Consider the following 56,478-nt stretch of genomic DNA (forward strand, 5'->3'; position numbering starts at 1 on the left):
TCCTGAGGAGCGCCGCGAAGCGGCGCGTCTCGAAGGATGGGCAACAGGCAAGGTGCGCGTTCCCACCCTTCGAGACGGCCCTTCGGGCCTCCTCAGGGTGAGGTCGGTGCTGGAATGCTCGGCTCGATTCAATCTGGCCCATGAACGCTCTAGGTGGGAGTGGCCGAAGCCGTGGTCAAGGCGGGGCTGACGACGCTTCGGCTCGGCATGACCGTACCGTGACGAAGAGAGCGGGCCGACAAGGACAATCCGCCGCACACCGCGCTCCGGCTGCGGCTTGCGTCGCCTCCTCTTTCCCTCCAGCAACGCGCCCATGATTCGCCTCGACAACATCAGCAAGCAGAACGGCCACCAGATCCTGTTCATCGACGCGTCGATGGGCCTCCAGAAGGGCGAGAAAGCGGGGCTGGTGGGGCCCAACGGCGCCGGCAAGACCACGTTGTTCCGCATGATCTCGGGCCAGGAACCGCCCGATGACGGGCAGGTGACGATCGATGCCGGCATGACCATCGGCTATTTCAGCCAGGACGTCGGTGAAATGTCGGGCATGAGCGCCGTTGCGGCGGTGATGGACGGCGTCGGGCCGGTGAGTGCGCTGGCGGTCGAGATCGCCCAGCTCGAGGCGGCGATGGCCGATCCGGAGCAGGCCGACAAGATGGATGCCCTCATCGAGCGCTACGGCGAGGTGCAGGGGCGCTTCGAGGAACTGGACGGCTATGCGCTCGATGCCCGCGCGCGCGAGGTGCTGGCCGGGCTGTCGTTCAGCCAGGAGCGGATGGACGGCGATGTCGGGCTGCTGTCCGGCGGCTGGAAGATGCGCGTGGCGCTGGCTCGCATCCTGCTGATGCGGCCCGACGGCATGCTGCTCGACGAGCCGTCCAACCATCTCGATCTCGAAAGCCTGATCTGGCTGGAGGACTTCCTCAAGAACTACGAGGGCGCGCTGCTGATGACCAGCCACGACCGCGAGTTCATGAACCGTATCGTCGGCAAGATCATCGAGATCGACGGCGGCACGCTCACCACCTATTCCGGCGACTTCGATTTCTACGAGGTCCAGCGCGCGCTCTCCGAGAAGCAGCGCCAGGCGCAGTTCGAGCGCCAGCAGGCGATGCTGGCCAAGGAGATGAAGTTCATCGAGCGCTTCAAGGCGCGCGCGTCCCACGCCGCCCAGGTGCAGAGCCGGGTGAAGAAGCTCGACAAGATCGAGAAGGTCGAGCCGCCGCGGCGCCGCCAGTCGGTGCGGTTCGAATTCCGCGCGCCGCCGCGCTCGGGCGAGGACGTGGTGAGCTTCCGCAGCGTCCACAAGGGCTACGGCACGCAGCCGATCTACCAGGGGCTCGACCTGCGGCTGCGCCGTCAGGAGCGCTGGTGCGTGCTGGGCGCCAACGGTGCGGGCAAGTCGACCCTGCTGAAGCTGGTCGCCGGCGCGACCGAGCCGGACGAGGGGGCCGTGGCGCTCGGCGCCAGCGTCAAGATGGGCTACTTCGCCCAGCATTCGATGGACCTGCTGGACGGCGACGAGACGATCTTCGAATCGCTGGACGCGTCGTTCCCGCAGGCCGGCACCGGGGCGCTGAAGTCGCTGGCCGGCTGCTTCGGCTTCTCCGGCGACGATGTCGAGAAGCCCTGCCGCGTCCTGTCGGGCGGCGAGAAGGCGCGGCTGGTGATGGCGAAGATGCTGTTCGATCCGCCCAACTTCCTGGTGCTCGACGAGCCGACCAACCATCTCGACATGGCGACCAAGGAGATGCTGGTCGCGGCGCTGGCGGACTTCGAGGGCACGATGCTGTTCGTGAGCCATGACCGCCACTTCCTGGCCGCGCTTTCCAACAGGGTGCTGGAAGTCACGCCCGAAGGCGTGCATCAATATGGCGGCGGCTATACGGAATACGTCGCCAGCACTGGCCGCGAGGCGCCGGGTCTCCACCCCGGCAGCTAAGGCGCCGCCGGCGCGCGCGATGCCAGCCGCGCGTCTCATCGCTTTGCGGTCGCCGGCCTCTCCTTCGCAGGGACGACGTGCGTGGCCCGCGTCGTGGAAACGAGATCGAGCCAGGCTCTCGCGGCGTGCGAGAGAAAGGCGCCGCGGCGCCAGATCATGGCGATGTGCCAGTCCGTGTCCGCCTCGGCGGCTCTGGGCGGCCGTGCCAGCAACCTTCGTGCCACGTTGCTTCAGCTCCTGCTTGAGCCACTGCGTGTTCAGGGCGCCCTGCGACCAGCCGTTCAGGAACAGGGAAGACGGGCGCCGATCCAATCTCTGGAGCTCGTCGATGCCCGCCTGCAGCACGTCGAGGCAGCAGCGGACCGTCGCCTCCTTGACCGCATAGGCCTCGTCGCGGCCGGGCGGAAGGTCGATCGAATCGACGTTGTCGCTCAGGTCGTCTGGCGTCTCTGCGCGTCCACGACATGAGTCTGGAACCCGCCGCCCTCTGAGCGATGATTCATGGCCAGCCTGGCACGCTGACAGCTCGACCACCGTATGGGAGCCGATCGAGCCAGACTCTGGCCCGCCCGATCGCGCAGTACGTTTCGAGGCGAATGACATGAAGCTGACCAAGCACGAGCCCGGTTCGGAAGCTCGCGCTGCGAACAACCGCATCGGCCGGCGGAGCCTGTTGCGATCGTCTTGTGCGGCCGCTGGTTCGGTCGCTGTTTCAATGGTGGGACAGGGCGCCCTCGCCTCAGCCGCGGAACGTCGCCGGCGGAGGTGGGCCGGCCTGTCCGTGTCTCGAGAGTGCGGCTCGATTCGCTCGCCGTACAGTTCTTCCCGGCCTTCAATGATCGTGCCCCATGGCGTGGTGTAGGAGCGGTGTTTCCGAGCAGCGTTGGCTGCGCGATCAGACTGTCGCAAGAGGCAGGCCGACGATGGGATCATCGCTGAGTGGTGCGATGGTTTCCAGACTCATGTAGCGAGCCCGCTGGACGGCCCATTCGTCGTTCTGTTCGAGCAACAAGGCGCCGATCAGGCGCGTCACGGCGTCCTCGTTGGGGAAGATACCGACTACCTCGCTGCGGCGCTTGATCTCGCCGTTGAGGCGTTCGAGCGGGTTGGTGGAGTGCAGCTTGGCGCGATGCTGGGCAGGGAACCCCATGTAGGCCAGCACCCTTCGGCTGCGCTCAGGGCAGGCTATCGGCCTCGGCGTCATCCATCAGTGCCGCCAGTTTCGGCACGCGGGGCCGGGCCTGGTCGGCGACCTGGCGCCACTGTTTGCGTGCCGACGCCGCGTCGTCCTGGGCGAAGGCGGTGCCTACCCACGCCGAGACGATGCGGCGCTGGGTCTTGCCGGCATAGGCCAGGGCGTTGCGCATGAAGTGGACGCGGCAGCGTTGCCAGGCCGCACCGAGGATCTTGGTGATGGCGGCCTTCAATCCCTCATGGGCGTCGGAGACCACCAGCTTGACGCCGCGCAAGCCGCGCCGGGCAAGTGAACGCAAGAACTCGACCCAGAACGGTTCGGCCTCGCTATGGCCGACCGTCATGCCCAGCACCTCGCGTCGACTGTCACCGTTGACGCCGACGGCAACGATCACCGCAACCGAGACGATGCGGTGGTCACGGCGGGCTTTGACATAGGTGGCATCGAGCCAGATATAGGGCCACTCGCCTTCTATCGGCCGGTTCAGGAAGGTCTGAACCCGCTCGTCGATCTCGCCGCACAGTCGCGAGACCTGGCGTGGAGATACCTTGGATGTAGGCTTCCTGAACCACGGCGGTCAGCGCCTTCTCGGCCAGGCGGCGGGGTTCGAGAAAGGCCGGGAAGTAGCTGCCTTTGCGCAGCTTCGGGATGCGCAGCTCGACGGTACCCGCCCGGGTCTGGCAGTCCCGCTCGCGGTAGCCATTGCGCTGGTTGCGCCGATCAGCGCTACGCTCGCCGTGACCGGCCCCGCACAGGCCATCGGTCTCCAACTCCATTAGGCGCTGGGCGGCAAAGCCGATCATCTCACGCAGGAACGTCGCATCGGAGCCCTTCTCCAATAGTGCGCGAAGGGCGATAGTGTCCTCGGTCATCGTGGTGGTCCTTTGGGTTCAGGTTGCTGGTCTCGACAACCCAACCCTACCCGGGATCACCGCGCTGGCTGCTGACCGGCCCGCCATCGCCTGACTCGTGGCGGTCGCTCAGGCGGGCCGATCAGCGGCCTCCTACACCACCACCGGGGACACGACCCCTTCAATGAAGGAAACGCTGTCGGGTCGTTCTCTGCCGCACGGCACGCCGCGCGCCATGACATTGATCTCAGGCGCATCGGCGCGGTGACGCGTGTTCCGGAAGCGGGCGAGCAGGTCGAGGTGAGCGGGCTTCTCGCGTTTCCGCTCGGAACCCAGGGAGCGCTACCGTTGGTGTCCTGGCAGAACGGCACGATCCTGTTCTTCGACCAAGTCCCCTCGAACCTGATCCGGCTGGCGTCCGAAAGCTACAGACGTCGGTCCCTTCCACGCGATCTCTGACGCTTCGAGTCCCAGGGTGCGATCCGCATCGGGACCTCGGCCCATAGATGCTCCACTCTGGAAACCCGGACTCCGGACAAACAAACCCAGTGATCTGTTTTGCGCAATTAAAGCTTTCCGGGGCACCAGCACCAACAAGGGCAATGGCCGAACGGACTCAACAAGCCGGCGTTTGATAACTGGGGGAGCAGCTCAGACCACGTACAGCGGGGTCCACGGTCTCAGCCAGCGCCGAGCCTGCAGGCTGATCGGGATGGACGTGAGCAGCTACCGGTATCGGTCGCGGCGGGCTGACGATGGCCCGGTGCGCGAGAAGCTGCGCGCGCTGGCGGCGGTGCGCCGTCGGTTCGGTTACCGGCGTCTGGAGTGGATGCTCGAGCGGGAGCGCTCGAAGGTGAACCTGAAGAAGGTCTACCGGCTGGACCGGGAGGAAGGTCTGGCGGTGAAGCGGCGGCGTGGCCGGCGGCGGGCCACCGGCACCCGTGCCCCGATCGTCGTGGCGCAGGGGTTTAACCAGCGCTGGTCGCTCGACTTCGTCAGCGACCAGCTTGACAGCGGTCGACGGTTCCGTCTGCTCAACGTGATCGACGACTTCAACAGCGAGTGCCTGGCGTCCGTGCCGGACTTCTCGCTATCGGGCCTGCGGGTGATCCGCGAGCTCGAGGCCATCATCGCGGTCCGCGGCAGCCGGCGACGATCGTCTCGGACAACGGGACGGAGCTGACCCGTAACGCCGAGCTGCGCTGGGCAGCCGACCAGGACATCTAATGGCACTACATCGCGCCAGGCAAGCCGATGTAGAACAGCTTCGTCGAGAGCTTCAATGGCCGCATGCGCGACGAATGCCTGAACGAGCACGTCTTCATGACACTGGCCGAGGCTTACGGATCGTCGAAGCCTAGCGCATCGACTACAACACGATAAGGCCGCATGGCCGCCTCGGCAGGTTGCCTCCGGCGGTGTTCGGCGCTACGCGCAGACCCGGAAAGCAAGAGGACGGGGCGCTGCGCTCGATCGGGGGCTTCGCGCCCCGTCCTCTTGCTCCACCAACCATCAGAGCAAAACAGGAACAGACTCAATCTGACGACGTATGAAAGGCGGGGAGCAGGTCAACCGGGTAGGTTCGAAGACATCCACTCTAGGAAGTGTGGTTTCGAACGCGCATATTCACTCGGCACTAACGAGAGGCTATTTATAGGAGTAATTGTACGTTATTGGCAAGATCGGTCAGTCCGGCGAGGTGGGTGTGATGAAGGGTATCATCTTAGCCGGTGGTTCGGGCACACGGCTCTATCCGGTAACGGCGGTCGTTTCGAAACAGCTGCTTCCTGTTTTCGACAAGCCGATGATTTATTACCCGCTAACGACGCTCATGTTCGCTGGCATTCGCGACATTCTGATCATAACTACGCGGCCAGATATGGCGCTTTTCGAAAGGCTACTAGGAGACGGCAGCCAGTGGGGGATGCGCTTTACATTTGCGGCGCAAGAAGCGCCTCGAGGTCTTGCCGATGCCTTCGTCGTTGGCCGTGAGTTCGTGGGGGCAGATAGTGTTTCTCTGGTGCTTGGCGACAATATTTTCTATGGCAATGGCCTGCCCGAGGCCTTGGCGAATGCGGCGGCACGGGATCGAGGCGCCACGGTATTCGCTTATGTGGTGGCCCGCCCGGAGCAATATGGTGTGGTGGAACTGGATGCGGGCGGTCGTGCGATTTCGATCGAGGAGAAACCCAGCCAGCCGAAGTCTAATTTTGCAGTCACAGGGCTCTATTTTTACGACAATCGTGTGTTAGACATTGCAGCAGCCCTGAAGCCCTCCCCCCGGGGTGAAATCGAGATAACCGATGTCAATCGGGCGTACATGGAGGAAGGTCGGCTCTTCGTCGAGATCTTGGGGCGTGGCTTTGCCTGGCTCGATACTGGCACCCACGAATCGCTGACCGAGGCAAGCCAGTTCGTCCAGATCCTGGAGCAGCGCCAGGGGCTTCGCGTATCGTGCCCGGAAGAGATTGCCCTACGCTTGGGGTATATCACGCTCGACGTCTTTCACCGGCTTGCCGTTGCAGCGAGCAAGAGCCGTTATGGCCTCTATCTTTTGGGCGTGCATCGCGCTGTCGCTGCGGAGCGGGAAAAACTTGAGGCGGCCGGAGCCGGATTGCCATAGTGGCCCAATGATCAGGGGGCCTTTGCGGCGACGCGACAATGGCGCCGGCTTCACCAAGATGGCTAACTTGCGCTCTTGGACTGCTTTCATCACAAGCGTCGATGGCCAGCTGCACGACGCAGGCGCCGCACTCTGTGAAGAGGAGTGATCAATTGCTCGACGTCGCTCACCGATTGACACATCTCCAGCGGCTTGAGGCCGAAAGCATCTTCATCATGCGCGAGGTGGTCGCGGAGTGCGAGAGACCGGCGATGCTCTATTCAATCGGCAAAGACTCATCCGTCATGCTTCATCTCGCGATGAAGGCATTCTATCCCGCGAAGCCCCCGTTTCCAATTGTGCATGTGGATACCACCTGGAAATTCCGGGAAATGATAGCGTTTCGAGATGAGATCGCGACCAGGCTCGGCCTGGAGCTGATCGTGCATGTAAATGCCGATGGCATCCGGCAGGGCATCAGTCCCTTCCGTCACGGATCGTCGATTCACACGAACGTCATGAAGACGGAGGGGCTTCGCCAAGCGCTCGACCGGCATGGCTTCGACGCCGTCCTTGGCGGGGCGCGCCGCGACGAGGAGAAGTCGCGTGCGAAGGAACGTATCTTTTCCTTCCGGTCGCAGCACCATCGTTGGGATCCGAAGAGCCAGCGCCCCGAGCCATGGAGCCTCTACAACACCTGCAAGAACAAGGGCGAAAACATTCGAGTTTTCCCGCTGTCGAACTGGACCGAGTTCGACATCTGGCAATACATTTACCTCGAAAAGATTCCCGTGGTGCCGCTTTACTTCGCCAAGACGCGCCCGGTCGTGGTGCGCGACGGTATGCTCATTATGGTGGACGATGATCGCCTGCCGCTGGAGCCCGGTGAGAGACCGCAAATGAGAAAGGTCCGGTTCCGCACCCTGGGTTGCTATCCTCTCACCGGCGCGATCGAAAGCGGTGCGGAGACCTTGCCGGCGATCCTCGAGGAAATGCTGCGCACCCGGACTTCGGAACGCCAGGGGCGCATGATCGATCGTGACAGCGCTGGTTCAATGGAGAGGAAGAAGCAGGAAGGCTATTTCTGATGAGCGGAGAGCCGTCCGACCTCAAGGGCTACCTGCTTGCTCAGGAGAATAAGGATCTTTTGCGTTTCATAACTTGCGGCAGTGTGGATGACGGCAAGTCCACGCTTATCGGCAGGCTGCTCTACGAAGGCCGGATGTTGCTGGACGATCAGCTCGACAGTCTCAAGGCCGAGAGCGCACGTGTGGGTATGCAAGGCGGTGATCTCAATTTTGCCCTTCTCGTCGACGGGCTTCTCGCGGAACGCGAGCAGGGGATTACCATCGATGTGGCCTATCGCTTCTTCGCTACCGACAAGCGTAAATTCATCGTTGCCGATACGCCCGGTCACGAACAATACACACGCAATATGGCGACGGGCGCGTCGACGGCGGACCTTGCCATCATCCTGGCCGACGTCCACCGCAGCGGTGAATTGCTGACACAGACGCGCCGGCATTCCTACATCTGCTCGATGCTCGGTATTCGGCACATAGTGCTGGCCGTCAACAAGATGGACCTCGTCCATTACGAGCGTGCCGCGTTCGATTCCTATACTGACAAGTATAGGGCATTCGCCAGAGGGCTGGGCCTGACGCAGGTGCAATGCATCCCGATGTCGGCATTGCTCGGCGACAATGTCGTTGCGCCGAGCAGTCATATGAACTGGTACCGGGGGCCGGCCCTGCTTCCGTACCTCGAAACCGTGGACGTCGCCCGGATGTCCTCGACGCGGCCACTGCGGATGCCCGTACAATGGGTCAATCGACCCAATGCCGACTTTCGCGGTTTCTCCGGGACCATCGCCAGCGGCAGGGTGAAGAAGGCGGACCGTATCAAGGTCCTTCCCTGTGCCCAGGAAGTCGAAATTTCCCGCATCGTAACCCACGATGGAGATCTCGAGATGGCGGTCGAGGGCCAGGCCGTGACGCTGGTGCTGGATCGGGAAATTGACATAAGTCGAGGTGACGTCATCTGTGCAGCCGATGCGCCAGTGGCTGTCGCGGATCAGTTCGTTTCGCATGTGCTGTGGATGGCACCGGAGGCGCTTTTGCCGGGGCGGACCTACATGATGAAATCCGGCACGGTGATGGTGCAGGCGACCGTGACGGCGCTCAAGCACAAGGTGAGCATAAACACGCTCGAACATTCTGCAGCCAGGACACTGCAACTCAACGAGATCGGGCTCTGCAACATTTCCCTGGATAGGCCGATCGCATTCGAACCCTATGCGGAAAACCGCTCCCTCGGCAGCTTTATTCTGATCGATCGCGTAACTAACCAAACCATTGGGATGGGCGTCATCGAGTTTGAGCTGCGCCGGGCCAGCAACATTCACCGGCAGCGTCTCGCAGTCAGCCGGACGGCTCGGGCGGCCCTGAAGGGGCAGAAATCCGCAGTGATTTGGTTCACGGGTCTTTCGGGTTCCGGAAAGTCGACCATTGCATCGGCCTTGGAGAAGAGGCTCTTTTCGCTCGGCCGACATACATACGTTCTGGACGGCGACAATGTTCGCCATGGCCTCAATCGCGATCTTGGTTTTACTGATGCCGATCGTGTCGAGAACATCCGACGAATCTCGGAGGTAGCACGGTTGATGGTCGATGCCGGCCTGCTGGTGATCGTATCGTTCATCTCGCCGTTCCGAAGCGAGCGCGATGCCGCGCGCAATCTCATGGGTGAAGGCGATTTTGTCGAAGTCTTCGTCGATGCGCCGCTGGATGTTTGCGAGGCGCGCGATCCCAAGGGGCTCTACAAGAAGGCTCGACAGCGGGAGATCATGAATTTTACCGGCATCGATTCTCCCTATGAACCGCCTGAGAATCCGGATGCCTATCTTGATACGGCACATCTTTCCGTTGATGCAGCGGTCGACGAGGTGCTTCGCTTGCTCGAAGCTAAGGGTCTTACAAAGGCTTAGTTCCGTCCGCCCGGATCGCGACGTCGCCCAGCAGTGCGATGGGACAAGCCGGCCTTCGTCGACTAGCCACCCGCTCCCTTTGTCGCGCCGGGACGCGCGTCGATCAGGCGGCGGTCAAGCCGAGCCGTTCGCCGCGATATTCACCGCTCATCACCCTTTCCCACCAGCCGCGATTGTCGAGGAACCAGCGCACCGTGTTGAGCAGGCCGCTCTCGAAATCGTGGCGCGGTCGCCAGCCGAGCTCGGTCGCGATCTTCGAGGCATCGATGGCGTAGCGGGCATCGTGGCCGGGGCGATCGGTCACGAACTTGATCAGCGATTCGTGCGGACTATGGGCGGCGCCGGGCTGCATCTCGTCGAGCAGGCGGCAGATGCCGCGCACGACCTCGATGTTCCGGCGTTCGCTGTTGCCGCCAATATTGTACGTCTCGCCGGGCCGTCCCTTGCGAAGCACCGTGACGAGCGCCTCGGCGTGATCCTCGACGTGCAGCCAGTCGCGCACGTTGTCGCCCTTGCCGTAGACCGGCAGGCTCTCGCCGCGCAGGGCGCGGATGGTGACCAGCGGGATCAGCTTTTCCGGGAAATGATAGGGGCCGTAATTGTTGGAGCAGTTGGTCGCCAGGGTCGGCAGGCCATACGTATGATGCCAGGCGCGCACCAGATGGTCGGACGCGGCCTTGCTGGCGGAGTAGGGGGAGTTGGGCGCATAGGGCGTGGTCTCGCTGAAGAGACCGGTGGCGCCCAGCGAGCCGAAAACCTCGTCGGTCGAGATGTGCTGGAAGCGGAAGCGGCCGCGCGCCGCTTCGTCGAGGGTCCGCCAGTAGGCGAGCGCCGCCTCGAGCAGGGTGAAGGTGCCGTTGATGTTCGTCTCGATGAACGGCGCAGCGCCGGTGATCGAGCGATCGACGTGGCTCTCGGCGGCCAGATGCAGCATGGCATCCGGGCGGAATTCCGCGAGGATGGCGTCGATCGCCGGACGATCGCAGATGTCGGTCTTGTAATGGCGGTGACGATTGCTGGTCCGCGCCTCTCCCAGCGACTCGAGGTTTCCCGCGTAGGTCAGCTTGTCGACGTTGGCGACCGTCCAGTCGGTATCGCGGATGATGTGACGCACGACGGCTGAGCCGATGAATCCGGCGCCGCCAGTAACAAGAATTCTCATGGGGCCATTACGAAGCGAGCAGGCTCGCCCCTCCTTGCTGCAGGGAACGCCCGAAAACCGGGAACTTATCCCTAACTACCATATGTTCCGTTTCGATTTCTAACCCCCGCGGTGGGTGGCACGGGAGCGAGCAGGACGGCCGAAAGGCGGCTAGGATGGCGCCATTCCCGAAGCTCGATCACAGGATATTGGAAGCATGAGCGACGCATCCGACTACACCCCGCCCAAGGTCTGGACCTGGAACAAGGCCAGCGGGGGCCGGTTCGCCAACATCAACCGGCCGATTGCCGGCCCGACCAGCGAAAAGGAGCTGCCGGTCGGCAAGCACCCGCTTCAGCTCTATTCGCTGGGTACGCCGAATGGCCAGAAGGTCACCATCATGCTCGAGGAGCTGCTGGCGCTGGGTCACAAGGGCGCGGAATACGATGCCTGGCTGATCAAGATCGGCGAGGGCGATCAGTTCAGCAGCGGCTTCGTCGCCGCCAACCCCAACTCCAAGATCCCGGCCCTTGTGGACCGCAGCGGACCCAAGCCGGTGCGTGTGTTCGAATCGGGCGCGATCCTGCTTTACCTCGCGGAAAAGTTCGGGGCGCTCGTGCCGACGGACAGCGCCAAGCGCGCGGAATGTATGTCGTGGCTGTTCTGGCAGATGGGCAGCGCGCCCTATCTCGGCGGCGGCTTCGGCCACTTTTACGCCTATGCGCCGACCAAGATCGAATATGCCATCGACCGCTTTGCGATGGAGACCAAGCGACAGCTCGACGTGCTCGACCGGCGCCTGGCCGAGAGCAAATATCTGGCGGGCGACGACTACACGATCGCCGACATCGCGGTCTGGCCCTGGTACGGCGGTTTGGCCAAGGGACTGCTCTATGGCGCGGGCGAGTTCCTCGCCGTGCACGAGTACAAGAACGTCCAGCGCTGGGCCGATGAGATCGGCGCCCGCCCGGCGGTCCGTCGCGGCCGTATCGTCAATCGCCTCCAGGGCGATCCCGCGAGCCAGCTCCACGAGCGCCACGACGCCAGCGACTTCGACCTGAAGACGCAGGACAAGGTAGCCGCCAAGGGCTGAGCCCGCTCCCGTCGTTCCCGCCGCGATGTCGTCGATCGGCGACATTGCGGCGGCATCGATCTTGCGTCGCTCTTCCGGTCGATGACAATCGCGGGAGCATAGGGTGAGCAGCACGAACCGGCCCAAGGTGGCCTTCATCGGCACCGGCGGCACCATGGCCTCGCTGGGTGTCCATCCGCTCGAACTGCAGGATTACGGCGTGCATGAAAACCGCATGCACGCCAGCGAGATCGTCGCGCGGTTTCCGGTCGTCGAGGAGATCGCCGAGATCATTCCCGTCGATTTCCGCAATGTGCCGAGCCCGGAGATCTACTTCGCCGAATGGAAGGAGCTCGCGGCGCTGTGCCATCGCGTGGTGGCGGAACATCCCGACCTGTCAGGCATCGTCATCGGCCACGGCACGGCGACGCTCGAGGAGACGGCCTGGGTTCTGAACCTCGTGCTCAAGGTCGATGTTCCCGTGGTGCTGATCGGCTCGCAGCGGCCGGCTTCCGGCCTGTCGACCGACGCCGCGATCAACCTCGTGAACGGCGTGCGCACGGCCGCCAGCCCGCAGAGCCGGGGGCGGGGCGTGCTGGTGCTGCTGAACGACGAGATCCAGGCGGCGCGTGAGGTCACCAAGACTTCGAACTGGCGGATGCAGACTTTCCGTACGCCCGACTTCGGCATCCTGGGCCACGCCGATGCCGACCGCATCGCCTACTACCGGCGGCCCGAGCGCCGGCATATGCCGGATACCGAGTTCGATTTCGCGGGCCTCGACGCCCTCCCGAGGGTCGACATCGCCTATGCCTATGCGGGCTCCGACGGCAGCGCCATGCGCGCCTTCATCGCCGCGGGCGCAAAGGGGCTGGTGTCCGCGGGCTTCGCGCCGGGCATGCCGCCGGCCGCCGATCTTGCCGCGATGGAAGAGGCGGTGAAGCAGGGCATCGTCGTCGTGCAATCCTCGCGGGCCGGGTCGGGCCGCATCTTCCGTGGCCAGAAGCTCGCCAAGGCCGGCATCCTGACCGCCGACAATCTCAACCCGCAGAAGGCGCGGCTGCTGCTCGCGCTGGCGCTCACCCGGACGGCCGATCCGGTCGAGATCGCGCGGATCTTCGCGACCTACTGAGTCTCATGCATTAGTATTGACTAATGAATTAGTTGTGGCTAATGGGTTGGTCATGAACCAGCCTGCTCCCATCGACGCCGTCATGCGCACCCTCGCCGATCCCACACGGCGGGCGGTGTTCGAGCGCGTGGTCGGCGCCTCGGAAATCACCGTCGGCGAACTGACGCGCGGAAGCGGGGTGACGCAGGGCGCCATCTCGCAGCACCTCAAATCCTTGAAGCAGGCCGGGCTCGTCGCCGAGCGCCCGGAGGGCCGCAACGTCTACTACCGCGCCGAGCCCAAGGGGCTCGAGCCGTTGGTCGACTGGATGAGCCACTACGGCGTCTTCTGGCGCGAGCGTTTCGATAACCTCCGAGCTCTCCTGAAGGAAATGGACCCATGAGCAACGTCGCTGCCCGCAAACTCGATAGTCATGACATCGTCGTCGAGGACGTCTTCCCGCACGCGCCACAGGCGATCTGGAAGGTCCTGACGACGGGGGCCCTGATCGGGCGCTGGCTGAAGATGCCGCTCTCCGGTTTCGAGCCGGTGGTGGGAACCCGCTTCACCTACAAGACGACGCCGGCCGGCGGATGGGACGGCAAGATCCAGTGCGAGGTTCTCGAAGTGGTTGAGAACCGCCGCTTCGTCCATTCCTGGAAGGGCGGGCACGAGTCGAACGTGGGTTACGGCGCGCCGCTCGACACCGTGGTGACCTGGACCCTGTCGCCGGTCGAGGCCGGCACGCGCCTGCGCCTCGTCCACTCCGGCTTCGTGCTGCCGCGCAACGAGACCGCCTTCACGGGCATGGGCAAGGGCTGGCAGCAGGTCGTCAAGACCATCGATGCCCTCTCGGCGGAAGAGACTACCGCTCCCAAGCCGCACTGATGGGGCGTTCCATGCAGCATCGAATCGTCTCGCGCGATGAATGGATGAAAGCCCGGCTCGATCTGCTCGAGGAGGAGAAGGAGCTGACGCGGCGCAGCGACGAGCTGGCGCGACGCCGCCAGGAGCTACCCTGGGTTCGGGTCGACAAGACCTACAGGTTCGACACGGAGGAGGGGAGTGCCACGCTACCGGACCTCTTCCACTGGCGGTCGCAGCTTCTCGTGTACCACTTCATGTTCGGGCCCGATTACCAGGCGGGATGCCCCTCGTGCTCGTCGGTTGCGGACGGCTTCGACGGCAGCGTCGTTCATCTCGCCAATCACGATGTGACGCTCATGGCCGCGTCGCGCGCGCCGCTTGGCAAGCTGCTGGCCTACCGGCAACGGATGGGCTGGAGCTTCCCCTGGGCGTCCTCGGGTGACAGCGACTTCAACTTCGACTTCAACGTCTCCTTCACCGAGCAACAGCAACGCGACGGCACCATCCAGTACAACTACCAGAAGGGCGGTCATGCGCTCGACGTCAGGCCGGCGCCGGATCCGGTCGTGAAGTTCGCCGGCATGTGCGGTGTCGATGCGTCGACCTACGGCCGCGACCGGCCGGGCCTCAGCGCCTTCGTGATGCAGGACGGTGTCGTCCATCACACCTATTCGACCTATACGCGCGGAGTCGACGGGCTGTGGGCCATGTACCAGTGGCTCGATCGCGCGCCCAGGGGCCGCAATGAGCAAGGGCCGCCGCGTTTCCGCCGTCACGACGAATACGGCACGCGCTGAGCCCGACCATGACCAGTCCTCTCGCCTGTGTTGCCGACGCGCTACGCTATGCAGCTCTGCCGACCTTCGCCGCCATGGCGTTCGTCACGACCGCGTCCGGTGGCGGGCCGGCCGAGGCGTTGTGCGGGCCGTCGGGGCTGAACGGCATGGCCGTGATGTACGGTCTGATGAGCGCCTTCCATGCCGGGCCCTGGTTGAAGCTGATCGCAAATCTACGCGCGGGAGCGCCGCACACCCGGGAAGGAGAGACGATATGAGCCAGGCCTATACCGGCGGCTGCGCCTGTGGCGCGGTGCGCTATGAAATCCCCGGCGAACCGATGGTGATGGCCGACTGCCAGTGCCGCGACTGCCAGCGCAGGAGCGGGACGGGGCATGGCTCCTATCTCACCTTCACGGAACGCCAGGACGTGAAGATCACCGGGCAGGCGGTTCACTGGGACATTGCGGCAGACAGCGGCAACGTGAAGACCCAGCCTTCTGTCCCGTGTGCGGAACGCCGGTCTATCTGACCTTCTCGTTCATGCCGGATCTCTTCACCGTGCACGCCGCGAGCCTCGACGAGCCGGGCCGGTACGCACCGCAGATGGTGTTCTACAGGTCGCGCGGTCATGCCTGGGATACGGTCGACCCAACCGTGACGACCTTCGACACGATGCCGCCAAGGTAGCGTGCCGTGAGGGAGCGGCCTCCTACAGCGCGCCCTCGTGTTCGAGCAGCCACTTCTTGCGCGGCAGGCCGCCGCCATAGCCGGTCAGCGTACCGTTGCTGCCGATGACCCGATGACACGGTACGACGATGCTGATCGGGTTCTGGCCGTTGGCGAGGCCGGCTGCCCGCACCGCGCGCGGACTGCCGATGCGCAAGGCCAGTTCGGCATAGCTGATCTTCGTACCCTGGCGGATCTTGCGCAGCGCCAGCCACACGCTTCTCTGAAGCGGCGTGCCGGTCGTCTCGACCGGAAGCGTGTCGATGACAGCGATGTCACCTTTGAAGTATGCGCTCATGGCCTTCGTCATGCCGCCCGGATCACGGGCCGGCGAAATCGTGTAGCGCCCCGTGCCGTAGTAGCGGTCGAGCAGGCGGCGCATGCGACTCTCATAGTCACTCCAGTCGACGGCCCGCAGCCGGCCTTCGGCATCGGCGACGATCAGCAGTTCGCCGACCGGTGTTGCGAGACGATCGAGCTTGAAGTCGAGAGGCTCAGGCATGGCTTGCCATCCGCAGGTGCTGCGCCGCATAGGCGTGCCACGGCCGCCAGGCAGGCGGTGCCTCGTCGTCGATGGAAATGTCCATTGTCTCGCCCTCCCAGTCGCCCGGCGCGCGCAGGCCGGGTCGCCGGGCGACCAGCGGCGCCAGCGCGGGATCGCGCGCGAGATGGCTGTCGATCGTCGCGATGTCGGCGCCGAGATCGAAGACGCGGCGCACGCGAGCCACGATCGCCGGCAGGGCCTTCACGGACGGGAAGCGGATCGTGACCGCCACGGCATAGCGATCCGGCAGATGCGCGACCGAGACCCGGCCGTGCAGGCCGTCGAGATCGAGGCGGCGATGCCACACCCCGGACTCGATCCACTCCAGACCGCACGAATCGCGGGCGGCGAGCGCCGCCAGCATGCCGGGCCAATCGTACGGCGGTCGGTAGGCCAGTCGCAGCGTGACGCCGTCGCGGGCAGAGGTGTCGGCACCGGCTCTGCGGCGCAGCATCCTCGGCGGCCGGTCGAACAGGTTCCGGAACGTCTCGTTGAAGCGCCGGACACTGCCGAAGCCGGACGCCAGGGCCACTTCGGCCATCGGCAGATGGGTGTCGTGCAGCAGCTGCTTGGCGAACAGCACGCGCCGCGTCTGGGCGACCGCGATGGGCGAGGCGCCGAGATGGCGCTGGAACAGGCGGCGGAGTTGCCGGCCGCCGACGCCCAGCCGCCCGGCCAGCGTCTCGACTCCGGCCTCGTCTTCGTCGAGGGCGCCGTCGGCGATCAGCGCCAGGGCGCGGCTCACCGTGTTGGCGCTGCCGCGCCAGGAGGCGAAGTCGGGGGCGATTTCGGGCCGGCACCGCAGGCAGGGCCGGAAGCCGGCCTCCTGGGCCGCCGCGGCCGAGGCGAAGAAGCGGCAGTTCTCGAAGCGCGGCGTGCGGGCCGGGCAGACCGGCCGGCAGTAGATGCCGGTCGAGGTCACGCCCACGAACACGCGGCCGTCGAATCGGGCGTCGTGGCTCTGGAAGGCGCGGTAGTAGGTGCCGCGGTCGAGCAATTCCATGGGGCCATCCTTCCACGCGCGTGCGGGCGGCGCTCGCGGTTTTCGGACCCGATAGTCACACGCCCTCTGGGGCCATCGTTTGACCGAGGCTCGGGAAAATGATCAGTCGCCGGCCATGTCGGTGACGGTCGGTTGGTCGGCGCTCCTGAAGCGCGAATGGTTGCCCCTTCTGGTGGCGCTGGTGGGCGGCGTCCTCCTGCATTCGATGAACGTGCTCATGCTGGCGACGGTACTGCCGAGCATCGTCGAGGAGGTCGGCGGCACGGCGATGATGAGCTGGCCGACCACGGCCTTCCTCGCTTCGTCGATCGTCGCGGCAACCTGCACCGGCCGCCTCACGGCGCAACTCGGTGCCCGTGCGGCCTTCTGTGCGGGAGCGGTCGTGTTCGGCGCCGGCGCCCTGATCTGCGCCGTGGCGCCGTCGATGGAAACGGTGGTCGCCGGCCGCTTCGTGCAGGGCTTCGGCGGGGGTGTGTTGTCGGCGATGGCCTATGTGCTGGTCGGCAAGTCGTTTCCCGAGCCGATGTGGCCGAGGGTCGCCGCGCTGCTTTCGGGCGCCTGGAGCATGTCGGTGCTGCTTGGCCCTTTGATGGGCGGGGCCTTCGCCACCTGGGGCAACTGGCGTGGATCCTTCTATGCCGTGACCGGTCTCGCGATCCTGCTGGCGATGGTGGCAGCCCGCGCCCTGCCACGGGCCACCGCCGGCACGGGAAGACCCGGACGGGCGATTCCAGTGGGACGCATCGTGCTGATCTGTCTGGCGATCGCCACCATGTCGGCGGCCAGCGTCGTCACCCTGGCGGCAGCCAAGGCAGGACTCTTCCTGACGGGGGTCGTGCTGCTCGTGACGATGATCCTGCTCGATCGCCGCTCCGGCGCTCCGCTCTTCCCGAGCGATTCCTTCTCGCTGGGGAGCATCACCGGCGTCGCCATGTGGTTCGCGCTGCTGGTCTCGATTGCCTACAGCCCGCTCTCGATCTTCGTGCCGATTTTCCTGCGGACCCTGCACGGCTTCGATCCGCTGGCGGCGGGCTACACCGTTGCCGGTGCCTCGATGGGTTGGACCGTCGCCTCGCTCGTCGTCTCGGGCTGGTCGTCTCGGCCCGCCGGCCGCTTGCTGAGCGTGGGGCCGCTGGCGATGGCGGTGGGCCTGGCTGGCGTGGCGTTGCTGATGTCGGCCCATCCGGTCGTCGTCCTGCCGGCGTTCATCGCCCTGGTCGGCCTGGGCATCGGGTCGTGCTGGGGTTTCGGCGTGCAGCGGTTGATGAGCGGCGCCAGGGCAGGAGAGGGCGATCTTGCCGCGTCCGCGGTCGCGACCGTGCAGCAGACCGGATTTGCGCTCGGAGCCGCAGCGGCTGGCATCGTCGCCACCCTGTCGGGGCTGACACGCGGGCTCAATCCGGAGGGCATTGCCAACGCGGCCTTCTGGGTGCCGGCAAGTTTCGTATCGGTCGCTCTCGTGGCGGTTGGCGTCGGCGCCCGCCTGGCACGGCTCGCCGGTCGCGCAGAGGCTGCCAAGGCGACAGCACGACGATGATCGCGAGGCAGGCGACAAGGCATGCCGCAGCGTCCGCATCGAGGTCGCGGCGCAGGATTTGAAGTCGTCGCTTCGACCCCGACCGAAGCGACAGCGCGGATTGCCGGCCTAGAACCTTCCCGTCAGCAACGACAGGAGAAGCACACATGGTCGATCTTCATTCCCTGAAAGACGGGCTCATCGTCACGGCGTTCTGGGAGGCCAGGCCCGCCGAGGCCGACGCCGTCGCGACGATCGTCCGCGAGTACCTGCCACAGGCCCAGCGCGAGCCCTGGGTGCTCGCGTTCCAGATCCATCGCTCGATCGCCGAGCCCCAGAAGTTCTTCTTCTACGAGGTGTTTCGCGACGAGGCGGGGTTCGCCTCCCACCAGGAGACGCCGCACTTCAAGGCGTTGATCGCCGGCCAGGCGCTGCCGAAGCTCGCGAAACGCGAGCGCACGCAACACCGCTTCGTCCAGTCCGGCGCATAGGGAGGGAGACGTGCGGCGGGCGGCTCAGGCCGCCGCCGCGTCCTTCCAGGCGGCGACCTCGAGCCAGGTGCTCTGGTAGGTCGCGCCTTCGCCCATGTCGGTGTAGCGGTCCGAACAGAGCATGTTGATCGTGCCCGACACGGCCTCGCCCACGGGGCGCTGGCCCGGGACCAGCAGGACACCCGGCTGGACCTCGTCGACGATCTTGAGGACCAGGCCGATCTCGCCGCGATCGTTGAACACGCGCACCGGGGCGCCATCCTCGAGGCCGCGCTTCGCCGCGTCGTCGGGGTGCAGGATGCAGAAGGGCTTGCCCTCGCGTTCGCGCAGGAATCCGACACCCGAGAACGCCGTATGGGCCTGGAAATAGCCGGGGGCCGTCAGCAGGCGCAGTGGCCACTTGGCGGCTTCCTCGGCCTCGACCGGATCGGTTTCCCAATCGGGCATCGGCGGCAGGCCCTGTTTGGCGAGTTGCTCGGAGTAGAATTCGAGCTTGCCCGACGGCGTTTTGAAGGGCTGGCCGTCCCAGTCGTGCCTGATGTTGAGCGGCACGCCGGCGAACAGCGCGTCGCGGTCGACCTTCGAGGCAGGGCCGGTCGAGCCTTTGAAGAACTCCTCGGCGGCTTCGCGCGGCGATAGGCTGAAGATCGCGTCGGTGACGCCCATGCGCTGCGCCAGCGCCTGCGCCACATGGAAGTTGGAGCGGGCCTCGCCCGCCGGCTCGACCGCCTTCTGGCCCCACTGCATCCAGTAGGCGCCGTAGGCCCGGTAGAGATCGTCGGTTTCGAGATAGTTCGCGGCCGGCAGCACGATGTCGGCGTAGCGCGCGGTGTCGGTCATGAACGGGTCGTGCACGACGGTGAACAGGTCCTCGCGCATCAGGCCCTTCTGCACCTTGTGGACCTCGGGGCAGGTCACGACCGGATTGTTGGCGGCCACGAACAGCGCGCGGATCGGCGGCTCCTTCATGTTGAGGAGTTCTTCGCCGAGGCGCAGGTGATTCACCATGCGCGCCGTCGCCGGCCCCGAAGGCTTACGTACCGCCGCATAGTTGAGATCGCAGGAGGCAGCCGTGAGCAGCAACGCACCGCCGCCCTTGACGCCGTAATGGCCGCTCACACCCGGCAGCAGCGCCACGGTGCGCAAGGCCTGGCCGCCATGGGTGAGGCGGGTCATGCCTTCGCCGAGGCGGATCAAAGCAGCCTTCGCCTTGCCGTACATCGCGGCGAACTTCTCGATGTCGGCGACGGGGAGGCCGGTGATTTCGGCCGTGCGCGCCGGCGTGAACTTCGGCAGTACCTCGCGCTCGACCTTGTCGAAGCCCAGCGTGTGTTTGGCGATGTAGTCGCGGTTGGCGAGGCCGTCCCGCACCAGGATATGCATGACGCCGAGCGCCAGGGCGGCGTCGGTGCCGATCCGGATCGGCAAATAGAGGTCGGCGGCCTTGGCGCTGCGCGTCCGCCGCGGGTCGATCACGACGATCGGCATGCCGGTCTTCTTGCGCTGGCTTTCAGCCAGAGCCCAGAAATGCACGTTGGTGGCGGCCAGGTCGGCGCCCCAGGAAATCACCAGGTCGGAATGCACGACCGATTCGGGATCCGCGCCGCCCACCGGGCCCACCGTCATTTCCCAGGCGGTCTCGCAGCACGTGTCGCAGACCGTACCGGCCTGAAGGCGCGACGTGCCAAGCGCATGGAACAGGCCGTTCACCAGGCCGCGGTTCATCAGGCCCTGATGGGCGGAGTAGGCGTAGCCCAGGATGGAAAGCGGGCCGCTCTCCTGGATGATCGCCTTCCAGCGATCGGCGATCTCGTCGAGCGCCTCGTTCCAGGTAATCGGCTGGAACTGGCCCGAGCCCTTGGGCCCGGTGCGGCGCAGCGGCGTGGCGATGCGCTCGGAAGAGTTCACCAGGTCGCTGTCGCGGTTGACCTTGCCGCAGGCAAACCCGGCCGTGTACGGCTGGTCGGGGTCACCCTGGATGCGCACGACCTTACCGTCGTCGACATGTGCGATGAGCGAGCACATGTCAGGACAATCGTGGGCACAAACAACTCTGACTGATTTCACTACGCCGCCTCCCGAAGGGTATCGCGGCCGTAGTTTAGCAGAAGTCGAAATAAGGAGCGGGTGCTACTTCTTGTCTGCAGCCGGCTTGGCGGGAGCAGCCTTCGCGCCCGCGCCGACACCGGCATCGCCGATCATGCCGAAGCGGTTCTTGAAGCGCTGCACGCGGCCGCCGCGATCGATGCTCTGGCGCACGCCGGTCCAGGCCGGATGCGTCTTCGGATCGATGTCGAGGCGCAGGCTGGCGCCTTCCTTGCCCCAGGTCGACTTCGTCTCGAAGGACGTACCATCGGTCATCACAACCGTGATCGTGTGATAGTCGGGGTGAATCTTCTCTTGCATACTATCTCTCCAGCGCTTCAGGGCCGATTCCGACCGGCCGGCGCAACAAGGGCGCGGATATACAGTCCCTCGGGCGCGGCGACAAGCTGGTTGTACGGCCCCGTCATGGCTTGTAGACCGGCCGGCATGAGCGATTCAGCCTTCGAAACCCTCGCAGACAGCCTGCTCGCAACCCTTGAAGAGAAATTGGGCGACCATGTCGATGCCGAACTGCAGGGAGGCATTCTGACCGTCGAAGGCGATGCCGGTACCTGGATCGTCAATAAACATGCGCCCACCAAGCAAATATGGCTGAGCTCGCCGGTGAGCGGCGCGCGGCACTACGCTTTCGATGCGGATGGCCGTCGCTGGCAAGACACGCGGGGCGGCGACGACCTCTTGAGCGTCCTGGGAGCCGAACTCGGCGTCGAACTCGAGTGGCAGGCGCCATGAACCGGTTCGGCGGGCTGGCCCTGCTGGGGCCGTATCTCAAGCCCTACCGTGGGCGCACGGTCCTGGCCCTCCTGTCGCTGCTGGTGGCGGCAGGAACGGTGCTGGCGTTCGGCGCGTGCCTCCGCGCCCTGATCGACCGCGGCTTTGCCCAGGGCCGGCCCGACATCCTCAACTACGCCCTGGCTTCTCTGCTGGCCGTGGCCGTCGTACTGGCGATCGCCTCGGGCGCACGCTTCTACCTGGTCTCGTGGCTGGGTGAGCGGGTCGTGGGCGATCTGCGCCGCGATCTGTTCGACCATGTCGTGCGGCTGGGACCGGCCTGGTTCGAGGTCAAACGCTCGGGCGACGTCATGAGCCGCATTTCGGCCGACGCGCAGCTCATCGAGCAGGTGATCGGCTCCTCGGCCTCGGTGGCGTTGCGCAACACGCTGATGTGCCTCGGCGGCGTGATCATGCTGGTCGTGACCAACCCCAAGCTCGCTCTGTGGACGCTCGCCGTCGTGCCGCTCACCGTCGTGCCGATCGTCGTGTTCGGCCGGAAGGTTAGGGCGCTGTCGCGCGAGGCCCAGGCCCGCATGGGCGAGATGGTGTCGGAAGGCGCCGAGACGCTGGACGGGGTGCGTACCGTCCAGGCCTTCGCCCAGGAGGACCGGGCGGCGCAGCGTTTCGGCGAGGCGACGGAGCGGGCGTTCGATGCGGCGACGCGACGGGTGTCGCGCCGCGCGATCATGACCACGCTGGTCATCTTCATCGTCTTCTCGGCCGTGGGCTTCCTGCTGTGGATGGGCGGCCACGACGTGCTGACCGGCCGCATCAGCGCCGGCGACCTCTCGGCCTTCGTGTTCTACGCGGTCCTCGTCGCCAGCTCGGGCGGGGCGATCAGCGAGACGATCGGCGACCTGCAGCGCGCCTCGGGCGCCGCCGAGCGACTGGCGGAGCTGCGCGCCGAGCCGCCGTCGATCGCCGAGCCAGCGAACCCGAAAGCGCTGCCGAAGCCGGTGCAGGGAGCGGTGGCCTTCGATGAGGTTTCGTTCCGCTATCCGACGCGGACTGATGCGCTCGCGCTCGATCGCTTCGACCTGGCGATCGCGCCAGGCGAGACGGTGGCGATCGTCGGTCCATCGGGCGCCGGCAAGACCACCGCCTTCAATCTGCTGCTGCGCTTCTACGATCCCGAGAAGGGCACGGTCCGCCTCGACGGGATCGACATCAGGGACCTGACCTTCCGCGACCTGCGGCGGTCGTTGGCCGTCGTCCCCCAGGATCCGACCCTGTTCAGCACGTCGGTCACGGAGAACATCCGCTACGGACGGCCCGACGCGAGCGACGCCGAGGTACGGGCCGCCGCCGCCGCGGCCTCGGCGCTGGGCTTCATCGAGGCGCTGCCGCACGGCTTCGCGACCGACCTCGGGGCGCGCGGCGTGCGCCTCTCCGGCGGGCAGCGCCAGCGCATCGCCATCGCCCGCGCGCTACTCTGCGACCCTGCCGTCCTACTGCTCGACGAGGCGACCAGCGCCCTCGATGCCGAGAGCGAGCTGGCGGTGCAGCAGGCGCTCGACCGAGTCATGCGCAACCGCACGACCCTCGTCATCGCCCATCGCCTGGCCACGGTTCAGAAGGCCGACCGCATCGTCGTCCTCGACCAGGGGCGGGTGGTCGACGTCGGAACCCATGCCGAGCTGGTGGGGCGAGGTGGCCTCTACGCCCGGCTGGCGGAGCTGCAGTTCAACGTGTCGACGGCCGCCGGCTGAGAATTAATTGACCTAACGCAGTCGGACGACGTCGCCGCGCTCGGCCTCCCGGCGCCTCAGCTCGCGGCGCAGGATCTTGCCGGTCGTCGTCAGCGGCAGTTCCGGCACGAATTCGACCTCGCGCGGATACTCGTGGGCGGCCAGCCGGGTCTTCACGAAGGTCGCCAGGTCGGTCTTTAGCGAGTCGGTGGGCGCGATCTCGGGCCTGAGCTGGACGAAGGCCTTCACGATCTCCGTGCGCAGTCGATCGGGCACGCCCACGACGCCGACCATGGCCACGGCCGGATGCTTCATCAGGCATTCCTCGATCTCGCCGGGGCCGATGCGGTAGCCGCCCGAGGTGATGACGTCGTCGTCGCGGCTCTTGAAGAAGACGTAGCCGTCCTCGTCGATGGTGCCGAGATCCCCGGTCAGCAGCCAGTCGCCGGCATATTTGCGCTCCGTGGCCTCTTGGTTGCGCCAGTATTCCAGCATGACGATCGGATCGTGCCGCCAGCCCGCGATCTGGCCTTCCTGGCCGGGCGGCAGGACATTGCCGTCGCCATCGACGATCGCGACCTTGCGGCCGGGGCAGGCGCGACCGCACGAGCCCGCCCGGACCTCGAACCAGTCGGGCGAATTCAGCAGCATCAGGTTCATCTCGGTCTGGCCGTAGCCTTCCGAGATGGTCGTGCCGAACGTGTCGCGGCCCCAGCTCAGCAGCTCCTCGCCCATGGCCTCGCCGCCGGTGGAGATGGCGCGGATATCGTAATTCCAGCGGTCCTGTGGCTTGTGGACCTGGCGCATCATCTTGAGCGCGGTGGGCGGAATGAAGCTCACGCCGACGCGATGTTTCGCCAGCATGGCGAAGGCACGCTCGGGATCGAACTTGGCGAAGCGATGGGCCAGCACCGGTGTGCCGTAGTACCAGGCGGGGAACAGCGCGTCGTAGAGGCCGGCGATCCACGCCCATTCGGCCGGTGTCCACATCACCTCGTTGCCGCGCGGCCAGTGACCGAGCCATTGTTCCACGGCGGGGATGCAGCCCAGCATCATGCGATGCGCGTGGAGCGCCCCCTTGGGTTGGCCGGTCGTGCCCGAGGTGTAGATCAGCAGCGCGGGATCCTCGGCCGCGGTGTCGACGGTGGCGAAGCGGTCGGAAGCGGCGCCGAGCAGCCGGTCCCAGTCGAGGAAGGCGCTGCCATGGGCACCGGCGCCGATCACGATGATCGTCTTCAGGTGGGGCAGACGGTTGCGCACGGCCAGCAGCTTCGGCAGCTGGCTCATGTCGGTGATGACGGCCGAGGCCTCGGCATTGGCCAGGCGGAATTCGATCGCTTCCTCGCCGAACAGGGTGAAGAGCGGCAGCACCACGGCGCCCATGCGGTAGCCGGCGAGATGGCAGATTGTGAGTTCGGCGCCCTGGCTGAGGAACACCGCGACCCGGTCGCCTTTAGAAATGCCGCGCGCGACCAGCGCATTGGCGAGCCGCGAACTGCCTGCCAGGAGCTGGCCGAAGGTCCAGTTGCGCACCGAGCCGTCGGCATTCTCGACGATCATCGCCAGCGTGTCGGGCGCGTGGCGCTCGCACACGGCGCGACCGATGTTGAAGCGCTCAGGTTTGGGCCAGCGGAACTGCCGCATGGCGTCGTCGTAGCTGAGACCGCGAGGGATCATGCCCGGAGACCTTCGTTAGCGAGTGACGTGTTGCACGACGCGGCCGGCGAGCAGTTCCTGCGGCGTCGGCGTCCAGATTTCATTGGGCGGCGTGTCGATCACGCGTTGCGCGAACTCGGGCGCGACGCCGCTCGCGACCAGGAAGCGCCGCATGTCACGGTTGCTCTCGTACAGGTCGTTGGCGCCCAGGCCGGGAAAGCTGCCCTGGTGGAAGCCCAGGCGTCCGCCGGGCGCGATCGAGCGATCGTTGCCGCCGAGGAAGGCGATCGTGCAGGCGGAGGCGCAGGCCGTGTCGACTCGGGTCGCCAGCCGGCGGTTGCGGATCATGCGGTTGATCTCGAAGGCGGTGCCGATGCGCCCGCCGGGGCCGGCCAGGACGACGCGACGTACCGAGGGATGCTTGTCGAGCGCACGCCGCACCGTATCGGCGCTGCCGGTGCCGTAGGCGCCCTCGACGCTGAGCGCCGTGCCGTCGGGACTGACCGTGACGGCGAGCGTGTCGAGCGCTTCATCGCCGGAATAGATCGCCCACAATTCGCGGATCGAGGGCACGGCCCGTTCGTAGAAGAGGCCGCCGATGCCGGCGATCGACAGTGCCGCGGCGACGAAGATGCCGAGGGCGATCGGGACGGGCGCGCGCCGTCGCGCGGCAATCGCGATCAGGCAGACCTGCACGAAGGCGAAGGCAGAGGCGCCGAGGCAGAGCAGGGCGGGGCCGAGCACGTGGAGAAGCGTCACGTCGCCGGGACCGAACACGGCGAGGGTGATGCTCCCGAACCCGATCAGCAAGGCCATCGCCGCCCAGACGCCGCGATAGTAGAGCGTGAGATCGAACGGCGCGGCGCCGTCGCGCCACAGCGGCACGCCCAGCGCTTCGAGATGGTCGATCATGCGGGCGAGCTTGCCGGTGCGGATGCGCTTCACGCCGCCGCGGTAACCAAGCGAGACGGCGAGATCGGGGGACACGCTGCCATCGGCGAGCCGCACCTCGCGCAGGCCGATCGAGCGCGCGGCCATCTCGGCGAAGGCGATCAGCGCGTGCGCCACTGGAGAATGTTCGGCATCCGACGCAGTGGCCAGGGGACCGATGGCGAGATGGCCGGCGGCCTGTTCCAGCAGGCAGGCGCCGAGCGGTGCTGTTTCGCCGTCGATCACGAAGATCGCGCGCGTATCGCTCGTCGAGGCGAGAGGCGGCAGGCTGGGGAAAAGTCGGGCGATTCCGTCAGCATCGGCGGCGGTGGCGCGCCGAACGGCGCCCACGGAGACCCGATCCTGAGAAAACACGCTGACTCTCCACTCCCTGAGGCCGCTTTCACGGGCGGTGACCGGTCTGTATGCTGCGGCACTTCTCGTGGAGCGTCCAGATGTCCCCCGACGATCATGCCTACCCGCCGATCGCCCGTACCAGGAATGGGGAGTCGGGCACGACCACCGTCCCGTCGGTCTGCCCGCACGACTGCACCAGCACCTGCGCGCTCGATGTCGAGCGGCTGGGCAACTCGAAAATCGGCCGCGTGCGCGGCTCGATGCGCAACGACTACACGGCCGGTGTGATCTGCGAAAAGGTCGCGCGCTACGCCGAACGCATCCACCATCCCGACCGGCTGATGAAGCCGCTGCGCCGGGTCGGACCGAAGGGCTCGAAGCAGTTCGCCGAGATTTCTTGGACGGACGCGCTCGACATCGTGGCCGAGCAGTTCATCGCCAAGGCGCGCCAGCACGGCAGTGAGACGATCTGGCCCTATTACTATGCCGGCACGATGGGGCTGGTGCAGCGCGACGGCATCAACCGGCTGCGCCACGCGATGAAGTATTCGCGCTATTTTTCGACCATCTGCGTGACCCTGTCGGACACCGGCTGGATCGCCGGCGTGGGGGCCAAGCGCGGCGCCGACGTGCGCGAGATCGACGAGCATGCCGAGCTGGTGGTGATCTGGGGCGGCAATCCGGTGAACACCCAGGTCAACGTGATGACCCATGCGATGAAGGCGAAGAAGCGCGGTGCCAAGCTCGTCGTCGTCGATCCCTATCGCACCGGCACCGCCGACCAGGCCGACATCCATCTCGCCGTGCGTCCCGGCACCGATGGCGCGCTGGCGGTCGGCGTGATGCACGTCCTCTTCAAGGAGGGCTATGCCGACTGGGACTACCTGCGGAAGTACACCGATGCGCCGGACGAGCTGGCCGCGCATGTTGCGACCCGCACGCCGGAATGGGCGTCGAAGATCACGGGCCTCTCCGTGGAAGAGATCGTGTCGTTCGCGCGCCTCTACGGTCAGAGCAAGGCGTCGTTCATCCGTTGCCATCACGGCTTCAGCCGTAGCCGCAACGGGGCGGCCAACATGCATGCCGTGACCTGCCTGCCGGCGGTGACCGGCGCGTGGCAGTACAAGGGCGGCGGCGCCCTCTACGGCCACACCGGCATGTATCCCATCAACAAGACGCTGATCGACGGGCTCGACAGGGTCGATCCGTCGATTCGCGATCTCGACCAGTCACGCCTGGGTCCGGTGCTGACCAACGATCCGGAGGCACTGAAGAACGGTCCACCGGTCACGGGCCTGCTGATCCAGAACACCAATCCGGCGATGGTCTGTCCGGAGCTCGAGCTGGTCCACAAGGGCTTCAAGCGCGAGGACCTGTTCACCTGCGTGCACGAGCAGTTCATGACCGAGACGGCGGCCTTCGCCGACATCGTGCTGCCGGCCACCATGTTCCTGGAACACGACGACTTCTACACAGCCAGCGGCCACACTTTCTTCCAAGTGGCCAAAGCGGTGATTGACGCGCCGGGCGAGTGCCGCGAGAACCACTTCGTGATTTGTGAACTCGCCAAACGCCTGGGTGCCGAGCATCGGGGCTTCGACATGACGCCGTGGGAGATCATGGACGAGACGCTCAAGGTCTCGGGCATGTGGGACGCGGAGACCAACTGGCAGAAGGGCGGTCAGGACTTCCACCTGGGGTTCGAGACGTCGCACTTCCTCGACGGCTTCGCCTGGCCCGACAAGAAGTTCCGCTTCAAGCCCGACTGGGCGGCCTATGGACCGCGCGGCACGGAAATGCCGGTCCTGCCCGACCATTTCGACGTGATCGATAATGCCACCGACGCCAAGCCCTTCCGGCTCGTCGCGGCACCAGCGCGCACGTTCCTGAACTCGACCTTCACCGAGACGCCGAGTTCGCAGAAGCGCGAGGTCCGGCCGACCGCGTTGATGAACCCGGACGACTGCATCGCCATGGGCATCGTCGAGGGCGAGCGGCTGGAGATCGGCAACGAGCGCGGCAAGACCGTGGTCAACGCGAAGCCGCGCGCGGGCCAGCAGAAGGGTGTCGTCGTGGTCGAGGGCATCTGGCCCAACCGCAACTTCGAGACCGGCATCGGCATCAATGCGCTGACCTCGGCCGATCCCGGCTGGCCCAATGGTGGTGCGGTGTTCCACGATACCGCCGTCTGGATCCGTAAGGCCTCGTGAGCGAGGGCTTCCAACCAGCGCCCAATCCGAGCATCGCCCAGACCCAGGCACCTCGGATCGAGGGCCGCGGCCACGTCCTCGTGATCGGCAACGAGAAGGGCGGTTCGGGCAAATCGACGACGGCCCTGCACGTTGCCGTGTCGCTGATGAGGGACGGCGCGCGCGTCGCCACGCTCGACCTCGACGCCCGGCAGGGAACGCTCAGCCGCTACATCGAGAACCGGGTGAATTACTCGGCGAAGAAGGGCCTGGACCTGCCCATGCCGATGCATACGCCGGTGATGATCTCGACCCTCAACGATCGCCGCGAGGCCGAGGCAGACGAGCGCGCCCGGCTGGCGGCGGCGCTGGAACCGGCGGTCGGCGCGGCCGACTTCGTGATCATCGACACGCCGGGCAGCGACACCCATCTCAGCCGGCTGGCCCACACCTGGGCCGACACGCTGCTGACGCCGCTGAACGACAGCTTTATCGACCTCGATCTTCTGGCCCGCGTCGATCCCGACACGCTGAAGATCGTGCGGCCGTCGATCTATGCCGAAGCCGTCTGGAAGCAGCGCCAGATTCGCGCCGTCGAGGGCGGCCGGCCGGTCGACTGGATCGTGATGCGCAATCGCCTGTCTTCCCTGGCGGCGCGCAACAAGCGCGACATGGGCAATGTTATCGAGGCGCTGGCCAGGCGCATCGGTTTCCGGGTCGCCGCGGGCCTCAGCGAGCGCGTGATCTACAAGGAGCTCTTCCTGATGGGGCTCACGTTGCTCGACCTGAAGCGCGGCAGCGGCAGCGGGCCGTCCTTGACCTTGAGCCACGTGGCGGCGCGCCAGGAAGTGCGCGACCTCGTCATGGCGCTCAACCTGCCGGGGGTCGCGCCTGCAGAAGTGGACGCGCCCGTGACAGAAGAAGCCATAGAAGCCCTGCCGCCTGCAGAATGAAGAGCAGGCCGAACGACCAGCTGTAGCCGTCCGGCGAGTAGCCGGTGGCGGTGCGCGGCCACAGGTCGACGACTTTGCCGATCGCCCACTGGCCGCCGAAGATCACCGTGAAGACCACGAGATTGGAACTGGTGCTCACCCGTCCGGCATATTGCGGGGGAAACGACCGCGCCAGCAGCGGCATGTACTGGATCGGATAGGCGCCCAGGAAGCCGAATAGCAGCCAGGCGACGACGGGATAGAACGAGGGCACGAACGCCAGCCACGCGCAGACCAGCGCGAACAGCGTGCTGATGAGATTGGCCGAGGCGAAGTCGCTGACGCCGATGCGGCGGAACGCGCCGGCCAGCACGCCGCTCAGCGCAAAGCCCGCGGTCATCACCGCCGTCGTGTAGAGCTGGATGTCGGCACGGGTCTCGTTGCTGGCGAAGCCGCCGACGTCGCGCAGCCAGGGGCCGATCCACAGGGTGATGGCGGCGATGAATGCCATCTGCTGGAAGGTAAGCAGCGGCTGGATGCGCCAGAAGAAGCCGTTGGTCAGCACGATACCGGTGATGCGGAACTGGTCGCGCAGCGTTCCGGGTGCCGCCGGCGTGCCGCGCTCCGGCACGACGGTGAACAGGATCGCGGAGACGACGAGGCAGACCCCGGCCAGCCAGAAGAACAGACCTTGCCAGCTGATGACCGAGAGCGACCATTGGATCGGCAGCGTTGCGGCCATTGCGCCCAGCCCGCCCGCCATCATGTGGAAGCCGGTGATCAGGCCCCAGCGCTCGGGCGGATACCACAGCGTGATCGCCTTGATGGCGGCCATCAGGCCGCCGGCGAACCCCAACCCGATCAGCACACGCGCCACGATCAACTCGCCCAGCGAGAGGCTCAGCCCGAAGAGGGCGGAACCGATCGCCGCCATCGCCAGCAGCACCGCCTGCACGCGGCGTGGACCGTAGCGGTCGAGCATCACGCCGAGGATCGGCTGGCAGCCGGCGAAGAACAGGAAGAAGGCCGAGGTCAGGAGGCCGAGGTCGCCCGCGCTGATTCCGACGTCCCGTTCGAGATACGGGAAGATGACCGCGTTCACGCCGCGGAAGATGTACGAGAGGAAATAGGCGAGCGCGAACGGAACGAAGACGCGCAGCAGCAGCGTGGCGAAGGTGGGGGCGTTTCCGGTCATGCTTCAATGTTGGCGCGAACGCGCGGCTGCACCATATTGAACGCATCGCAGAGGGTCAAAGGACATGGCCGAGGATCGCGCCCGAGATCGCAACGTCCCGTCTACCGCAGGTGCGAATGCCGTGGATGCGTTCGTGCGCGAAGTCGGCAAGCTGCCGGTCGATCACAGACCGGGCGGACGCGGCCGGCTGCTGTTCGCCATGGATGCGACGGCGAGCCGGGAGCCGACTTGGGATCATGCCTGCGCCATCCAGGGCGAAATGTTCGTGGCGGCCGATGCGCTGGGCGGCCTCGACGTACGGCTGGCTTTCTATCGCGGCTTCGAGGAATTCAAGGTCAGCAAGTGGACGTCCGACGGTCGCGAACTCGCACGCCTGATGAGCAGCGTGCGGTGCGCGGCCGGACGCACCCAGATCGCCCGCCTGCTGCGCTATGCCGGCGAGCAACGCCGTGAGAGCCGTCTCGATGCCGTGGTCTTCGTCGGCGACTGCTGCGAGGAGGATGTCGACGCGGTCGGTCATGAGGCGGGCCAGCTCGGGCTGCTTGGCCTGCCGGTCTTCGTGTTCCAGGAAGGCCAGGATCGCACGGCCTCGCGTCTGTTTCCCCAGATCGCCAAGCTGACGCGCGGCGCCTATTGCAAGTTCGACCGGTCGAGTCCCGACCAGCTCAGGCGCCTGCTCGGCGCCGTCGCCGCCTATGCCGCCGGAGGGCGCTCCGCCTTGCTCAAGTACGGCAAGGACCAGGGCGGCGCCGCCGCCCTTCTCACCAACCAGATGAAATGACCGACGACCTGCTGGCTGCCGTCGAAAGATTCTTCGACGAAGAGATCCTGCCGCGCCATCGCGAATGGGCGGCTCATGTATCGGCCCGAAAGGGGACGCCTCCGTTCGTGGCCGACCTTAAGGCGAAGGCGCGCGCCGCCGGGCTGTGGAACCTCGGCCTGCCGGACCGGATGAGCAATCGCGCCTTCGCGCCGATTGCCGAGATCACGGGCCGCCTGCCGTGGGCGCCCGAGGTATTCAACGCCCAGGCGCCTGACGTTCCCAACATGATCATGCTGCAGCACGCGGCGAATGCGGAACAGAAGAAGTGCTGGCTCGAGCCATTACTGGAAGGGCGCATCCGTTCGGCTTTCGGCATGACGGAGCCAGACGTTGCTTCGTCCGACGCGACGAATATCGCCACGACCCTGCGGCGCGACGGCGGAGACTGGGTCGTGAACGGCCGCAAGTGGTACATCACGGGCGGCGCCCATCCCGACTGCGCCTTCGTGATCGTGATGGGCGTGTCGCGGCCCGAGGCGTCGCGGACCGGGCGGCATTCCTGTGTGATCGTGCCGATGCCGTCCCCCGGCTTGCGGGTCGTTCGCGAACTGCGCTTCCTCGGCTGGGAGGACAGTATCGCGCCCATCGCCGAACTCGACTTCAAGGACGTTCGGGTGCCGGCGGAGAATCTGCTGGGCGAGGAAGGCGAGGGGTTTGCCGCCGCGCAGGTGCGGCTGGGACCGGCGCGGCTGCATCACTGCATGCGCGCGATCGGCACCTGCGAGGTGCTGGTCGAACTCATGATGGCGCGGGCCGCCGAGCGCCGGGCGTTCGGCCGTGCGGTGATCGACTACGATTCGGCGCAGCAGGCGATCGCGCGCTCCCGTATCGAGATCGAGCAGGCCCGTCTGCTGGTGCTGCGTACGGCCGAGCGGCTGGATAGCGATGGGCACCAGGCCGTGTGGCGCGACGTCTCGATGGTGAAGGTTGCCGTGCCGGAGACGGCGCAGCGCATCGCCGACCGTGCGCTGCAGCTGTTCGGGGCGATGGGCGGCAGCGACGACGCGCCGATCCACCGGGCCTTCGCCGTCGCGCGCATGCTGCGCATCGCCGACGGACCCGACGAGGTCCATCTGCGGCAGATATTCCGGCAGGAACGGCCGGCCCGCTGGACGGTGTCGGACTCGCCCTATATTACGCCGGGCGATGACTGAGACCGGCCGCAAACGCATCTACGCGATCGTATTCGGCCTGATCCTGACGGGCGTCACGCTCGCGGGCCTCGAACTCCTGGCCTCGTTCGAGGCACCGTCCTGGCCCGCGCGCGCGCTGCGGTCGACTCCGCCGGTGAACGTCCAGTCGAGCGACTTCACCGGCCTCGCCGACAAGCCCTGGATCTTCGAACCGTACAATTCCTGGGGCATGCGTGACAAAGAGCGCAGCGTCGCCAAGCCGCCGGGCGGCGGCTTCCGGACCGTCTTCATCGGCGACAGCTATCTCGAGTTCCAGTTGACGCGTCTCACCCTGCCCAGGGAGGTCGAGCGGCGCTTCATCGAGGCCGGGCAGCCGAACGCCGAGATGATCAACCTCGGCATCTCTGCGACCGGTCCCCGCAGCTACTACTACCGCATGCGCGACGTTGCCTTCGCCCTGTCTCCCGATGCACTCGCGGTGTTTTTCTTCTCCGGTAACGACTTCGTCTTCGACGGTCAGGGCTACGGTCAGGGCCTGCTGCCTGATCTCGTCAGCGAGGCGCCGGGCGGTTCGATCATGGGCAACGTCATGCCCAACGCCAACTGGGTGCTGGTCAACCGCCTGCGTCTGTCGGAGATGCTGAGGACCAACAAGCCGCTGCCGCAGGAGTTCGACACGCTGGCGAAGATCGCCCGCCTGCCGCCGGGCGAGCGCACACCGGCGCTCGCCCGGCACGTCAGGCGCTACTACTACCCGGACCTCAGCGAGCAGCAGATCGTCACGATCTTCGGAAGGGATGGCGATGCCTTCTGGCAGGCCTATGCTTCCGGCAAGGCCGACGACGAGTCTTTGCAAGGCTGGCTTCTCAACCTCATGACCAAAGCCGAGGTCGAGAAGTCTCCCTATTTCGAGGCCACGACGCCGGAGCAGGCGGCGCGCCTGGTGAAGGACGGCGACATCCAGGCGACCCTGTCGTGGCTCACGGCAATGGACGGCGCGGCGCGGGAGCGCGGCGTGCCGCTGGTCCTGTTCATCGTGCCGCCCGGCACCGTCGACCCCGACTATATCGAGTATTGGAAGCGCTGGCCGCGCTTCTATGCGTTCAACGTGATCGCCGACTACAGGCAGGACCGGCTGCTGGAAGCCTTGGCCAAAACGTCCATTCGCTATGTCGACCTGCGCAAGGACTTCGAGGGCGTGCGCGGCGCCTACCGCCGGAGCGACGCCCACTGGACGGACAAGGGCGTCGAGATCGCGGCGAACCGCGTATTCCAGGAACTGCGCCGCCTCGAACGCCGCTAGGCGGCGCCGAGCAGCCGTGCCGTCCAGCTTCCGGGGAGGACCGATCCCAGCCAGACACCCGCCTTGGTGCCGATCGGGAAGGCGATGCGCGGCTTGTTGGCCGCGAGGCCGCGTCGGATGATGCTCGACGCCCGCGCGGAGCTCATCAGGAATGGCATGGGAAACGGGGCCTCGGCCGTGATGCGGCTGACGACGAAGCCGGGACAGATGACGCTGACGCCGATCCCGTCCTTCTTCAGCACGTAGCGGATGCTCTCGCCCCACACGCGCACCGCCGCCTTGCTGGCATTGTAGGAGGCGGAATAGGGCAGGCCGATGAATCCGGCCAGCGAGGAGACGATGCCGATCTGGCCTCGCTTGCGCGCGATCATCGGGCCGAGCAGCGGCTCGACGGTGTTCAGCACCCCGTTGATGTTGACGTCGAGCGTCTTGCGGATGATCGAGAAATCGTCGAGCGAGGAATTGTCCTTGTCGATCGAGATGCCGGCATTGGCGAGCACGAGGTCGACGGGATGCGCCGCGTCGAAGGCCGTCAGCCAGGGCAGGAAGCGCTCGCGGTCGGTGACGTCGATTGTCGCCGCGACGACGGTGGCGCCCTTTGCACGGCAGCCGGTGGCGACCGTCTCGAGGCGCTCGGCATCCCTTCCGGTCAGGGCCAGGGCCACGCCGGGACCTGCGTAGTCGAGCGCCAGCGCCTCGCCGATGCCGCTCGATGCGCCCGTGAGCACGATGCTGGAGAAGGTCTTCATGTCGAGCGCCCTCAATGTTGGGGTTTCGTGCGCCAGCCCCAGGTGCCGGCCATTTCCTGCGTCGAGAGGATCTCGAGTCCGGCCCGGCCGCCGACACGCCCTGCGCACAGGGCGACGACCCTGACGCTCGTTTGCCGTGAGGCAGGCCTGATCACCATGACAAACGTCGCCTCAATAGCCGATTGAATCGAATTGCCGATCCACTTAAGGGTTTACGGTGCCCACAAACAGGGCAGGGGGCAACTTGATCGCAAGTATGACGGGATACGCCCGGGCGCAAGGATCGGATGATCGGCGGCGCTGGGTCTGGGAAGCGCGCAGCGTCAACGGGCGAAACCTCGAGATCAGGTGTCGCGTGCCGCCCGGTTTCGACCGGCTGGAAAATCCCGCTCGAGTCGCCGTCGGTGGGAGGATGAAGCGTGGCAACGTCTCGCTCACCCTCACCATCACGAGCGAACGCAATGCCAAGCCTCTCACGATCAATCGCACCTTGCTGGCGGAACTCGCAACGCTGGTCGACGAAGTGCGCAGGACGACCGGGGCGGCCGCTCCTTCAGCGGACGGGCTCTTGCGGGTGCGCGGCGTGATCGAGGAAGAGGATACCGGCGAGGAGACCGAGCAGGCGCTCGCTCTTCTGGACAGGGAGCTTCAGGCGACCCTCGATGAGACGCTGAAGGCGCTCGTCGCCTCGCGTGCCGCCGAAGGCAAGGCTTTGGCCAGGGTAATCGATGGCCACGTCGCGGAAATCGAAGGCCTGTGCGCACGGGCCACGGAGCGTGCGTTGGCTCAGATCGGCACCGTGCGCGCGCGCTTCGAGACCCAGCTTGCGGAACTGCTCGGCCGCGTGCCGGCGCTTTCGGAAGAGCGCTTCGCCCAGGAAGTGGCGTTGCTGGTCGGCAAGGCCGACGTGCGCGAGGAACTCGACCGGCTGAGCGCCCATATCGCGCAGGCGCGGAGCCTGCTCGCCGACGCACGCGCCGACAACCCGGTGGGCCGGAAATTCGATTTCCTCTGCCAGGAGTTCAATCGCGAGGCCAATACGCTCTGCTCCAAGTCCGCGGACATCGAGCTGACGCGCATCGGCATCGATCTCAAGGGCGCCGTCGAGCGCATGCGGGAGCAGGTCCAGAATGTCGAATGAGGTGGATTCCGGCCAGATCCAGCGGCGGGGCCTGATGCTGGTCCTGTCGTCGCCTTCGGGTGCCGGCAAGACGACCCTGTCGCGGCAGCTGCTCGACAACGACAAGCAGATCCAGCTCAGCGTATCGGCAACCACGCGCGCGCGCCGGTCCGGTGAGAAGGATGGTATCGACTACAACTTCGTCGATACCGCGACCTTCAACAGCATGATCGAGCGCGAAGAGTTCCTCGAGCACGCGCGGGTGTTCGACCATTTCTACGGCACGCCGCGCGCTCCCGTTGAGGAAGCCCTGATGGCGGGGCGCGACGTGCTTTTCGACATCGACTGGCAGGGTACGCAGCAACTCAAGGAAAAGGCCGGCAGCGACCTGGTGACGGTCTTCATCCTGCCGCCCTCGACGCGCGATCTCGAGCGGCGATTGATCACCCGCGCCCAGGACTCGATGGAAGTCGTGCAGAAGCGGATGGCCAAGGCCGCCGACGAGATGAGCCACTGGGCCGAGTACGACTACCAGATCATCAACCGCGACATCGCGACCAGCCTGATGGAACTGAAGTCGATCCTCACGGCCGAGCGGCTCAAGCGCGAGCGGCAGGTCGGCTTGTCGAACTTCGTCAAGGCGTTGCGCGAGGGGCGCTGATCGGCGCGCCGATTCCGGTCTGTCCCTGCGAGCGCAGGACGAGCTGGCTCGGCTGGTAGGGACGGCCCGTGAACTCGGCGATCAGCCGGTCGCTCGCACTCTCGATCGTCTCCTCGAGACGGCGCATGAAGCTCTCCTTGTCGAGGCCGGTCTCGATCGCCGGGAGAAACTCGACCGCGGCGCGGCCGGGCTTCTTGCGCCAGTCGCGGCGATTCCACAGCAGACCGACCGACGTGGCGACCGGCGTCACGGGCAGGGCGAGATCGCGATAGAGATAGTAGATGCCCGAGCGATAGCGCTCGCGTTCGCCGGGCGCCATCAGGTTGCCCTCGGGATAAATCGCGATGTGCCGATCGCTCTCGTGGGCGCGCCGGGCGAACTGGGCGAGATTCTCGCGCTCGCGACCGCCCCCGCAGGTGTCGACCCGAATCATCTGCAGCCGGTAGAGGATCGCGCCGATCAGCGGGTAGCGGAACAGCTCCTGCATGGCGACGAAGGCGATGCCGCGGATTTGGGCTGCGAGCAGAATGCCGTCGCTCTCGCTGTGGTGCTTGTTGGCCAGGAGGGCGGGCCCGTCGGCGGGGAGATGTTCCAGCCCCCGGAATTCGATCTTCATGCCGCCGATCCAACGCATGCCCCAGACCACCGCGCGCGCCCAGTGGAAGAGCAGGCCGCGCAGGAGCACCGGGGTGGGAATTGGGACCAGCAGGATGCCGACGACTGCCACAAGGAGGGTGCCGGCGTAGAAATAGGCGTTGAAGGCCAGTGAGCGGATCATGGCCTAAATAATAGTGAGTACTCACTCACTGTCAAGGGCGCCCGCCAGTCTGACGAAGTCTGCGACCGAGAGTTCCTCCGCCCGAGCGGTGGGACGCAGGTCCAACCGCTCGAGCGTCGCCACGGGATCGGCAAAGACACTCGCCAGAGACCCTCGCAACATCTTCCGGCGCTGCCCGAAGGCGGCAGCCGTAACGCGCTCCAGCGGCTTCAGGTCGGTCAGCCGCTCCGTCGGCGGCCGGGGCGTGAGCCGCGCCACGGCTGAGGTCACCTTCGGAGGCGGCACGAAAGCGGTCGGCGCGACGTCGAACAGTCGGCGGACTTCGCATACATGCTGGGCGAGCACGGAAAGCCGGCCGTAGTCTTTGGTCCGTGGTTCGGCGACCAGGCGGTCGACGACCTCCTTCTGGAACATCAACACCATGTCGGCGATGTCGCTCGCCGCATGGAGCCAGCGCACCAGCAGGACCGTCGACACGTTGTAGGGAAGGTTCGCCACGATCCGCCGCGGCGCTGCTCCGAGATCGCGCGGCTCGATCTTGAGGGCATCGGCCTCGATGAGGTCCAGCCGCCCCGCGGCCGCGGCCTGCAATTCGAGCAGAGGGCCAAAGGCCCTGGTATCGACCTCGACGGCAACGACGTGACGAGCGCCCTCGAGGAGCAGCGCCCGTGTCAGCCCGCCGGGACCGGGACCGACCTCGATCACGGTCCCCTCGTCGAGCGGCGCTGCGGCGCGGGCGATGCGCCGCGTGAGATTGAGATCGAGCAGGAAGTGCTGGCCGAAGCGCTTGCGGGCATCGAGCCCGTGCACCGCGATCGTCTCCCGCAGGGGCGGCAGGGCCTCGACGCCGTCCATGCTCAGGCGCTGCGCCGGTGCGCCATATCGTCAGCCATGTCGATGGCCGCCAAAAGGCTCGCGGGATCGGCACGGCCGCTGCCGGCGATATCGAGCGCCGTGCCATGATCGGGCGACGTGCGCACGAAGGGCAGGCCGAGGGTCACGTTGACGCCGCCGGAGAAGTCGATCGTCTTGATCGGGATCAACGCCTGGTCGTGATACATGCAGAGCGCGACGTCGTAGGCGGGGCGCGCCGCTGCATGGAACAGCGTGTCGGCAGGAGCCGGACCCTGCGCCTCGATGCCCTCGCGCCGCAGAGCTTCGATGGCGGGCACGATGATGCGTCGCTCCTCGTCGCCCATGGCGCCCTGCTCGCCGGCATGCGGATTGAGAGCCGCCACCGCAAGGCGCGGCCTCGCGATGCCGAACAGGTCGCGCAATCCCATCGCGGTGATCCTGCCTGCGCGCACGATGGCGTCGGCGTCGAGCGAGTGCACGGCATCGGCCAACGACAGGTGGATCGTCACCGGAACGACCCGGAGTTCGGGGCAGGCGAGCATCATCGCAACTTCGACACCGCCCGCCAGTTCCGCAAGGAACTCGGTGTGGCCGGGATGGCGGAAACCGGCGTCCTGCAGCGTCTTCTTCTGGATCGGGTTGGTAACGATACCGGCCACTGAGCCGGCCATCGCAAACGCCGTTGCGCGCTCGATGGCCTCGATTGTGGCGCCGGCATTGGCGACATCCGGATGACCGGGCCTCGCCGGCACGGCGAGATGGATCGGGAGGACGGGAAGGGCCGCGGCAAAGCATGAGGCGGCGTCCTCGGGCCTTTCGATCTTCGCGACTGGAACGTTCAGTCCGAGCTTGGCGGCAAGGGCCGACAGCCGGTCCGGATCGTCCAGGACGAAGAACGGGCGGACGCCGGAGCGGCGCGCCAGCCATGCCCTGAGAGTGAGTTCGGCGCCGACACCAGCCGGTTCGCCCATTGTCAGGGCGAGCGGCGCCAGCGTCGTCATGGCTCGCCCGTCACGCGCGCGCCATCACGACTTGATGTCGACCGTGGCCTGGCGGCGCAGATCGCGCATGTAGCGCCGTCCCGCGGAGTCGAGCTTCTGGATGAGCAGCTGCTGCTGGATCGCCTCCCGGGTCGGCAGGCCGTCGCCACCGGCCTTGCCGCAGAGGGCGACGACCTGCAGCCCTTCGGCTACGCGGAACGGGCCGGCCGTCCCACCGATCGGAAGCCGCGGCAGCTGCTCGTACATTTGCGGGTTGCCGGCGAGGTCACCGACGCGAACGCCGTTTAGATCGCCCGACGTGCTGCCCTTGACCTGCCGGGCCTGCACGTGGAGGTCGCTGCAACTGCGAACGCCGCCCAAGGCCTTCTGGGCCTCCGCCGTCGCACGGCTGGTTTCTTCCGGCGTGGCATTCGGCGGCAGGGCGAGTGTCATCTGGACGAGATTGAGCTTCACATCGTCAGGCCGGGCGGCGGCGAAGGGCCGCCGATCGACGACGTAGAGAATGTGCCAGCCGGAGACCGACCGGACGGGCTCGGAAAAGGTCCGAGGCTGGGTCCGCTCGATGACCGCGTCGAGCGACGGGTCGAGAGCACCCGGCAGCACCCAGCCGAGGTCGCCGCCAGAGGCCGCCGACGCGCCTTGGGAGAATTGCTGAGCGACGGCGGCAAACGGCGCACCCCGACGAAGCTGCTCCATGATCCGGTCGGCGCTGCGCTTGCCTTCATCGACTCCGTCGGCGCGGTCGACCGGCACGAATATCTCCGCAACGCGCGTCTCCGTCTTGCCAACGTTCGCCCGCATCCGATTCATCGCATCGTCGACTTCAGCCTCCGAAACATCGACCTGGGAGCGAACCTTGCGGCGGATGATCTTGGACCAGGCGATCTGCGCCTCGATTTGCTGCGTGGCAATATCGGGAGAGATGCCGACGCTCTGAAGGTACTGCTTGAATTGTCCCTGGCCCAGGCCGGCAGCACGCTCGATCTCGGCATAGCGACCGGCAACCTCCGCCGCCGACGGCTTCACGCCCAGCTGCTTGGCGTTCTGGACCTGCAGGCGTTCGTCGATCATCTGTCGCAGCATCTGTGGCGCCATGCGCTGTCGCAGATCGGGACTATCCTGGAGTCCCGACGTGCGAATGGCGAACATGACCCGCTGCGCCAGGTCGAAATCCGTGATGGCATCGTCGTTGACGCGAGCCACGACACGCAGAGCCTGCCCAGCCTTGGGCTGGGCGGCTACACCCTGTGCGGCCGGCCGTTGGGCGGACGCAGCGGCTGGCAGCAACAGGATCGTGAGAACGACGAGAGCGCGGGGGAGAGGCGCGAACATATCACCGCAGGAGTTTGAGAGGGGTGGTCATTATATTTCCGCAGCAGGGAAGCTGCAACGCAAGGCATTAGAGATAGAAAGTGGCAACACACAGGCACGCTTGACGCTTGACGGTGGGTACGTTAGCCGAACTCGGCATAGTTGGGGGCAAACAGTTCAGGCATGACGACGGCCCGCCGTCCGATCAGCGTTGCCGGCACCTGGGAACGGGTTTGCTCGGGAATCGGCTATCATCTCGACAATATGGGGCGCTGGCTGATCGTGCGGGCGCCCACGATCGGCGCTGCCTATGCCGCGATCCTGGCTCCCGGTGCGCCGCGGCTGGAGCCGCGGCCCGGCTGGCGCTTCGCGGAAGAATATTACGACCAGCGGCAGTGGCTGGCCTGCCGACGGGGGGCGCTGTGGGAAGCCGCCCGCGAAAAGGACCTGGCGGTGCCGCTCACCGTGCGCTGGCATGGCGGCACGATGGTGGACGTGACCCTGGGCAACGACAACAGCCTCTGCCTGTATGTCTGCGGCTCGTTCGAGCCCAACGAGTTCGCCTTCGTCGACCGCGTTCTGAAGCCCGGCATGTCTTTCATCGATGTCGGCGCCAACGACGGCTACTACACGCTCTTCGCCGCCCGCCGCGTCGGGCCGGCGGGCAGGGTGATCGCCGTCGAGCCGAGTTCGCGCGAACGCGCCCATCTGCAGCGCAATCTCGGCCGCAACGGCCTCGAGAACGTCCAGGTGGTCGCGGCGGCGCTGGGCGCCGAGACGGGCTTCGTCGACCTGCATCTCGCCCATGGCGTGCATGCCGGCCACAACACGCTCGGTGATTTCGCCCACGACGACGTGGTGCGCGCGAGTTCGGAGCGCGTTCCCCTCGAGACGCTCGATGCGGTGGTTGCCAAACACGACCTGTCCCGCGTCGACATGGTCAAGATCGACGTCGAGGGCGGCGAGGCCGGCGTCGTCGCAGGGGCGCGGCAGCTTCTGACCACGGCACGGCCGGTGCTCCTCATGGAGTTGAACGAGCGGGCGTTGCAGGCGCAAGGCCAGAGTGCGGACTCGCTGCTGGGCGCACTTCGCCAGCAGCACGACTATCAAATCCTCTCCTTCTGTCCGAATGGCGGCTGGCCCGAGCGCGCGGTCGAGGGAACGCTGCTGTCGCCGAACGTCGTGGCGGTACCCGCAGAACGTGTTGAAGATCTGCTCAAGCGGTAGCGCGGCCGCCGCGGCCGCGGGGGAGAGCCGCCCCTGATGCCGCACGACGTGCGTACGGTCGCGGGGTTGATGGAAAGCTGGATGCGCGACCAGGCGCTGCCTCTGTGGGCGACGGCGGGGTTCGACGGCAGGGCTGGACGGTTCGAGGAAGGTCTGAGCTTCGACGGCACTCCCCGTCAGGAGATGCCGATCCGGCTGCTCGTCCAGGCCCGGCAGATTTTCGTCTTTTCGCTTGCGCAGCGTCAGCGATGGCACTCCGGGGCGGCGGCGCTGGCGGAACGCGCTTTCGGATCGATGTGCCGGGATTATTACCGTCGCGACGGTCGGGACGGCTGGGGCTTCTCGATCGCGCGGGATGGAACCGTCGTTGATGCCACGCGCGATCTCTATGCCCACGCTTTCGTGCTTCTCGCGATTGCCGCCCATGTCCAGGCGACCGGGAACCGGGAAGAATTGACGCTTGCCCATGAGACGCTGGTCTTCCTCGATCGCGAGATGACGGCGCCGTGGGGGGGCGGATACGTCGAGGCATCGCCATGGCGGGAGGGGCCGCGCCGGCAGAACCCGCACATGCATCTATTCGAGGCCCTCCTTGCACTGTGGGAGTGTTCCCGGGACCGGCGCTTTCTCGAAAGAGCCGCGAGCCTGTTCGAGCTCTTCCTGGCCAAGTTCTTCCAGGCCGGGCAGGGCGTGCTTTTCGAAAATTTCGACGACGCGCTGCGGCCAGTCCCCGGCAACGGCGCGATCGTCGAGCCGGGGCACCATTTCGAATGGTGCTGGCTGTTGCGTCGCTATGAAACGCAGGCGGACGACGGTCGGGTCGGGGCGGTCGTCGAGCGGCTATACGACAATGCCGGCCGCGCGGGTTTCGACGCCGACGGGCTGATCGTCGACGAAGTGCACCCCGACGGCACCATCCTGAAGCCATCCCGTCGACTTTGGCCGATGACCGAGGCCATCAAGAGCGATCTGGCCGAAGCGCGGCGCGGGCGGATGGGATCGGCGGAGAGGGCCGTCGAGCTGACGCGAGCCCTGTATCGTCGTTTCCTCGCTCCTGCGCCAAACGGCGGATGGGTGGACCGCCTGGGCCCCGACGGATCGCCGCTCGTCGACTTCATGCCCGCGACCAGCCTCTACCATCTGGCCGGCGCGGTCGACGAACTCTCGTCTTTCCAAGCCGGCGCGGGCCGTTGACGGAAGGCGACTAGCGTCCCTGGTCGCGCTCCGAAACGATCGGATCCTGGACCGGCCACCAGATATTCAGGGACGGATCGTTCCAGACGAGGGTGAACTGGCCCGAGCGATCGTAGTCCGTGGTCTGCTTGTAGTGGAAGATGGCCTGCTCGCTCATGACGACATGGCCATTGCCGAATTTCGGCGGCACCAGCACCTGAAGCCTGTTGCTGTCCGACAGGGTGAACGACGTCCACTTCCGGTATTGCGAGGACTGGGGATCGTTGTTGATCACGACCATGTAGAAGCTTCCCTGCAGGCAGGAGATGAGCTTCCAGGTCTTGCCGTCGCCGTGGATGCCGCGCAGCACATGCCGGCGCGAGACCGAAATGTCATCCTGGATGAAATGCTGGTCGATCCCGGCCTCACGGTACAGGCGCTCGTTGTAGGTCTCGACATAATGACCGCGGAAATCCTCGAAGACCGTCGGCGGCTTGATCAGCCGGACCGAGTCGAGTGTCGTCGGAAAAGTCTCCATGTGAATTCCCGTCGCTGTCAGGATTGGGGCAGGGTTTCGAGCTGGCGGTAGACGATGGTCGATCCGGTGAAATCGATTCCTGCCGGCACGTGAAGGAGATGGGCGAGCGCCGCCCGAACCTGCGGCTGCTTCTCGGGCGGCACGATGAAGGCCATGAAGCCCGCGCCGCCGGCACCCAGCAGTTTGCCACCGAGCGCCCCTGCGGACAGGGCCGCAGCGTAGACATCGTCGATGCTATCCGTCGTGACGCCATCCGACAGCTGGCGCTTGAGCTGCCATGCTTCGTTCAGGAGCCGTCCGAAGGAGTCCATGTCACCCGTTCGCAGTTGCTTCGCGGCGGGATCGACCATGGCATGCATCTGCTGGAGATGATCGCTCTTCGCGGCGAGATTGGAAATCAGCAACTTCGCGATGGTCGAAGAAAGCCGGGTTGTTCCGGTGTAGAAAAGAAGAAGCCAGTCCTCCAGCTTCCGCTGGTTCTGACCCGACAGATCCAGCGGCAAGATGTCGATGGCGCCGTCCGCTCCGAAACGGATGACGTTCAAACCGCCATAGGCGCTGGCCACCTGATCCTGGCATCCGACCGTTTCCTGCAGTATGTCGCGCTCCAGATGGATCGCGGCATTGGCGAGATCGCGCTTGTTGATCGTCTGCCCACGCATCGCGTGCAGAACGTTGATCAGTCCCACGGAGAAGGCGGAGCTGGAGCCGATGCCGGAGCGTGCCGGAAGATCGCCCTGGTGGTGGATTTCGACACCCCGGTCGTTGCCGAACTCCATGTACTGCAGCCCAGCCCGGACCGCGGGATGAAGGATCTCGGAGATCGAGTTGACGGTTTCGATGTGGGACCACACCACCCGGTGACGAGTCGCGAAGAACGGGGGGAGATGACGCCCGACGATGTAGCAGTATCTGTTGATGGCCATCGACAACACGCTGCCGCCATGGTCCCGATACCACTCGGGATAGTCGGTGCCTCCCCCGAAGAAGGACACGCGGTAGGGCGTTCTCGACATTGCCATCGACATGTTGTCGCTTGTCGGCGGGCGCTTCATCTTCGGATGCTCTGTTCGGGGTCTTCTGGCTATCGCGTGAGGAACCGGTTGCCCTCGACGGCGACGCGCTGGCGCCAATAGTCGAGCAGATCACGCATCGTTTGCTCGAAGGGAATCTCGGGCCGCCAGCCCGTATGCTTCTCGAACTTCGAAGTATCCGGCACCTGCAGGTCGGCATCGATGGGGCGAAGCCGGTCGGGATCGACCTCAACCTTGATCTCTGCGCTCTTCGACGACAGCGCGACGAGATGCTCGAGGATATTGCCGACGGTGCAGGAGTGGGTGCCGCCGATATTGTAGTAGGCGCCCGCGACCGGATTCTTCGTAACGAGAAGATAGTAGGCGCGCACGGCGTCGCGCACGTCGGCTACGGTGCGCAGTGATTCCAGATTGCCGACCTTGACCACCGGCGGAACCAGGCCGTGCTCGATCATCGCGATTTGCTTGGCAAAGGTAGACTCTGCGAAGACGTCGCCGCGGCGCGGGCCGGTATGGGTGAACATGCGCGTGGTCATGACCTTCATGCCGTAGGCCTCGGCATAGAAGCGACCGACGAGATCGGTACCGACCTTGGAGATCGCGTAGGGGGAGGCGGGATGGAAGCTGCATTCCTCCGAGATCGGCAGCTTTTCCTTCGGCACCCGACCGAAGACCTCGGACGAGGCGCAGACGTGGATGACGGCGTCTGCGGCCGTCGTGCGCAGAGCGTCCAGCACCCGCACCGTCCCGAGGATGTTGGTGTCCATCGTGTCGAGAGGCGAATCGAAGCTGGTGCGGGGAAAGCTCTGGGCGGCCAGATGGAACACATAGTCCGGCTTGGCCGATTCGACGGCGCGCTGGATGGACAGCGTGTCCCTCAGGTCACCGTAGACGAGCCGTACCCGCGAACCCGAATTGATCGGCCCGACGATGGCGCTGAGATTGTCGAGAGGGCTGCGCCAGCGCAGAAGGCCCACGATCTCCCAGTCGGTGTGCTTCAGGATGTACTCGGCAAGGTGCGAGCCGACCATTCCCGTGATGCCCGTGATCAGGGCGCGCTTGGCCGACATTTCGAGCTGCCTCTCGCTTGGCTTTGGACCTGGCCGGGCGCTCCTGCGCGCCGATGGGGCCTCATTAGCCCGTCTCGCCCGTGAATGCGACCCCGGGATTGGGGCCCGGCCCCCTCAGACCGGTTCCCAGGCGACCACGGAGAAGCACTCGTGGAAGCGGCTGCCGAACTTGAGGCGCTGCACCGTGAGGAGCCGGATGGAGCCGGCTTTTTCCAGGGAATGCAGATGAGGCAGGAGGCCGCTGAGATACTTGCGCTGCCGATGGTAGCGGATGGCCAGGGCGTCGTGCGGCAGCTCGGGGTCGTAGAGTTCCAGCATGGGCTCGACATGGACCACCCTCTGCGGCCGCTTCGCCAGGATGAAGTCCACGAACGGACGGAACCGGTCGCCCACCTGTTCGAGAGCGCACATGGTGAGCACGACACTCTTGGGGGCGAACTCGAAGCTGCTGTCGGGAACGAAGAAATCGAACCGCTGGCCGGCGATCTTCATTGCGTGCTGTTCGCCCAGCAGGTCGGCGATCTTGACCGCGGCGGGCGCCCAGTCGAGCGCGGTGATCGAGGTCCGGGGATAGAGCTTCGCATAGGCTGCGACGTTGAACGCGCTGCCGCTGCCGAACTCGTAGAGATGCGCCGCATCCGCAAGATAGGTCCGGAACAACCAGTCACGGAAGATCTCCAGGAAGGCCAGTTCGAACCGCTCGGTGACTCCCTCGACGTAGGCGCCCTGCCAGCGCAGCAGGGCGGTACCTCCCACGAAACGCGGATTGAGCGCCTCCAGCGCATGGCCCGACCTGATGAAATCGTCCAGATGATCCTGCCAGGCATCACGCCAGATGGACTCGCGATGCTCCCCGACGACCGTGAATCCGCGATCGATGTCCTCGGCCACCTTGATGCGGGCGTCTGTCTGGGCAGCCTCGTCCAGGGGTGAGTACAGGAGCGGAGTCTTCTCCAGCAGCGCCTTGGTGCGCTCGTCCAGGCTTCCTGTGGGGAGTCCGACCGCGACTTCAAACTCTCTCGGGCCCAGGCGCTGATGCGGCGACATTCCGTTTTCCCGTTAACTCATCGATCTTGCGGGCGCTCCTTAGCACGTCCCACGGCCCGGTCGTCCGAACTGTGCGACAATCTGCCGGCCGGCGGTTACGGTCCGCGCGACATGCAGGTGACGGGAGACTGAAGGAAGATGACGATCGCAGTGGCCGGCGCAACAGGGCTGATCGGACGATACGTGGTCGAGGTCCTGGCTGCTCCAGGCGCGGAGCCGGTTGTTGCCACCTACAGGTCGCGTCCGCCCTTTTCCGCCGAAGGCGTCCGGTGGATCCAATGCGATTTCAACGACCGCGCCCAGGCTTCGCGGGCTTTCGCCGGTTGCGAGGCGGTCGTCCTGTGTGCCGGCCGCGTGTCCACCAGCGCCGTGCTACGGGACGAGCCGGTGGAATCGGTCCTCGACAACCTGCGCATCGTCACGAATGCCATGGAGGCTGCGGCACGAGGCGAGGCGCGACGAGTCGTTCTCGTGAGTTCCTGCACGGGCTATCCACCGGCCACGGAGTTGCTGGACGAAGAGCAATACGAGACCGGCAACCCGCCCGGACACTGGTTCGGGGTGGGGTGGATGCATCGCTATTTGGAAAAGCAACTCGAATGGTACGTCCGGACTCTCGGCTGGCTGGAGTCCGCCATCGTTCTGCGACCGGCTCTCGTCTACGGACCGCATGACGACTTCGATCCGAGAACGGGCCATTTCCTGCCGTCGCTCGTCCGGCGTGTCGTCGAACGCGCCAATCCGATCCGGCTGGCCGGCGACGGCACCCAGACGCGGAACCTGATCCACGCGCGGGATCTCGCCGGTGCCGTGAAGGCGGCGTTGCAGCGGGAAGCGGGGTTTCAGGCCTTCAACGTGGCGACCGAGGACGAGGTCTCGGTCCGATCGATTCTTCAGGCTTTGCTTGAGGCCGATGGCTTCCGGGACGCGGTGGTCGAACTGGAAGGGCAGAACCTCGGCCCCTCGATGCTGCGGGTTTCGGGTCGCCGTTTCATGGAGGCGACGGGCTGGCGGCCGGCGACCTCGCTTCAGCAGGGGCTGGAGGAGCTTCTCGTCTGGTATCGGGCAAACCGGCGTGTTGAATAGTGGCAGGCGTATCGCTAGGAGAGGCGTCAGGGACGGCCGGACGGGCCGACTTTCAGGCCTGGGGAATGTAGTTTGATGGACAGCGACGAGCGCTACCGCCGACTTTTCCGGACAGCGCTGACGATCCGGCTGGTCGAAGAGCGCATCATCGAGCTCTACCCGTCCGACAGAATCCAAAGCCCCGTTCATCTGTCGATCGGCCAGGAAGCCGTGGCGGTCGGGGTTTGCGATGCTCTGAACGTCGACGATCTCGTGTTCGCGACCTATCGCTCACACGGCTTCTACATTGCCAAGGGTGGCTCGCTCGACAAGATGTTCGCCGAACTCTACGGCCGTATCGGCGGCGTCTCCAAGGGCAAGGCCGGCTCAATGCATCTCTCGGCCCCGGAAGTCGGCCTGATGGGCTCCTCGGCCGTTGTCGCCAGTTCCATTCCCCACGCCGTCGGGGCCGCGCTGTCGTTCAAGCGCCGGGGCAGCCCGCGCGTCGCCGTCGCGGTGTTCGGCGACGGCGCGACCGAAGAGGGCGTCTATCACGAGAGCCTTAACTTCGCGGCGCTCATGAAGGTGCCGGTGCTGTTCCTCTGCGAGGATAACGGGCTCGCCGTGCACAGTTTCAAGAATGCCCGGCAATCCTACAATCTTCTCGAACACGCCGCGACCTTCGGCATCGAATCGCGCCGGGTGGACGAGGGGTGGGACATGCTGGCGATCCGCCAGGCCACCCTCGATGCGCTATCCGTCGTGCGGGCTGGCCGGCCTTTCGTCCTGGAGATCGCGACGGGGCGCTACAAGGAGCATGTCGGCGTCGGCGACGATTTTCATTTCGGATACCGCAGCGCCATCGACATCGATGCGTGGAAAGCACGCGATCCGCTGCTGCTCGACGAGAAACTCGTCGCCGAGCTCAAGCCGGAGATCGAGCGGGAGATCGCGGCCGCCGCCGCGTTCGCCGAGAACAGTCCCTTCCCGGGGCGAGACGAATTGCTGACCGACATTATCTAGGCAGGGCTTGAGCATGAACGTCTCTACGAAAGAGCGTCCGTCGATGCAGACGCGCGTCCTGTCCTATGCCGGCGCGCTGCTGGAGACGATGGATGCGGCGCTGGCCGATCATCCGAACACTTTCATCATGGGCCAGGGTGTCGACGACTTTAAGGGCATCTTCGGCTCGACCACCGGCCTTGCGCAGAAATACGGCGCCGAGCGCGTGTTCGACGTGCCGCTGATGGAAGAGGGCATGACCGGCGTGGCGATCGGTGCGGCGCTGGTCGGGGATTATCCGATCACCACCCATATCCGCGCCGACTTCTCGTTCCTGGCGATGAACCAGATCATCAATCTGGCCTCCAAGTACCGCTACATGTTCGGCGGCATCATGTCGTGCCCTATGCTGATTCGCCTCGTGGTCGGCCGCAGCTGGGGGCAGGGTGCCCAGCATTCGCAGAGCCCGCAGGCAACATTTGCGCACTATCCCGGCCTGACGGTCGTCATGCCGTCGACCAGCCAGGCGATCCTCGACATGTACCCGCAGATCATCGCCCGGCATCCCGGCCCGGTGGTCAGCATCGAACACCGGTTGCTCTACAATCTCGACTTCTCAGTGTCGGCGGGCACCCCGTCGAAGCCGATCCCGCTGACCAGCTACGTCGCCCGCGAAGGGCGCGACGTGACGGTGGTGGCGACCTCGGTGATGGTGCTCGAGGCATTGCGTGCGGCCCAGTACGTTGCCGAGAAGGCCGGCATCGAGGTCGAAGTCATCGATCTCAATTCCATCAGCCATCCGGACTGGGACCTCGTCATCGACAGCATCCGCAAGACGGGCAAGCTGGTCATCGCCGATACGTCCTGGCTCGAATACGGCGTCACCGCCGAGGTCTGCCGGCAGATCATGCTGCGTGACCCGTCGATGCTGCGTCAGGCGCCGGCGATGCTCGGCATGGCGTCGGCGCCGTGTCCGACGGCGAAGAGCCTCGAAGACATCTATTATCCGAGTCAGCACGAGACCGTCGAAGCGATCCTGACTCAGGTCCGCGGCAGCGGCCACGGTATCGAGCTCCCCGTCGAGCGATCGATGACCGAAGGCTACAAGCGCTTCAGGGGACCGTTCTAGCGGCGCGCCGGGCTGGCCGGGTCGTCCCTGTACCAGCCCAGGGTTCGCCGCAGGCCGTCCGCCAGGGATAGTTTGGCCTCGAAGCCGAGCAGCGAGCGGGCGAGACCGTTGTCCATCAGCCGTACGGGAACCGTGCTGGGCTTCGTTGCATCGAACGTAACCCGGGCGTCGCCGAAGGTATCGACCTCCAGCAGCGTCTCGAGGACCTCGCGGACGGCGTAGCCGCGGCCGGCGCAGATGTTGATGGCGAGGAAGGGCAGATCCGTCGAGACCGCCGCAAGCGTGCCCTCGACGAAGTCGTCGACGTAGATCAGGTCGCGTATGTCCTCGCCGGTGCCCCAGACCAGGAGTGGGTTCTGCCTCTCGGCGACCCGGCGCACCAGCGCGGCCGTCACGTGGCTCACGGCGAAGTCGAACTTGTCGTAGGGGCCGTAGACGTTCGAGGGACGGATGACCACGGTGGACATCGGATTCGCGATCTTCTCGGCATAGGTTCGACAGAGGATTTCGGCATAACGCTTCATCCATCCCGCCGGGAAATAGACTTCCTCCGGATCGCCGTTGAACATCTCAGGCTCGGTGACGGGGCGGGCTCCGGTCCCCGGATAGGCGGCGCCGCTCGAGATGAAGCAGACCTTCTTCACCTGCGCCTGGTAGGCAGCCTCGAGCAGCAGGCTGTTGATCAGTACGTTCGGCGTCACGTGCACGAGAGGGGTGGTTCGGATGACGCCCGCTCCGGAGGTCTGTGCCGAGCAGATGAAGACGATATCCATGCCCTCGACGGCGCGGGCACAATCCTCGGGCCGTCGCAGATCGGCTTCCAAGACCTCGGCATCTGGGAACGGAATCTGGAGGGGTTTTCGGTGGATCGTCAATCGCAGTCTGGCGCCGAGGGCGGTCAATTTCAGAGCCAGGTTGGTTCCCAGAAAGCCGGCCCCACCGGTGACCAGAACCTTTTTGCCTGCAAACTGCATTCCACCCTCGAGACACCGAAAATCCCTGCTGGACCGCGGGATTACGCCAGTCAATCCTATTGCAATGCGAAGTGGGGGGCTCTACCTCTCGGGGCGACTTCCACCGACATATCATCCACTCCTTTGGCTGGATTCCGCCAAGGGACCGAGGACAACGGGGCGCAGCGAATGTCGACGCCACACGCCGAACAAGCCACCGTGCAAGCGACGCCGCCGACGAATCCGTTGGTTGTCGGCCTGGTCCAGATCAACAATTCCTTCTCCGGCCAGAACTATCTGCCCTATTCGGTCGCCTTGCTGCAGACTTACGTGAAGAAGTTCGCAGCCCGGCCGGAGCTCTACCGGTTCCTGCCGTCTCTCTACAAGCGCGTGCGCATCGCCGATGCGGTCGAAGCCCTGAAGGATGCCGATATCGTTGGCTTCAGCAGCTATGTGTGGAACGGCCGGATTTCGCTTGAGATTGCCCGTCGCCTGAAGGCGTTGAAGCCCGGCATCGTCATCATCTTTGGCGGGCCGCACGTGCCCGATCAGCCCGAGGCCTTCATGCGGGCCAATCGCCAGATCGACCTCGCGGTTCATAACGAGGGTGAGCGGACTTTTCTGAAGCTCCTGGAAACGTTCCACGACCGGTCGACATGGGATGCCCTTCCGGGCGTCAGCCTAGTGAAGGCCGACGGCAGCTTCGTCCGCACCAAGAATCTCGACCGCGTTCGTGACCTCGACGAGATTCCGTCGCCGTTCCTCGAAGGCGCCTTCGACGAGATCATGGCGGCGAACCGGACGGAAAGCTGGATCGGTCTCTGGGAAACCAACCGCGGCTGTCCCTTCCGCTGCACTTTCTGTGACTGGGGCTCAGCCACGGCCGGCAAGGTCACCAAGTTCGGCGAAGAGCGGCTCTATCGCGAGGTCGACTGGTTCGCCGAGAAGAAGATCGAGTACATCTTCTGCTGCGATGCCAATTTCGGCATCCAGAAGCGCGACGTCGACATCGCGAACTACGTTGCCGACGTGAAGAAGACGACCGGGTATCCGGTGGCCTTGTCCGTCCAGAACACCAAGAACGCGACGGAACGGGCCTACGAAACCCAGAAGATCCTGTCCGATGCCGGCCTGAACAAGGGCGTGGCCCTGTCGATGCAGAGCGTCGACATGCCGACGCTGGAGGCGATCAAGCGCGACAATATCTCGCTTGGCACGTACATGGAGCTGCAGCGCCGCTTCACGCGCGACAAGGTCGAAACCTACTCGGACCTGATCCTGGGCCTGCCCGGCGAGACCTACGAGTCCTTCGTGCGCGGCGTCGACCAGTTGATGGAGAACGGCCAGCACAACCGCATCCAGTTCAATAACCTGTCGATCCTGCCGAATGCCGAGATGGGCGATCCCGCCTATCAGGCGAAGTACGGCATGGTTACGGTCGAGTCGAAGATCATCAACATCCACGGCGAGCGCATCGAGCTCGATGACGACGTGCCGGAAGTGCAGGATCTGGTCATCGCTACCGCGGCGACGCCGCTCGACGACTGGCGGCGCACACGCATCTTCTGCTGGATGACGGCGCTGCTCCACTTCGACAAGCTTTTCCAGATCCCGCTCATCCTGGCGCACGGAATTTCCGGCATGTCCTACCGCGACATGATCGAGGCCTTCATGGCCGCCGACGCCAAGAGGTTCCCGACGATCGCGGGGATCAATGCCTTCTTCGAGAGCGAGGCCCGATCCATCCAGCAGGGTGGTTCCGAGTATGTTTTCTCCAAGGAGTATCTCAACATCTTCTGGCCGGCTGACGAGTACATCTTCGTGAAGCTCACGGCGGAGGGCCGGTTCGACGATTTCTACAAGGAAGCTGGTGAACTCCTGTCCGAGACCGTGCGCGCGCGCAGCGACGGTCTTCCCATCGAGATCGTCGAGGAAGCCGTCAGGTTGAACCACGCGCTGGTGCACCAGCCGTTTGCCAAGGGCGACGTGAGGGTGAAGCTCGACTACGACCTGCTCGATTACTGGAACAAGGTACGCGGCGGCGAGCCCGCGCTGCTGCGCAAGGTTCCGATCGTCGTTGAAGTGGACCGCACCAGCCGGCCTTACGATGACTTCCAGAAATGGTGTCGCGAGATCGTCTGGTGGGGCAACAAGAAGGGCGCCTATCTTTACGCGCCGCGCGCCGTCGAGATCACGCCCGAACTCGCCGGTCACTACTGAGCCTGCGGCCGATCCGATGAAATATCGTAAGCTGGGCGAGACCGGAATTCTCGTCTCGGAGGTCGGCTTTGGTGCCTGGGGCATCGGCGGAAGAACGGCCGGCGCGACGTCTTACGGCGATACCGACGACGTTCAATCCCTGAGGGCTCTGCATCGGGCGCTCGATCTCGGCATCACCCTGTTCGACACGTCCAGCGCCTACGGGTCGGGGCACAGCGAGGTCCTGATCGGGCAGGCGGTGGCGGGAAGGCGGGACAAGGCTGTCATCGCCAGCAAGGCCGGCTACGACGATTGGACGAAGCCACCGGATTTCTCGGCAGCCGCCATCAGGCGCTCGACCGAACGCAGTCTCAAGCGCCTTGGGACGGACTATCTCGACGTTCTGCAGCTCCATAATCCGCCCTCGGACATTCTGGCGGCCGAGGAGACGACGGAGGTGCTTGCCGCCCTGGCCGCCGAGGGGAAAATCCGCTCCTGGGGTGTTTCCGCGAAAAATCCCGCCGGCGCGGTCGACGCGTTGCGCGTCGCCGGCGCGCCGATCGTTCAGGCCAACTTCAACATGATGGACGTTCGCGTCGTCACGGAAGGTTTGCTCGACGAGGTCGCCCGCCGCGGGGCGGCCTTCATCGCCCGGACGCCCCTTTGTTTTGGCTTCCTGACGGGGACCATCGAGCGGTCCACCGTCTTTGCTGCCGGGGACCATCGGGCGGCGTGGTCGCGCGCCCAACTCGACAACTGGATCGACGGAGCGCGCGATCTTATTGCGGCGGCCTCGGCGACCCCAGGACGCGAGGCCGTGCTGCGTGCGCTGCGCTTCTGTCTTTCGTTCGATGCCGTTTCGAGCGTCATCCCGGGCGTCCTGCACCCGGCCGAGGCCGAGACGAATGCCCAGGCGAGCGAGCAGGGGGCTTTGCCGGCCGACGTCGTTGAAAAGGTGCTGGCGATCAACGCGACGCGGGATTTTTTCGTCTCGCCGGTACGTGCGTCCTGACGAAGTCGAGGAGGTTGCCGCCGGGAAACCGGTGACCGGCGATGCCGGCAGCCGCCGCGGCCTGCAGGTCGATGTCGCGGTCGCCGATCATGAACGATTCGTCCATGTCGACAGGCCACTCGTCCCTGACCTTGAGGATCATTCCAGGACCGGGCTTGCGTAGGTCCGAAACCCGGCGATAGCGCTCGACGGCGCCCTCGGGGTGATAGGGGCAATACTCGAAGCGATCGACGTGAGCCCCGGCACCCTGAAGCTCGCGCTGCATCCAGGCATGGAGCGTGTGGACCTGATCCTCGCCATAGTGTCCGTGCGCGACGCCGGCCTGGTTCGTGATGACGAACACGTAATAGCCGGCATCGTTCAGCCAGCGGATGGCATCCTTCGCGCCGTCGATCCAGCGGATCTGCTCCGGCCGGTGGACGTAGTTGTCGTCGTGGTTGATCACGCCGTCGCGGTCGAGGAACGCCGCGGGCCGGCGGATGAAGGCCGGCATGGCCTCCTGTCCGCGCGCGAAGTCTTCCGGGATGCCGATATCGATGAAGGTGCCTTCGGTTGCGAACCCGAGCAGGGCGCCTTCCGAAGCGAGCTGAGGAAGGATGTCGTTTTCGAGCGAGCAGGGAACGCTGTGGATCCTGTCGATGATTCGACGCCGGACGAGATAGATGCCGGCGTTGATGGGCAGGTCGCTTTCCCCCTTGGGCAGGAAGCGCGTTATCCGAGCGCCCTCGGTTTCCACGCGCCCGTACCGTCCACCCCGGACGCCGCGCGCGAGCGCGAGTTGCATGGTCCAGTCCTCCCGGTCGAGCGGGGACACCAGAGAGAGCCAGTTGAAGCCGAAGAAGGAATCGCCGTTGAAGAGAAAGAAGACGGGATCGAGGGCTTCCGCTGCATTGACCAGCGCACCGGCCGTGCCGGCCGGTGTCGCTTCGACGATCACCTCGACCGACAGTCCGCCAACGATTTTGCCGTCATAGTTCCGCACGACCTCGCCGGCATTGTGTCCGGCCAGCAACAACAGCCGCTCGAGACCGAAGCGACTGGCCTCGCCGATCAGATAGTCGAGAAATGGCCGGCCGCCGACGTCGAGAAGCGGCTTTGGTGTGCTCTGGGTGAGAGCGCCCAGTCGCGTCCCGCGGCCCCCGACCAGGCAGACGGCCTGCCGGACCGTCATGCAGTGTCCCAGGTGGCCCGCAGCACGGTGTGCTCGGACAGGTGTTCGCGCGCCAGGCCCCAATCGGCGTCGTTCGTGACGAAGGAGGTGTCGTTTCGCGCGTATCGAGCGGCCTTCGCCACGAAGTTACGCTCGATCGAAGGCGCCAGGATCTCCTCGAGACCGCGGACGCGCCGGCGGGGATAGTCGAGCCACACCCGGAGCGACATGGCCAGGTCGCGCCGCTTTCGTCCCATCAGATGCTGGTCGAGGCGAAGCTGCCAATCCTTCCAGACCGTCGCCGTGCGTTGGGCGTGGGTGTTGCCATGGACGACCTTGTAAATGCACTCATCCAGCCAGTGGATTTCCGAGGCACCATGCGCTGCCGCAGCATGAAGCGCTATGGAGTCGGAATCCAGGCAGAGCACGCTGGCGTCCTTCTGGTAGCCTCGGATCTCCGACCACCTCTCGGCCGTCATCAGCAGGAAGTCGCCGCACGCATTGGTATGCAGGTCGCGCATCTTCCAGTCGATGCTGTGCGTCAATCGTCCGTGCCTTTGGACGGTGTGGCGCGCGAGTGCCGCCAGGAGCTCTTCGTCCGGAAGGTTCAGCCAGCTCTCGTCCTCCATTCGCGCGTCGAGACGGTCGCACCGATAGACGCAGCCATCATCCAGATTTAGCTGGGCCAGGCGCGACACGAGCTGCTCGGAATAGAAGGTGTCCAACGCCTTCGGCGTGACGTACCGGCCGCGGGCTCGCCTCATGCCGACATTGGCGGCGTTGTTCACATGCATGCCACGCGTCTGCCATCCTCGCGGACCCTCGTGATGCTTCGGAGGAACCACGATGAAGCGAACGGTCACGTGGCCCGCCCCGCCCAGCGGCCCCATTTCCTCTGCAAGCAGCGGCCGGTCCGGGGGCGGGTTCCATTCGACGACGATCAGTTCGGAAGGAACCTTGTGCTTGTCCAGCTGGCGGACGAGAAAGCCCAGAGCGTGCTCCAGGCGATTCGCGTAGTTCGGCGTGTAGCCGTCGTTCCGGGCCCAGCCGACGATACTGAGATAGGGCTGAGTGATCATTCGCCTGGACGGCCTCGATCCGGGCCGGCCTGGCGCGGGATCGGCGATGCTTTTCTGGCTGTGCTTGTTTGCACAATGTCGTTACCCGTGAGTAACTTATCTTGAAGGTAAATTGCCCGGTCGGGGGTGCCAGAGACGCTTGCTGCAAAGGCTGTGTTCATCTGCGGGCTTGTTATCGATGCGCCGGGAGTCCGTCAAATTCCCGCAGTCTCCGACCAATATAGAGGAGAGCAGATCGGGTGCCTTGACGGGGCCTCGACGCTAAGTTAGCGGACAGGTTTACGGGTGGATTGCCGGCAATCGGAGCTTTCTGACACTTCTGCGAGTTGCCCATGCGCGGGGTAAGCTCTAGGCCGTCTTGGGTGTGTCTGGTCGCCTTACCGTGCAGGAGCAATTGAGTGAGTAATTCAGGG

Annotated in this window: 48 protein-coding genes and 4 pseudogenes; 31 read left to right on the plus strand and 21 right to left on the minus strand. The window is 65.6% G+C overall.

What is annotated here, in order from left to right; translation table 11 throughout:
• The first annotated feature begins 313 nt into the window (after positions 1–313).
• Positions 314–1,942: an ABC-F family ATP-binding cassette domain-containing protein gene (locus tag ACT6UX_RS03135; RefSeq protein WP_444773686.1), complete on the plus strand. Its 1,629-nt coding sequence runs from the start codon at positions 314–316 to the stop codon at positions 1,940–1,942.
• 895 nt (positions 1,943–2,837) lie between these two features.
• Here ACT6UX_RS03135 and ACT6UX_RS03140 read toward each other — a convergent pair.
• Positions 2,838–4,009, minus strand: a pseudogene (locus ACT6UX_RS03140) (IS256 family transposase).
• Between the two features lie 243 nt (positions 4,010–4,252).
• On the opposite strand from ACT6UX_RS03140, the gene ACT6UX_RS03145 reads away from it, so the two are divergent.
• From ACT6UX_RS03145 to cysN, 5 genes and pseudogenes are all read left to right on the plus strand, one after another.
• Complete coding sequence (locus ACT6UX_RS03145) at positions 4,253–4,447, plus strand: hypothetical protein (RefSeq protein ID WP_444773687.1); 195 nt, start codon at positions 4,253–4,255, stop codon at positions 4,445–4,447.
• A gap of 214 nt (positions 4,448–4,661) precedes the next feature.
• Positions 4,662–5,418, plus strand: a pseudogene (locus ACT6UX_RS03150) (IS3 family transposase); the annotation flags it as partial.
• Positions 5,419–5,696: 278 nt separating this feature from the next.
• A complete protein-coding gene (gene rfbA / locus ACT6UX_RS03155) occupies positions 5,697–6,611 on the plus strand; it encodes a glucose-1-phosphate thymidylyltransferase RfbA (RefSeq protein ID WP_444773688.1) in 915 nt (304 codons plus the stop codon).
• 38 nt (positions 6,612–6,649) lie between these two features.
• Positions 6,650–7,678, plus strand: a complete 1,029-nt coding sequence (cysD, locus tag ACT6UX_RS03160) for a sulfate adenylyltransferase subunit CysD (protein ID WP_444773689.1) — start codon at positions 6,650–6,652, stop codon at positions 7,676–7,678.
• Positions 7,678–9,576: a sulfate adenylyltransferase subunit CysN gene (gene cysN / locus ACT6UX_RS03165; protein ID WP_444773690.1), complete on the plus strand. Its 1,899-nt coding sequence runs from the start codon at positions 7,678–7,680 to the stop codon at positions 9,574–9,576. Before cysD ends, cysN begins: the two co-directional genes overlap by 1 nt.
• A 103-nt stretch (positions 9,577–9,679) precedes the next feature.
• On the opposite strand, the gene rfbB is transcribed toward cysN, so the two are convergent.
• On the minus strand, positions 9,680–10,738 hold the full coding sequence (gene rfbB / locus ACT6UX_RS03170) for a dTDP-glucose 4,6-dehydratase (protein ID WP_444773691.1): 1,059 nt from the start codon (positions 10,736–10,738) through the stop codon (positions 9,680–9,682).
• A 196-nt stretch (positions 10,739–10,934) separates the two neighbouring features.
• On the opposite strand from rfbB, the gene yghU reads away from it, so the two are divergent.
• From yghU to ACT6UX_RS03205, 7 genes and pseudogenes are all read left to right on the plus strand, one after another.
• The gene (yghU, locus tag ACT6UX_RS03175; RefSeq protein WP_444773692.1) at positions 10,935–11,810 is read left to right on the plus strand and encodes a glutathione-dependent disulfide-bond oxidoreductase; all 876 of its coding nucleotides are present in this window, start codon (positions 10,935–10,937) and stop codon (positions 11,808–11,810) included.
• A 103-nt stretch (positions 11,811–11,913) separates the two neighbouring features.
• A complete protein-coding gene (locus tag ACT6UX_RS03180) occupies positions 11,914–12,921 on the plus strand; it encodes an asparaginase (RefSeq protein ID WP_444773693.1) in 1,008 nt (335 codons plus the stop codon).
• A gap of 52 nt (positions 12,922–12,973) precedes the next feature.
• Positions 12,974–13,303: an ArsR/SmtB family transcription factor gene (locus ACT6UX_RS03185; protein WP_444773694.1), complete on the plus strand. Its 330-nt coding sequence runs from the start codon at positions 12,974–12,976 to the stop codon at positions 13,301–13,303.
• Positions 13,300–13,788 carry an SRPBCC family protein gene (locus ACT6UX_RS03190; protein WP_444773695.1) on the plus strand — a complete coding sequence of 163 codons (489 nt, stop codon included), beginning with the start codon at positions 13,300–13,302 and terminating at the stop codon, positions 13,786–13,788. The genes ACT6UX_RS03185 and ACT6UX_RS03190 overlap by 4 nt, the downstream gene beginning before the upstream one ends.
• An 11-nt stretch (positions 13,789–13,799) precedes the next feature.
• Positions 13,800–14,564, plus strand: coding sequence for a DUF899 domain-containing protein (locus ACT6UX_RS03195; protein WP_444773696.1), 765 nt, complete (start codon positions 13,800–13,802; stop codon positions 14,562–14,564).
• A gap of 8 nt (positions 14,565–14,572) precedes the next feature.
• A complete protein-coding gene (locus ACT6UX_RS03200) occupies positions 14,573–14,821 on the plus strand; it encodes a hypothetical protein (protein ID WP_444773697.1) in 249 nt (82 codons plus the stop codon).
• Positions 14,818–15,233, plus strand: a pseudogene (locus tag ACT6UX_RS03205) (GFA family protein). The gene ACT6UX_RS03200 and the pseudogene ACT6UX_RS03205 overlap by 4 nt, the downstream one beginning before the upstream one ends.
• A gap of 22 nt (positions 15,234–15,255) precedes the next feature.
• On the opposite strand, the gene ogt reads toward ACT6UX_RS03205, so the two are convergent.
• Complete coding sequence (gene ogt, locus ACT6UX_RS03210; protein ID WP_444773698.1) at positions 15,256–15,774, minus strand: methylated-DNA--[protein]-cysteine S-methyltransferase; 519 nt, start codon at positions 15,772–15,774, stop codon at positions 15,256–15,258.
• Positions 15,767–16,819, minus strand: a complete 1,053-nt coding sequence (locus ACT6UX_RS03215; RefSeq protein ID WP_444773699.1) for a bifunctional transcriptional activator/DNA repair enzyme AdaA — start codon at positions 16,817–16,819, stop codon at positions 15,767–15,769. Before ACT6UX_RS03215 ends, ogt begins: the two co-directional genes overlap by 8 nt.
• A 115-nt stretch (positions 16,820–16,934) precedes the next feature.
• Here ACT6UX_RS03215 and ACT6UX_RS03220 point away from each other — a divergent pair, with 115 nt between their 5' ends.
• The gene (locus ACT6UX_RS03220) at positions 16,935–18,356 is read left to right on the plus strand and encodes an MFS transporter (RefSeq protein WP_444773700.1); all 1,422 of its coding nucleotides are present in this window, start codon (positions 16,935–16,937) and stop codon (positions 18,354–18,356) included.
• A 146-nt stretch (positions 18,357–18,502) separates the two neighbouring features.
• Positions 18,503–18,826, plus strand: a complete 324-nt coding sequence (locus tag ACT6UX_RS03225; protein WP_444773701.1) for a putative quinol monooxygenase — start codon at positions 18,503–18,505, stop codon at positions 18,824–18,826.
• Positions 18,827–18,850: 24 nt separating this feature from the next.
• Here the strand turns inward: ACT6UX_RS03225 and ACT6UX_RS03230 are convergent, their stop codons facing one another.
• Positions 18,851–20,893, minus strand: coding sequence for a molybdopterin-containing oxidoreductase family protein (locus ACT6UX_RS03230; protein ID WP_444773702.1), 2,043 nt, complete (start codon positions 20,891–20,893; stop codon positions 18,851–18,853).
• 126 nt (positions 20,894–21,019) lie between these two features.
• Positions 21,020–21,232, minus strand: a pseudogene (gene rpmE / locus ACT6UX_RS03235) (50S ribosomal protein L31); the annotation flags it as partial.
• A gap of 126 nt (positions 21,233–21,358) precedes the next feature.
• Here rpmE and cyaY point away from each other — a divergent pair.
• Together cyaY and ACT6UX_RS03245 are read left to right on the plus strand one after the other, a co-directional pair.
• Positions 21,359–21,664, plus strand: coding sequence for an iron donor protein CyaY (gene cyaY / locus ACT6UX_RS03240; protein WP_444773703.1), 306 nt, complete (start codon positions 21,359–21,361; stop codon positions 21,662–21,664).
• Positions 21,661–23,415: an ABC transporter transmembrane domain-containing protein gene (locus tag ACT6UX_RS03245; RefSeq protein WP_444773704.1), complete on the plus strand. Its 1,755-nt coding sequence runs from the start codon at positions 21,661–21,663 to the stop codon at positions 23,413–23,415. The genes cyaY and ACT6UX_RS03245 overlap by 4 nt, the downstream gene beginning before the upstream one ends.
• 12 nt (positions 23,416–23,427) lie before the next feature.
• On the opposite strand, the gene ACT6UX_RS03250 is transcribed toward ACT6UX_RS03245, so the two are convergent.
• Entirely contained in the window at positions 23,428–25,071 is a 1,644-nt protein-coding gene (locus ACT6UX_RS03250; RefSeq protein ID WP_444773705.1) for an AMP-binding protein, read from the minus strand.
• A gap of 15 nt (positions 25,072–25,086) precedes the next feature.
• Positions 25,087–26,355 carry a hypothetical protein gene (locus tag ACT6UX_RS03255; RefSeq protein ID WP_444773706.1) on the minus strand — a complete coding sequence of 423 codons (1,269 nt, stop codon included), beginning with the start codon at positions 26,353–26,355 and terminating at the stop codon, positions 25,087–25,089.
• A gap of 80 nt (positions 26,356–26,435) precedes the next feature.
• On the opposite strand from ACT6UX_RS03255, the gene ACT6UX_RS03260 reads away from it, so the two are divergent.
• Both ACT6UX_RS03260 and ACT6UX_RS03265 read left to right on the plus strand, forming a co-directional pair.
• Positions 26,436–28,547, plus strand: coding sequence for a molybdopterin-containing oxidoreductase family protein (locus ACT6UX_RS03260; protein WP_444773707.1), 2,112 nt, complete (start codon positions 26,436–26,438; stop codon positions 28,545–28,547).
• A complete protein-coding gene (locus tag ACT6UX_RS03265) occupies positions 28,544–29,479 on the plus strand; it encodes a division plane positioning ATPase MipZ (protein WP_444773708.1) in 936 nt (311 codons plus the stop codon). Before ACT6UX_RS03260 ends, ACT6UX_RS03265 begins: the two co-directional genes overlap by 4 nt.
• Here the strand turns inward: ACT6UX_RS03265 and ACT6UX_RS03270 are convergent.
• On the minus strand, positions 29,397–30,653 hold the full coding sequence (locus ACT6UX_RS03270) for an MFS transporter (RefSeq protein ID WP_444773709.1): 1,257 nt from the start codon (positions 30,651–30,653) through the stop codon (positions 29,397–29,399). The two genes, ACT6UX_RS03265 and ACT6UX_RS03270, sit on opposite strands and share 83 nt — an antisense overlap.
• Before the next feature lie 133 nt (positions 30,654–30,786).
• Here ACT6UX_RS03270 and ACT6UX_RS03275 point away from each other — a divergent pair, with 133 nt between their 5' ends.
• The 3 genes from ACT6UX_RS03275 to ACT6UX_RS03285 are packed head-to-tail and all read left to right on the plus strand — an operon-like array spanning position 30,787 to position 33,912.
• Positions 30,787–31,434 carry a VWA domain-containing protein gene (locus tag ACT6UX_RS03275; protein ID WP_444773710.1) on the plus strand — a complete coding sequence of 216 codons (648 nt, stop codon included), beginning with the start codon at positions 30,787–30,789 and terminating at the stop codon, positions 31,432–31,434.
• The gene (locus tag ACT6UX_RS03280) at positions 31,431–32,630 is read left to right on the plus strand and encodes an acyl-CoA dehydrogenase family protein (RefSeq protein ID WP_444773711.1); all 1,200 of its coding nucleotides are present in this window, start codon (positions 31,431–31,433) and stop codon (positions 32,628–32,630) included. Before ACT6UX_RS03275 ends, ACT6UX_RS03280 begins: the two co-directional genes overlap by 4 nt.
• Positions 32,623–33,912 carry an alginate O-acetyltransferase AlgX-related protein gene (locus tag ACT6UX_RS03285; RefSeq protein ID WP_444773712.1) on the plus strand — a complete coding sequence of 430 codons (1,290 nt, stop codon included), beginning with the start codon at positions 32,623–32,625 and terminating at the stop codon, positions 33,910–33,912. The genes ACT6UX_RS03280 and ACT6UX_RS03285 overlap by 8 nt, the downstream gene beginning before the upstream one ends.
• Here the strand turns inward: ACT6UX_RS03285 and ACT6UX_RS03290 are convergent.
• On the minus strand, positions 33,909–34,661 hold the full coding sequence (locus tag ACT6UX_RS03290; RefSeq protein ID WP_444773713.1) for an SDR family NAD(P)-dependent oxidoreductase: 753 nt from the start codon (positions 34,659–34,661) through the stop codon (positions 33,909–33,911). The two genes, ACT6UX_RS03285 and ACT6UX_RS03290, sit on opposite strands and share 4 nt — an antisense overlap.
• Positions 34,662–34,917: 256 nt before the next feature.
• On the opposite strand from ACT6UX_RS03290, the gene ACT6UX_RS03295 reads away from it, so the two are divergent.
• Together ACT6UX_RS03295 and gmk are read left to right on the plus strand one after the other, a co-directional pair.
• Entirely contained in the window at positions 34,918–35,802 is an 885-nt protein-coding gene (locus ACT6UX_RS03295) for a YicC/YloC family endoribonuclease (protein ID WP_444773714.1), read from the plus strand.
• The gene (gene gmk, locus ACT6UX_RS03300; RefSeq protein WP_444773715.1) at positions 35,792–36,442 is read left to right on the plus strand and encodes a guanylate kinase; all 651 of its coding nucleotides are present in this window, start codon (positions 35,792–35,794) and stop codon (positions 36,440–36,442) included. The genes ACT6UX_RS03295 and gmk overlap by 11 nt, the downstream gene beginning before the upstream one ends.
• On the opposite strand, the gene ACT6UX_RS03305 is transcribed toward gmk, so the two are convergent.
• The 4 genes from ACT6UX_RS03305 to ACT6UX_RS03320 are packed head-to-tail and all read right to left on the minus strand — an operon-like array spanning position 36,417 to position 40,408.
• On the minus strand, positions 36,417–37,220 hold the full coding sequence (locus tag ACT6UX_RS03305) for a lysophospholipid acyltransferase family protein (RefSeq protein ID WP_444773716.1): 804 nt from the start codon (positions 37,218–37,220) through the stop codon (positions 36,417–36,419). The two genes, gmk and ACT6UX_RS03305, sit on opposite strands and share 26 nt — an antisense overlap.
• Positions 37,221–37,241: 21 nt before the next feature.
• Positions 37,242–38,075, minus strand: coding sequence for a 16S rRNA (adenine(1518)-N(6)/adenine(1519)-N(6))-dimethyltransferase RsmA (gene rsmA, locus ACT6UX_RS03310; RefSeq protein WP_444773717.1), 834 nt, complete (start codon positions 38,073–38,075; stop codon positions 37,242–37,244).
• A 2-nt stretch (positions 38,076–38,077) separates the two neighbouring features.
• Complete coding sequence (pdxA, locus tag ACT6UX_RS03315; RefSeq protein ID WP_444773718.1) at positions 38,078–39,076, minus strand: 4-hydroxythreonine-4-phosphate dehydrogenase PdxA; 999 nt, start codon at positions 39,074–39,076, stop codon at positions 38,078–38,080.
• A 24-nt stretch (positions 39,077–39,100) separates the two neighbouring features.
• A complete protein-coding gene (locus tag ACT6UX_RS03320; protein WP_444773719.1) occupies positions 39,101–40,408 on the minus strand; it encodes a peptidylprolyl isomerase in 1,308 nt (435 codons plus the stop codon).
• Between the two features lie 162 nt (positions 40,409–40,570).
• Here ACT6UX_RS03320 and ACT6UX_RS03325 point away from each other — a divergent pair, with 162 nt between their 5' ends.
• Complete coding sequence (locus ACT6UX_RS03325; protein WP_444773720.1) at positions 40,571–41,614, plus strand: FkbM family methyltransferase; 1,044 nt, start codon at positions 40,571–40,573, stop codon at positions 41,612–41,614.
• Between the two features lie 36 nt (positions 41,615–41,650).
• Entirely contained in the window at positions 41,651–42,808 is a 1,158-nt protein-coding gene (locus ACT6UX_RS03330; protein WP_444773721.1) for an AGE family epimerase/isomerase, read from the plus strand.
• A 10-nt stretch (positions 42,809–42,818) separates the two neighbouring features.
• Here ACT6UX_RS03330 and rfbC read toward each other — a convergent pair whose 3' ends face one another.
• From rfbC to ACT6UX_RS03350, 4 genes are all read right to left on the minus strand, one after another.
• Positions 42,819–43,325, minus strand: a complete 507-nt coding sequence (gene rfbC / locus ACT6UX_RS03335) for a dTDP-4-dehydrorhamnose 3,5-epimerase (protein WP_444773722.1) — start codon at positions 43,323–43,325, stop codon at positions 42,819–42,821.
• A gap of 17 nt (positions 43,326–43,342) precedes the next feature.
• Positions 43,343–44,347: a GHMP family kinase ATP-binding protein gene (locus tag ACT6UX_RS03340; RefSeq protein WP_444773723.1), complete on the minus strand. Its 1,005-nt coding sequence runs from the start codon at positions 44,345–44,347 to the stop codon at positions 43,343–43,345.
• 62 nt (positions 44,348–44,409) lie between these two features.
• Positions 44,410–45,429, minus strand: a complete 1,020-nt coding sequence (locus ACT6UX_RS03345; protein WP_444773724.1) for a GDP-mannose 4,6-dehydratase — start codon at positions 45,427–45,429, stop codon at positions 44,410–44,412.
• Between the two features lie 114 nt (positions 45,430–45,543).
• Positions 45,544–46,476 (minus strand): hypothetical protein, encoded by a 933-nt coding sequence (locus ACT6UX_RS03350; protein WP_444773725.1) that lies wholly within the window; start codon positions 46,474–46,476, stop codon positions 45,544–45,546.
• A gap of 138 nt (positions 46,477–46,614) precedes the next feature.
• On the opposite strand from ACT6UX_RS03350, the gene ACT6UX_RS03355 reads away from it, so the two are divergent.
• The 3 genes from ACT6UX_RS03355 (at position 46,615) to ACT6UX_RS03365 (ending at position 49,672) form a co-directional block, all read left to right on the plus strand.
• Complete coding sequence (locus tag ACT6UX_RS03355) at positions 46,615–47,562, plus strand: NAD-dependent epimerase/dehydratase family protein (RefSeq protein WP_444773726.1); 948 nt, start codon at positions 46,615–46,617, stop codon at positions 47,560–47,562.
• A gap of 75 nt (positions 47,563–47,637) precedes the next feature.
• Positions 47,638–48,564, plus strand: a complete 927-nt coding sequence (locus ACT6UX_RS03360) for a thiamine pyrophosphate-dependent dehydrogenase E1 component subunit alpha (protein WP_444773727.1) — start codon at positions 47,638–47,640, stop codon at positions 48,562–48,564.
• Positions 48,565–48,607: 43 nt separating this feature from the next.
• Positions 48,608–49,672, plus strand: a complete 1,065-nt coding sequence (locus ACT6UX_RS03365; protein WP_444773728.1) for an alpha-ketoacid dehydrogenase subunit beta — start codon at positions 48,608–48,610, stop codon at positions 49,670–49,672.
• Here the strand turns inward: ACT6UX_RS03365 and ACT6UX_RS03370 are convergent.
• Positions 49,669–50,646, minus strand: coding sequence for an NAD-dependent epimerase/dehydratase family protein (locus ACT6UX_RS03370; protein WP_444773729.1), 978 nt, complete (start codon positions 50,644–50,646; stop codon positions 49,669–49,671). The genes ACT6UX_RS03365 and ACT6UX_RS03370 overlap by 4 nt on opposite strands.
• A 168-nt stretch (positions 50,647–50,814) precedes the next feature.
• Here ACT6UX_RS03370 and ACT6UX_RS03375 point away from each other — a divergent pair, with 168 nt between their 5' ends.
• Together ACT6UX_RS03375 and ACT6UX_RS03380 are read left to right on the plus strand one after the other, a co-directional pair.
• The gene (locus ACT6UX_RS03375; protein ID WP_444773730.1) at positions 50,815–52,845 is read left to right on the plus strand and encodes a B12-binding domain-containing radical SAM protein; all 2,031 of its coding nucleotides are present in this window, start codon (positions 50,815–50,817) and stop codon (positions 52,843–52,845) included.
• 16 nt (positions 52,846–52,861) lie between these two features.
• Positions 52,862–53,836 carry an aldo/keto reductase gene (locus ACT6UX_RS03380; protein WP_444773731.1) on the plus strand — a complete coding sequence of 325 codons (975 nt, stop codon included), beginning with the start codon at positions 52,862–52,864 and terminating at the stop codon, positions 53,834–53,836.
• Here ACT6UX_RS03380 and ACT6UX_RS03385 read toward each other — a convergent pair.
• The gene (locus ACT6UX_RS03385) at positions 53,790–55,007 is read right to left on the minus strand and encodes an HAD-IIIA family hydrolase (RefSeq protein ID WP_444773732.1); all 1,218 of its coding nucleotides are present in this window, start codon (positions 55,005–55,007) and stop codon (positions 53,790–53,792) included. The genes ACT6UX_RS03380 and ACT6UX_RS03385 overlap by 47 nt on opposite strands.
• A complete protein-coding gene (locus tag ACT6UX_RS03390) occupies positions 55,004–56,065 on the minus strand; it encodes a hypothetical protein (protein WP_444773733.1) in 1,062 nt (353 codons plus the stop codon). Before ACT6UX_RS03390 ends, ACT6UX_RS03385 begins: the two co-directional genes overlap by 4 nt.
• Positions 56,066–56,478 lie beyond the last annotated feature (413 nt).

The sequence above is a fragment of the Reyranella sp. genome (assembly GCF_052439685.1).
GTDB lineage: Bacteria > Pseudomonadota > Alphaproteobacteria > Reyranellales > Reyranellaceae > Reyranella.

Coding starts and splice junctions, on each gene's coding strand:
- yghU (WP_444773692.1), top strand. CDS start 10,935: ATGAGCGACGCATCCGACTACACCCCGCCCAAGGTCTGGACCTGGAAC.
- ACT6UX_RS03355 (WP_444773726.1), top strand. CDS start 46,615: ATGACGATCGCAGTGGCCGGCGCAACAGGGCTGATCGGACGATACGTG.
- ACT6UX_RS03305 (WP_444773716.1), bottom strand. CDS start 37,220: ATGATCCGCTCACTGGCCTTCAACGCCTATTTCTACGCCGGCACCCTC.
- ACT6UX_RS03365 (WP_444773728.1), top strand. CDS start 48,608: ATGCAGACGCGCGTCCTGTCCTATGCCGGCGCGCTGCTGGAGACGATG.
- ACT6UX_RS03185 (WP_444773694.1), top strand. CDS start 12,974: ATGAACCAGCCTGCTCCCATCGACGCCGTCATGCGCACCCTCGCCGAT.
- ACT6UX_RS03385 (WP_444773732.1), bottom strand. CDS start 55,007: ATGACGGTCCGGCAGGCCGTCTGCCTGGTCGGGGGCCGCGGGACGCGA.
- cysD (WP_444773689.1), top strand. CDS start 6,650: ATGGCGCCGGCTTCACCAAGATGGCTAACTTGCGCTCTTGGACTGCTT.
- cysN (WP_444773690.1), top strand. CDS start 7,678: ATGAGCGGAGAGCCGTCCGACCTCAAGGGCTACCTGCTTGCTCAGGAG.
- ACT6UX_RS03390 (WP_444773733.1), bottom strand. CDS start 56,065: ATGATCACTCAGCCCTATCTCAGTATCGTCGGCTGGGCCCGGAACGAC.
- ACT6UX_RS03195 (WP_444773696.1), top strand. CDS start 13,800: ATGCAGCATCGAATCGTCTCGCGCGATGAATGGATGAAAGCCCGGCTC.
- ACT6UX_RS03340 (WP_444773723.1), bottom strand. CDS start 44,347: ATGGCAATGTCGAGAACGCCCTACCGCGTGTCCTTCTTCGGGGGAGGC.
- ACT6UX_RS03345 (WP_444773724.1), bottom strand. CDS start 45,429: ATGTCGGCCAAGCGCGCCCTGATCACGGGCATCACGGGAATGGTCGGC.
- ACT6UX_RS03375 (WP_444773730.1), top strand. CDS start 50,815: ATGTCGACGCCACACGCCGAACAAGCCACCGTGCAAGCGACGCCGCCG.
- ACT6UX_RS03380 (WP_444773731.1), top strand. CDS start 52,862: ATGAAATATCGTAAGCTGGGCGAGACCGGAATTCTCGTCTCGGAGGTC.
- rfbB (WP_444773691.1), bottom strand. CDS start 10,738: ATGAGAATTCTTGTTACTGGCGGCGCCGGATTCATCGGCTCAGCCGTC.
- ACT6UX_RS03330 (WP_444773721.1), top strand. CDS start 41,651: ATGCCGCACGACGTGCGTACGGTCGCGGGGTTGATGGAAAGCTGGATG.
- ACT6UX_RS03280 (WP_444773711.1), top strand. CDS start 31,431: ATGACCGACGACCTGCTGGCTGCCGTCGAAAGATTCTTCGACGAAGAG.
- ACT6UX_RS03135 (WP_444773686.1), top strand. CDS start 314: ATGATTCGCCTCGACAACATCAGCAAGCAGAACGGCCACCAGATCCTG.
- rfbA (WP_444773688.1), top strand. CDS start 5,697: ATGAAGGGTATCATCTTAGCCGGTGGTTCGGGCACACGGCTCTATCCG.
- rsmA (WP_444773717.1), bottom strand. CDS start 38,075: ATGGACGGCGTCGAGGCCCTGCCGCCCCTGCGGGAGACGATCGCGGTG.
- ACT6UX_RS03215 (WP_444773699.1), bottom strand. CDS start 16,819: ATGGAATTGCTCGACCGCGGCACCTACTACCGCGCCTTCCAGAGCCAC.
- ACT6UX_RS03260 (WP_444773707.1), top strand. CDS start 26,436: ATGTCCCCCGACGATCATGCCTACCCGCCGATCGCCCGTACCAGGAAT.
- ACT6UX_RS03370 (WP_444773729.1), bottom strand. CDS start 50,646: ATGCAGTTTGCAGGCAAAAAGGTTCTGGTCACCGGTGGGGCCGGCTTT.
- ACT6UX_RS03225 (WP_444773701.1), top strand. CDS start 18,503: ATGGTCGATCTTCATTCCCTGAAAGACGGGCTCATCGTCACGGCGTTC.
- ACT6UX_RS03295 (WP_444773714.1), top strand. CDS start 34,918: ATGACGGGATACGCCCGGGCGCAAGGATCGGATGATCGGCGGCGCTGG.
- ACT6UX_RS03285 (WP_444773712.1), top strand. CDS start 32,623: ATGACTGAGACCGGCCGCAAACGCATCTACGCGATCGTATTCGGCCTG.
- rfbC (WP_444773722.1), bottom strand. CDS start 43,325: ATGGAGACTTTTCCGACGACACTCGACTCGGTCCGGCTGATCAAGCCG.
- ogt (WP_444773698.1), bottom strand. CDS start 15,774: ATGCCTGAGCCTCTCGACTTCAAGCTCGATCGTCTCGCAACACCGGTC.
- pdxA (WP_444773718.1), bottom strand. CDS start 39,076: ATGACGACGCTGGCGCCGCTCGCCCTGACAATGGGCGAACCGGCTGGT.
- ACT6UX_RS03320 (WP_444773719.1), bottom strand. CDS start 40,408: ATGTTCGCGCCTCTCCCCCGCGCTCTCGTCGTTCTCACGATCCTGTTG.
- cyaY (WP_444773703.1), top strand. CDS start 21,359: ATGAGCGATTCAGCCTTCGAAACCCTCGCAGACAGCCTGCTCGCAACC.
- ACT6UX_RS03270 (WP_444773709.1), bottom strand. CDS start 30,653: ATGACCGGAAACGCCCCCACCTTCGCCACGCTGCTGCTGCGCGTCTTC.
- ACT6UX_RS03350 (WP_444773725.1), bottom strand. CDS start 46,476: ATGTCGCCGCATCAGCGCCTGGGCCCGAGAGAGTTTGAAGTCGCGGTC.
- gmk (WP_444773715.1), top strand. CDS start 35,792: ATGTCGAATGAGGTGGATTCCGGCCAGATCCAGCGGCGGGGCCTGATG.
- ACT6UX_RS03190 (WP_444773695.1), top strand. CDS start 13,300: ATGAGCAACGTCGCTGCCCGCAAACTCGATAGTCATGACATCGTCGTC.
- ACT6UX_RS03360 (WP_444773727.1), top strand. CDS start 47,638: ATGGACAGCGACGAGCGCTACCGCCGACTTTTCCGGACAGCGCTGACG.
- ACT6UX_RS03200 (WP_444773697.1), top strand. CDS start 14,573: ATGACCAGTCCTCTCGCCTGTGTTGCCGACGCGCTACGCTATGCAGCT.
- ACT6UX_RS03250 (WP_444773705.1), bottom strand. CDS start 25,071: ATGATCCCTCGCGGTCTCAGCTACGACGACGCCATGCGGCAGTTCCGC.
- ACT6UX_RS03325 (WP_444773720.1), top strand. CDS start 40,571: ATGACGACGGCCCGCCGTCCGATCAGCGTTGCCGGCACCTGGGAACGG.
- ACT6UX_RS03245 (WP_444773704.1), top strand. CDS start 21,661: ATGAACCGGTTCGGCGGGCTGGCCCTGCTGGGGCCGTATCTCAAGCCC.
- ACT6UX_RS03290 (WP_444773713.1), bottom strand. CDS start 34,661: ATGAAGACCTTCTCCAGCATCGTGCTCACGGGCGCATCGAGCGGCATC.
- ACT6UX_RS03220 (WP_444773700.1), top strand. CDS start 16,935: ATGTCGGTGACGGTCGGTTGGTCGGCGCTCCTGAAGCGCGAATGGTTG.